We start from the raw sequence: 55301 nt of genomic DNA, 5'->3' as shown, positions 1-55301 counted from the left end.
AGCCCCAGGCCAAGGCCCTGAGTGCGGGTCTTGGTGGTGTAGAAGGGCTCGCTGGCGCGGCCGAGGGCTTCCATGCAAAAGCCCGGGCCGTTGTCGCGAATGTACAGATTGACGCCCTCGGCCGTGGATTCGGCACTCAGCCACAGTTTGCGCGGCGGGCCTTTTTCGGTCAGCGCGTCGAGGGCGTTGGCCAGCAGATTGCCGAGCACCTGACGCAAACGGGTTTCCCCGGCCTCGACCCACAGCGTGGCGGCGGGCAGGTCGCGGATCAGTTCGACTTCCATGCTGCGGCGCCGTTTGGCCAGCAATGCCAGCGCATCGTCCAGCGCCGGTTGCAGGGCCACGCTTTCCGGGGCATGGCGGTCGCGGCGGGCGAAGGCACGCAGGTGGGCGATGATCGAGGCCATGCGCCCGGTCAGCTCGCTGATCAGTTTGAGGTTGCCGCGAGCATCGTCGGTGCGTTGATGATCGAGCAGCACCTCGGCGTTTTCCGCGTAACTGCGAATCGCCGCCAGCGGCTGATTAAGTTCGTGGCTGATACTTGCCGACATGGTGCCCAGCGCCGAGAGTTTGCCAGCCTGCACCAGATCGTCCTGGGCGCGCACCAGTTCCTGCTGGGCCTGTTCGCGCTCCAGCACTTCCTGCTTGAGTCGGCGGTTGAGGCCTTCCAGATCGCTGGTCCGCTCGGCCACCCGACCTTCCAGTTCACGACGGGCCTTGGCTTCAAAGGCGATGCGTTCCAGATAATGCCGACGGCGCTGCATCATCAGCCCCAGCAACAGCATCACCACCAACAGCGTGGCGCCGCCGATTGCGACCACGGTGCGCACCGGACGATCGATCAGCGTGCGCGGGGCAAGAATACTGACGCTCCAGCCGGTTTCGGCGATATCGACGGTTTGGGTCAGCCAGGCGCTGTCGCTGAGGTTCAGCGGACGTGGCTCGCGGGTCGGATAAGGCAGGATGGCGGTGATTGCCGAGCGCTCGGTGTCGCTCAAGATACGGGTCGAGCGAAAGCGCCACTCCGGGCGCGAGGTGAGAATCACCACGCCGTTGTGGTCGGTCACCAACAGTTGTTCCGGGGTTTTGCCCCACAGGCTTTCGGTGTGATCGAGGTCGACTTTGATCACCAGCACGCCGATGATTTTTTCGCCGTTGCGCACCGCCGCGGCGAAGAAATAACCGCGTTTGGCCGACGTGGTGCCGAGGCCGAAAAAGCGTCCGAGACGCCCAGCCATGGCTTCGCTGAAATACGGACGGAAAGCGAAATTGCGCCCGACAAAGCTGTCATGTTTGTCCCAGTTCGACGCCGCCAGGGTCTGGCCGCTGGTGTCCATCAGGTACATGACTTCGGCGCCAGTTTGTGCGGCAATGTTTTTCAGCAGGCGGTTGGCATTGCCCTGGGTGACGCCGTCGTCCGGCGCCCCGAGCACGGCGCGCAGGGCCGGCAGGTCGCCGAGGATCTGCGGCAATACTTCATAACGGTGCAGGGTGCCCAGCAGGTTGGCGACGTAGAGGTCGAGGGTCTGGCGGTTTTGCCCGGCCAGTTCGCTGCGGTAATAGCGCTCGGCCAGATGCTCCAGCGGCCACAGCAGCGGCGCCAGGCACAGCGCCAGCAGGGCGAGGCTGCGCCAGCGGGGTCTGCGGGGAAGGGTAGGTTTCATGAGCCGGATGCGCCTGAGTGAACAGGCGCATTATGCCTAGGCTCAGGCGAAGACGTCAGCGTCCTTGAGCAAGGCACCGACCTGATCCTTGGCCGACAGCTTCGGCGCTTCGTCCAGTTGCCAGTCGATGCCCAGAGCAGGGTCGTCCCAGCGAATGCTGCGTTCGGACGATGGATCGTAGTAGTTGGTGGTCTTGTAGAGGAATTCGGCGAATTCGCTCAGCACCACGAAACCATGGGCAAAGCCTTCCGGAACCCACAGTTGACGGTGGTTTTCAGCCGACAGTCGCACGGCAACCCACTTGCCGAAGTGCGGCGAGCTGCGACGGATGTCCACGGCTACATCGAGCACTTCACCGGCGGTCACCCGAACCAGTTTGCCCTGGGTATTTTGCAGCTGGTAATGCAGGCCGCGCAGCACGCCTTTCTGCGAGCGCGAATGGTTGTCCTGAACGAATTGAGTGTCCAGACCGGTTGCATCCTGGAACGCCTTGGCATTGAAACTCTCGTAGAAGAAGCCGCGCTCGTCACCAAATACCTTGGGTTCGATGATCAGAACACCGGGCAGATCGGTGGTGATTACATTCATGAGGTTTTTCCAGATAGGGGTGAATGGCCGACATTCTTGCGCAAAGTGCCGGCGGATGCGAGCGCTTGAATATCTCCGGTCGGGGGTTGCGCATCCACTGCAGCAATGGCGATATAGGCACCTGATAAAATCTCAGGGGTCGTCCCATGCCGCTCGCCACGTTGATTCATCGCGCCAGTTTGCCCAGCCCGCAGGTTTCTGAAGCGCAGGCACGGCAGTGGTTGGCCGAGCATTACGGGCTCAGCGGCACGCTACAGGCGCTGGGCAGTCAGCAGGACCTGAATTATCGGGTCGACAGTGAGCGTGGGCGCTTTGTCCTGAAAATCTGCCGCGGCGATTATGCACTTGTGGAGTTGCAGGCTCAGCATGCAGGCCTCAAGTACCTTGCCGAGCACTCGTCGGTGCACGTGCCCAGAGTGATCCCGGCCAGTAATGGTGAGGATCTGCTGTCGCTGGAAACCGACGGCGAGCCGGTGCACGTGCGGTTGCTGGACTACATCGAAGGTCAGCCGCTGACTCATCTTGAGCATTTGGGCCATGACGTGGTGGCCGGATTCGGTCGGTTGTGTGGCGAGATGGACCTGGCCCTGGCCGGCTTCGATCACCCGGGCCTTCAGCGCACGCTGCAATGGGACGCCCGCCACGCCAGTGCGCTGATCAGCCATCTGCTGCCGGTGATTCAGGATGAGCGCCAGCGCGCCTTGATCGCGCAAGCCGCCGAACAGGCCGAACGTCACTTGCAGCCGTTGCAGGACAAGCTGCCGGTGCAGGCGATCCACATGGACATCACCGACGATAACGCTGTCTGGCAACGCGATGCCAAGCGTCATTGGCAATTGCAGGGCGTGATCGACTTCGGTGATCTGGTCCGCACCTGGCGTATCACTGATCTGTCGGTGACCTGCGCGGCGCTGCTGCACCATGCCGGCGGTGATCCGTTTGTGATTCTGCCGGCGGTGCAGGCCTATCACGCGGTCAATCCACTGCAACATGAGGAATTACTGGCGTTGTGGCCGTTGATCGTGGCGCGGGCGGCGGTGCTGGTGCTCAGTGGCGAGCAACAGGTCAGCATCGATCCGGGTAATACCTATAGTCGCGACAACCTTGGCCACGAATGGGAAATTTTCCACGTGGCCACTTCTGTACCCCTGGCGCTGATGGAAGCGGCGATCCTCACGTCAGTCGGTCAGCGTCTGCCGACGGTCGGCAGCGAGGGTTTTGCGCCACTGTTACCAGAGCTGGTCGGGCGCGAATTTGCGCTGATCGACCTTGGCGTCCTGAGTCCGCATTTCGAGGCGGGCAACTGGGAGCAGGAGGGTATCGATCAACGACTGCTGACTGAAGCCGCTGCCACGCATGGCCTGGCTGCCAGTCGTTACGGGCAATATCGCTTGTCGCAGACGCGAGTAGACAGTGCCGTCGAACCGGAGACGTTCCCGCTGCACGTTGAGTTGCGCGTGCCGCAGGGCTCGGCGGTGGAAGCGCCGTTTGCCGGTGTGCTGCATCACGCGGCGGATGGTGTGTTGCAACTCGACGGACCGCAGCTCAGCGTGCGGCTGAGGGGCGTGAGCGCCTCGCTGCACAGCGGCGCGGCGCTGGTCAAAGGTCAGGTGCTGGGTGCGGTCGACGGTCCGTTGAAGGTACAGTTGAGCCGCGTTGCATCGCTGGATGCGCCATTGTTCTGCAGTCCTGCGCGCGCTGCAGCCTGGCAGGCCCTGTGTCCATCGCCAGCCACTTTGCTGGGTCTGGCCTGCGATGCCGAACCCGAGCTGGATGCGAAAACCTTGCTCGAACGACGCGACGCCAGTTTCGCCCGCACGCAAAAACATTATTACGTCGACCCGCCGCGCATCGAGCGTGGCTGGCGCAATCACCTGATCGACATGCAGGGCCGTTCCTATCTCGACATGCTCAACAACGTTGCAGTGCTCGGCCATGGTCATCCGCGCATGGCTCAGGTGGCGGCGCGACAGTGGTCGCTGCTCAACACCAACTCGCGCTTCAACTATGCAGCCGTGGCGCGGTTCTCCGAACGCTTGCTGAAGCTGGCGCCGGAAGGCATGGATCGGGTGTTTCTGGTCAACAGTGGCAGCGAGGCCAACGACCTGGCGATCCGTCTGGCGTGGGCCTACAGCGGCGGGCGCGACATGCTCAGCGTGCTGGAGGCTTATCACGGCTGGACGGTCGGGGCCGATTCGGTGTCGACCTCGGTTGCCGACAACCCGCGCGCGCTGGAAAGCCGCCCGGACTGGGTGCACCCGGTGACCGCGCCGAATACCTACCGTGGCGAGTTTCGCGGCCTCGATTCGGCGCCGGACTATGTGCGCAGCGTCGAAGCGCAACTGGCGCATATCGCCGCGCAGGATCGCCAATTGGCCGGTTTCATCTGTGAACCGGTGTACGGCAACGCCGGCGGGATTTCCCTGCCGCCCGGTTATCTGAAGCAGGTTTACGCATTGGTGCGGGCCCAGGGCGGGGTGTGCATCGCCGACGAAGTCCAGGTCGGTTACGGGCGCATGGGGCACTTTTTCTGGGGCTTCGAAGAGCAGGGCGTGGTGCCGGACATCATCACCATGGCCAAGGGCATGGGCAACGGCCAGCCGCTCGGCGCCGTTATTACGCGTCGGGAAATCGCCGAGGCGCTGGAAGCTGAAGGCTATTTCTTCTCGTCGGCCGGCGGCAGTCCGGTGAGCTGTCAGATCGGCATGGCAGTCCTGGATGTCATGGAAGAAGAAAAGCTCTGGGAAAACGCCCAGGTGGTCGGCGGTCACTTCAAGGCGCGGCTGGAAGCGCTGATCGATAAACATCCGCTGGTGGGCGCGGTGCATGGCTCCGGCTTCTATCTGGGGGTGGAACTGATCCGCAACCGCGAGACGCTGGAGCCGGCCACCGAGGAGACCACGTTGTTGTGCGATCGCCTGCGCGAGCTGGGAATCTTCATGCAACCGACCGGGGATGACCTGAATATTCTCAAGATCAAACCGCCGATGGTCACCTCGCGCCGCAGCGTCGACTTCTTTGTCGACATGCTGGATCGCGTGCTCGAAGAAGGTCTGTAAACGCTGCTTTTGTGGGAGCGGGCTTGCTCGCGAATACGGTTCTTCATTCAAAGTTGATATCGACGGATGTGCCGCCTTCGCGAGCAAGCCCGCTCCCACATGGGTTCAGTGCTAATTCGATTTGTATCGGTATTTAACTGTTTTTTTTAGACGAGCGTCATTTTAAAGCATTTAAAATACGATATTTATCGGTTATAAAGTCGCCATCGCTTTGCAACCCTTCGACGGTTCCCAGGAGTCCTGATCCGATGACCACTTTGAAAAGTACCCCGCGTGACGATGGCTTCTACATGCCGGCCGAGTGGGCGCCGCAGACCCAGACCTGGATGATCTGGCCTGAGCGTCCGGATAACTGGCGCCTGGGTGGCAAGCCGGCGCAGGCCGCGCACGTTGCAGTGGCCAAGGCCATCGCCCGTTTTGAACCGGTGACGGTTGCCGTGTCGGCCGGCCAGTACGAGAACGCCCGCGCGCGTCTCGACGTGCCGAATATCCGCGTGGTCGAGATGTCCAGCGATGATGCCTGGGTACGTGATACCGGCCCGACGTTCGTCATCAACAACAGCGGCGAAGTGCGCGGTGTGAACTGGGACTTCAACTCATGGGGTGGTTTTGAAGGCGGTCTGTATTCGCCGTGGAACCGTGATTCGCAGGTCGGTGGCAAGATTCTCGAAATCGAGCGCAGCCCGCGTTATCGCACCGAAGGTTTTGTGCTTGAAGGCGGTTCGATTCACGTCGACGGCGAAGGCACGCTGATCACTACTGAAGAGTGCCTGCTCAATCACAACCGCAACCCGCACCTGGGCCGCGAAGAGATCGAAGCGGTACTGCGCGACAATCTGTCTGTGGATAAGATCATCTGGCTGCCGGATGGTCTGTTCAACGACGAAACCGACGGTCATGTGGATAACTTCTGCTGCTACGTGCGCCCGGGCGAAGTGCTGCTGGCGTGGACCGACGATCCGCAGGATCCGAACTACCCGCGCTGCCAGGCGGCGATGAACGTGCTGCAAAGCAGCACCGACGCCAAGGGGCGCCCGTTCACGGTGCACAAGATGCCGATTCCGGGGCCGCTGTACGCGACCGAAGAGGAGTGCGCCGGTGTCGATCCGGTCGACGGTACGCAGGAGCGCAACCCTTCCGTGCGCCTGGCCGGTTCCTACGTGAACTTCCTGATCGTCAACGGCGGCATCATCGCGCCAAGCTTCGACGATCCGATGGACGCGCCTGCGCGGGAAATCCTGCAGAAGCTGTTCCCGCAACACGAAGTGGTGATGGTGCCGGGCCGTGAACTGTTACTGGGCGGCGGCAATATCCACTGCCTTACCCAACAACAGCCAGCCCCGCACAAAGAGTGAGTTGAGACGTAACAGCTTGAGTTGATTCATAAATCGGCCAGGCAAAGATTAGCTTGCTACACATTCAAACAAGCCCGCGGCCCTGTTGGACCGCGGGCTTGTTTGTATCCGCCTGTCGACAAATCGGAAACCTTGGCATAGCTCTTGTATCGGACAAAGTGCACTAGGGAGAGGGGGGAACTTCAACAGTTCTGTCATATACCTTGGATAACGTAGCCGCTCACGAACGGGGAGAGAGCGCTGAAATGAACGCCGAAGTGAACGTAGTCAGCGAGCGGACTTTGCATCCCATGGCCGTCAACGGCGAATCGCTCCAGATTGTCGCGCACTTTTTGAAGTCCAATGGAACGCGTCAGATCAGGGAACCTGATCCGCGCCGGATGATGATCGAGCGCTACCCCGCTGGCCTGTTCAGCGAGGCCGAACTGGAAGCGTTATGGGCTGTGATGGAAGGATAAGAAAAACAACAGGGATTGGTAAAAGCGCTGCCGGGATGGCGGCGCTTTTTTATGCACGATGGAAACCATTGCGAACATTGAACCTGTGGGAGGGGGCTTGCTCCCGAATGCGGTAAGTCAGTGACGATGATGTTGCCTGATTCGACGCCTTCGGGAGCAAGCCCCCTCCCACAGGGTTTGTGTGCATTCAGAAACTGTAGGTACCGGTCATCACCACACTGCGCGGTGCGCCTGGCTGGATCTGATATTGGCTGGTGGCCGAGGCGTAATACTCGCGGTCAGTGATGTTGTTCAGTGCCGCGCGCAAGTCCCAGTCCTTGAAACGGTAGCCGACCAGCGCATCCCAGCGGCCGTAACCCGGCAGCACGGTGGTGTTGGCGTTGTCGGCATAACGCTGGCCGACCAGGGTCAGACCGGTTTCGCCGTACCAGCCCATCTCCGGTTTCCAGGTCAGGAACAGGCTGCCGTTGTGTTTGGCCACGTTGTTGACGCGTTTGCCTTCCAGGCCGTTGTTGTCCTTCTCGATGGTGGTGTCCTGCACGCCGACGCCACCGCGTATGTACCAGTTGCCGACCAGTTTGCCGGTGGCGGTCAGCTCCACACCCCGTGAGCGCTGAAGACCGGTCATGACGGTCAGGGTCGGATCGTTTGGGTCGCTGGTGCGGCGGTTGTAGAGTTCCAGGTCGTAGACCGCCAGCGTGGTGCTCAAGCGATCATCCAGCCAGTCGCTTTTCACGCCGATTTCTTTCTGTTTGGTAAGCTCCGGACTCAAGTCGTTGCTATTGCCGGCAGCCCCCGGGGTGATGCCGATCAGGCCGCCGCCAACGGGCGAGAAGGTCTTCGACCACGAGGCATAGAACGAATGATTCTGCAGTGGCGTCCAGACAATCCCGAAGCGCGGGCTGGTGCTGTGGCTGTCACGATCCTCAGTGAGGCTCTTGAGCTGGTTGGTCGACTCGATATCGAACGTGTCGTAGCGCAAGCCGGCCAGCAGTTGCCATTGATCGTTCAGACGCAACTGATCCTGCACGTACACCGCGCGGCTTTCGACTTCGGTGTGGCTGTCGCTGAACACCTGCATGCTGCCGGTATGACGGAGCTCGCGGTTGGGGTTGAACAGGTCAACTGACGGCACCGGTTGTGCGCCTGGGGTCCTGCCGGTCGCGGCGTTGTACAACTTCGGATCGCGGCGCTGGCTGCCGATTTCGACGCCGGTCAGCAGGCGATGCTCAAGACCAAAGGTATCGAAACCGCCTTCCAGCTCAAGGTTGTTGTAGACGTTGCGGGTGGTCAGATCCTGCTGCCAGTGCTGGCGCGCAACCTTGTTGGTTTTCGGGTCGAAGCTGGTCAGGTAGGTGTTGTCGAAATCGCTGTCGAGCTTGAACACGCCGAGGGTCTGGCGCAGCTGCCAGTTGTCGTTGATGTCGTAGGTGAGTTTCGAGCGCAGGGACTGCGCCTTGTCGTCGATGAAATCGTGATCGTTGCCGTAGGTGGTGTCGCGACCGACATCCGCCGGGCGGCCATTCACACCGGGAATGCCGCGATCCGGTGTGCGGTTGTAGCGGCTGTATTCGTATTGCACCAGCCAGTTCAAGTCTGGGGTCAGTTGCCAGCTCATCGACGGCGCGAACAGCTGGCGGTTGCCGCTGACGCCGTCGCGGAAGCTGTTTTCATCCATGTTGCCCATGTTCAGGCGCAGGCTGAGGTTTTCGCTGGGGTCGGTGCTGAGGTCGGCGTACAGGCTGCGCAGGTCGTCGCTGCCGCCTTGGGCTTCGATGGTCGAACGACGGCCGAACTCGGGCAGCTTGCTCACGCGGTTGACGATCCCGCCCTGGCTGCCACGGCCGTAAAGTACCGCCGCCGGACCTTTGAGCACTTCGACCCGCTCGATGTTGTGCAGGTCGCGCTTGTACTGGCTGTCGTCGCGAATGCCGTCCAGATAGAAGTCGTTGCTGGCGTCGAAGCCGCGGATACGCAGGCTGTCGAAGCGCGTGTCGGCGCTGCTGCTGACGTTGGGAATGCCGCTCAGGGCGTCACCGATGTCATTGGTGCCGTAGTCGGCGACGTTCGCGGTCTTGATCGAGTCGATGGCCTGCGGCACGTAACGCACCGGGGTCGAGGTGCGGGTCGCAGTGCTGCTGATTTTGACGCGCGGGTCCTCGGCTTGTGCTTCGGCGCTGATCGCGGTGGCAGGCAGTTCGGTGGCGGAGTAAGCAAAACCGCTGGACAGAAAGGCAGACAATCCAAGGGTGACAGGCGTGAGGCGGAACGGGGCAGGCATGGAAAAGCGCATCCGAAAGGGTAAGGAAATTCAAACGCGCGAATGGTAATGCTTTGCATTTGCCCCCGTAATTTATTCCTGAGAAGTTCCCCTGTCAGATTGTTTCAATTTATGTCGATTTCGATACATCCTGACCGGTCGATCCATTCGACCGATTCTCGAAACAGTCTGAGAGCCATTCCGGCGTTTTTCCCCAACACGCGTAGGAATAGTCTGCCGGTATCGAATTTTTCTACTTTGTTGCCGGAGTTCTCCCATGATCCTTCACTACATTTACGATCCATTGTGCGGCTGGTGCTACGGTGCCAAACCGCTGGTGCAAGCGGCGCAGCAAGTGTTGCCGGTCGTTGTCCATGCGGGCGGAATGATGAGCGGTGCGAATCGCCAGCAAGTTTCGCCGCAATTGCGCGATTACGTCATGCCCCACGATCGGCGCATTGCCGAATACACCGGACAACCCTTTGGCGAAGCGTATTTCGAGGGTCTGCTGCGTGATCACTCGGCGGTTTTCGATTCGACGCCGCCGATTGCGGCGGTGATGGCGGCAGAGTCCATCGACGGTCGCGGTTTGCAGATGCTCGGACGTTTGCAGACGGCGCATTACGTGGAAGGACGGCGGATTGCCGATGAATCCGTACTTTTCGAACTCGCCCGTGAGTTGGGCTACACCCGTGACATCTTCGCGGCTGCGTTTAAGTCCGCTGATACGACAGCGCATGTAAAGGCCAGCCGCGCACTCTTGGCGCAACTGGGTGGCCAAGGTTTTCCGACATTGGCGCTGGAGCAGGACGGGCAGTTCACCTTGATCGACATCAGCCCATGGCTTGGCAATCCTCAGGCTTTCGCCGACTGGTTGGGGCAAGCGGTGGTCGCGGTTGAGCCGGGGCAATCCGCCGCGCAATGCGGTCTCGACGGTTGCGCGTAATCGCACTGGATTCACTGGTTGAGCGCATTTCCGAGCAATGCGCTATCGCAAAATTTACGATTCTTAGACGATTTTTACCTATTTAAAGACGATTCTTGAAATTGACACATTATTGAGGGCGCGGCTACGATTCGGCCCAACGCCTGTGGCCAACCGCCATGACTCAAAAATAATAAAAGGGCCCGACACGGTTTTGCCGTGGGCGGGTCTTTTTGTTTCGGGGTGAAAAAAGAGTGCAATAGCGCCGTTTCAGCCGTTCGACACAGCGCGTTTCAACCCGTAATAAGGAAAACAAAATGTTGAACAAGCGAATCAGTCTGATCGCACTGGGGATGTTGAGTGCCACTTCGGCAATAGCTGACGGCCAAGCCGAATCCAAGGGTTTTGTTGAAGACAGCAGCCTGAAAGTGCTGCTGCGCAATGCCTACATCAATCGTGATTACAAAGACGGCAACCCGGACAAAGCCGAGTGGGGCCAAGCGGCCATCGGTACGTTCTCTTCCGGCTTCACCCAAGGCACCGTTGGTGTGGGTGTCGATGCTTTCGGTCTTTACGCACTGCGTCTGGATGGCGGCAAGGGCCGCAGCGGCGCCGGTGGTATCGACTTCTTCAAACAGGGTGACAGCGGCAATGCGGCTGACGACCTGTCCAAGGGTGGCGCTGCGGTCAAATTCCGCGTGTCCAACACCGTGCTGACGTACGGCGACCAGATGCCGGCCCTGCCGGTGCTGAACTACGACAACTCGCGTCTGCTGCCGGAAAGCTACACCGGTACCTTGATCACCTCCAAAGAGATCAAAGGCCTGCAACTGGACGCCGGTCGTTTCACTGCCGAATCGCGTAAAAGCGCTGAAGGCCGTGACAGCGGTGGTCTGAAGTCGATCAACGTATTGGGCGGTAGCTACCAGTTCACCGAACAGTTCAAGGCGGCGTTGTACGCTTCCGACGTTGAAGACGTCATGAAGAAGCAGTACGTGAACGCCAACTACGTGTTCCCGATCGACAAGGATCAGTCCCTGACCCTGGACTTCAACGGCTATCGCACCAAGCTCGACAAGTCTTATGCCGACATCAAGAACACCGGCGGCCAGGACAACAAGATCTGGAGCCTGGCGGCCACATTCGCCACCGGCCCGCACTCGTTCACCTTGGCGCACCAGCGCAGTACCGGTGACAGCAACCTGGGTTATCCGTACGGCGGTTATCAGAACGATGGTCGTCGTCAGGGCGACGGTGGCAACACCATTTACCTGGCCAACTCGTACTGGTCGGACTTCAACGCTGAAGACGAGCGCAGCTGGCAACTGGGCTACGGCCTGGACTTCGGTGCCTTTGGCGTACCTGGCCTGAGCTACAACTTTGCTTACGTGCGTGGCGACAACATCACCACCGACACCAGCAGTGGTGGCACCGAGCGTGAGATCTTCAACCAGGTCAAATACGTCGTGCAAAGCGGTCCGGCGAAAGACCTTAGCGTGAAACTGCGCAGCTCGATTCTGCGCGTGTCGCAGAAATCCGCCGACTACAACAGCAGCGGCAACGAAGTGCGTGTGTTCGTGGACTACCCGATCAACATCTTCTGATGAACGATCCGGTGTAAGAAACATGAGAAAACCCCGACTGGCTCGGGGTTTTTTTTCGACGTCTTTTTCGCAAAAACCGTAAAAAACCCGTGTTTTTGTCACGTAAAAGTTGTTTTGAAGCGTCTTCAAGTACCGTTTCAAGCAGGGCTTTAAATGCCTGAAATTCTTTCTCATGGACGCAAATTCTCCACCTAATAGATTAGGCCGCTCAACGCAGCGGAGAATTTGGTAATGATCGTTTTGAACAGAGAAGTGGGCGAATCGCTACGGCGCGACAAATATGTCAACGTCCAGGGTGGTGACTTCAATCTCTACGGTCATTTTGCCGACTTCGTCAGACTGACCAAAAGTTGGGAAAACATGGAGCCAGACAGTTACTACGGTCAGGCCGAAGCCGGCATGCGTTACCGTCGTTACAGCGACTTTGAGTACAACCCGAAAACACGTGAATTGAAGCAACTCGAGCATCGCGCGTACGTGCAGTCGAAAGAGAACAACGCCTACGTGGGCGGTGTTGTGCGGCACTTTCAGGACTTCTCTGATGAAGTGATCACTTCGCCGGTAATGCGCAGCCTGATCGACACCGATTTTGAAGTGTACAAAAGCGTGTTGCCGGAAGAATTGCACGATGAGATTTGGCAGTGCCAGATTCATCAGATCCGCATCGAGATCAAACCCGGCAAGCAACTGGAAATCACCCCGGAAGGGATTCACTGCGACGGCTATCCGTTCAGTGGTGTGCACTTCTGGGGGCGCAACAACGTCGAGGGCGCGGAAAGCCGTTTGTACGATGTTCACGAGCATCAACTGGCGTCGACCACCTACAAGGAAATCCTCGACACCACGTACTTTCTTGATCGCGACATGCGCCATTACGTGACTCCGGCGCGCAACACCCACACGCATGCCATGGCGTACCGGCAGATTCTGGCGATTTCCTTCTCGCGGCCCGGGACCGCTTTCGACATTGTTCGCTAATCAGATCACCCCAATCGATGGCGTCGAGTGCTCGACGCCGGTGGTGCTGCGACGCGCCACCGCCAAGGACGCGCAGCGCATGGAGCGCTTCTTCCGGCAGTTCGACGAAGTGTCGTTCTGCGAATGGCAGGACGCCAAATGCCTGCGCGGTGTATTGATCCAGAAGACCACCACGGCCTATCTGGCCTTCGACGTCGAAGGCGAAATCGTCGGTGCGGTGCTCGGCGGCATGCTCGGTAGTCGCGGCACCATCAACCACTTGGCGGTCAGCCCACGCTATCGCAGTCAGGGCGTCGGCCAGCGGTTGGTGGAAGCGGCGTCATCCGACATGAAACGGGTCGGTGTATTACGGATGTTTCTGTTCGTCGACGATGCTAACCTCGCGGGCAAGCGATTCTGGACTGCCCAGGGTTTTTGCGAACCCCACGGCGAGCGGACATTTGAGAGGGATCTATGAATGAAACGTCCGGCAGTGCGCCGCTGATGGCTGCTCATCAGCCATCGCGCACGTTTGCCGAAGCCAGCCCGGTGGTGGCCGGTTACTTCACGGTGTCGTTCGTGTTCGGGCTGATGGCGGTCAACGCCGGGCTGCCGATGTGGCTGCCGGTGGCGATGTGCTTGTTCGTCTACGCCGGCGCTTCGCAATTCGCCGCACTGGCGCTGATCTCCAGCGGCGCTTCGCTGACCACCATCGTGCTGACCACCTTCCTGATCAATGCGCGGCACATGCTGATGTCGGTGTACATGGCCAAGGCCTTGCGCGCATTGGGGCTCAGCCGCATGGAGCGCTGGGCTTACGCCGGTGGCCTGACCGACGAGTCCTTCGCGTTCCACAGCGTCAAACTTGGCACCGGCGCGCCGGTCAACATTCGTTACCTGATCGGCTTCAACCTGTTCTGCCACACCTCTTGGGTGCTGGGCGGATTGTTGGGCGCCGTCTGCGCGCAATATGCATCGCACCTGATCAAATATCAGCTCGACTACGCACTGACCGCGATGATGCTCTACGTGCTGGTGTCGCTGTGCAACACCCGCAACAAACTCATCGCCGCCGCGGCTGCCGTCGTCTGCATGGGCGCGCTGAGCCTGGTCGGCACTTCGCCGTTCAACGTTTTCATCGCCACGTTCGTGGGCTGCGGAGTGGGTGTATGCCTGACCAAACGTTCCTGATTCTGGTGGTCGCGCTGATGATGGCCGTGACCTTCCTGCCACGCGCGCTGCCGCTGCAAGTCAACACCGAGCACTGGCCGCCGTTCGTTGCGCGGGCGCTGGAATACCTGCCGGTGGCGATCGTCGCTGCGATCAGCCTGACACCCTTGTTGATCAAGGATCAGCACATACAGCTCGATCGCCCGGAATTTTATGCAGCCATTCCGACGTTGTTATGTGCGTATTTCAGCAAAAACCTCTTTCTCAGTGTGGCGGTTGGGACGGCTGCGTACATTGCGCTCGGCTCGTTCATGTAGCGGCAGATCGACCACGTCATTCAGGGCCTGCCCCGACAGGTTCGGGTTGTTCACCGCCAGACGCACTTCGAGGAAATCCTCGAATCCGGGGAAAATCGTCAGGCCGTTCTTTTGCGCGGCCTCTCGCGACACCATGCCCACTGCGTCCATCTGCGTGATCAGCGACAGGGTCAGGGTTTCGCTGCAGGAATAGACCATGCGTTGACCGTTCTCGTGATTGCCCAGTCCGGCGTCGAGAAAACGCAGGAAGCTGTGGGAATACGGACAATCTTCCGCAGGACGCACCTGAAACTTGTTGCCCAGCAACGTCAGTGGATCGTTTTCCTGCCCGCAATGGGCACCGACCACCTGTACCTGCACATCCGGCAAAACAATGCTCGGCAGACCCGGCCGCTGCGGGCCGATCAGCACCGCAAGATCAAAGTCTTCATTCTTCAGCTTGCTGAGGTTCTCCATCGACTCGGCGTAGCTGAATTCCATCTGGTAATCGGGAAACACCTCGATCAGGCGTCCGATCATTCGCCGGTTGAAGTCAGACGACAACGTGTTGTTCAACGCAACCTTCAATGTGCGCTGGCCCGGCACCTTGAGCGCCTCAACCTTTTCTTCCATCTGTCGCGTGGCAATCAGCACTTTGTCCATATAGGGCGTCAGCTCCGTGCCTTGCGGCGTCAGCGTCAGCCCTTTGTTGGAACGTCGAAACAAGCGGAAACCGAACTGCTCTTCGACCTTGTTCAACTGCGCGGCCAGGGCCTGCACAGTCAGGCACGAATGCTCGGCTGCGGCCGACAACGAGCCGGTCTGCACGATGCGCATGAGGTTGCGTAAGGTTCTGCTATCCATGGGTAATGCCCTCTGAAGTGGGCTGGGTATTGTTGTTTACGAGACTGCCGATCCGGCGTCATATGCCGGCTATATTCCAGCACCTGAGCATAGTTGTCGCGGGTTTAGTAGCGAATTGATGTCCCCGCCGATGGCTGGAAGCTGACACAGGATCGGGATTTTTGATGACGTGGGGGTGATTGGGGTCAAGAAAAGTGCGTGGTTTTGGTGCGCAGGGAGGGTTTTTCGAGGAGAAACGGCTTATGGCTCCTGTAATTTCCCCCGGCGAGATATGCGCATATTTTTCAGCTTTGAGCGCGAGTGCCCTTAGCATCAGGGATGCTTTCCAATTTCGTCTTCACCAGTTTGTTGCGACTCTAGAGCCGCCATTCACGGGGCGCTGAAGAGCGTCCGCATGTGAATGCACATAGGCAAAGTTCGCCAGCACTTCGACTAGGCAAGCGAAATGCTCAAATAAACCAGGCAATAAAAAACCGACATTGCTGTCGGCTTTTTGCTCCCTTGAACAAGGGTAGAGGTCTCACCCGAGCGCTGATCTTCAGGTCATCAACGGGGTTCCTAACGCCGACTATCGCCACCTGATGGCAGTCGGTTTCGCGCTCTTGAGGCAGATCCTCTGCCACGGAACATTAACGTGTCAACTTGGAAATTCTTAGGCGTTTATTCGTATGCGAATAATTTCATGTAAAAAATTCATATGTGTACTACGCTCATCTTGCGGACCCGCTTAGAAGGACAATCATGCCTACCTCATCCCCAGCCCTCACCCCGCGTGAACAACTCGACGTCCCCGAAGCCGGGCGCGTCGCGCTGAAGTTCTTCTTCAACCTCATGGAACGCTGGGGCTGCAACGCCGAGCAGCAGCGCACGCTGCTGGGCGGCGTCGGCAACACCACATTCTACAAGTACAAACACCTGCCGCCGAACATTCGCCTGCCACACGACACGCTGGAGCGTATCTCGTACCTGATGGGCATTCACAAGGCATTGAGCATCATCTTCAGCAACAACCGCGAGCGCGCCTACACATGGGTCAGCAGCCCGAACACGGCGGCGCCATTCAATGGCCGGACCGCGCTGGATTACATGCTGGCGGGGAGGGTGGTCGATATCGCCGACGTGCGCCGCTACCTCGACGGGGTGCGCGGTTGAAGGCCCCGCCACTGGCCGATCCGCGATGGCCCAAGGCCTACCGGATCGTCAACAGCAGCTTCCCGCCGATTGCACTATTTGAAGACGTGCTCGACCCCGAAGACCTGGAAATCGCCTACGCGCTGGAAGCGCTGACCAACGATCGCCTGATCGAACAGGCCGGCGTCCTCGCCCGCGTGCGCCCCGAAGACCGGCTCTCCGGCCCCGGTTCAACCCCGGTGATGGCGGCGTTCACCCACATCGGCAAAAGCAGTCGCTTCACCGATGGCACCTTCGGTGTCTACTACGCCGCCAGCAGCCAGGCCGCGGCCATCGCCGAAACCTGCTATCACCAGGAGCGTTTCCTCGCGGCCACCAACGAAGCGGACCTTGAGTTGACCATGCGTACTTACGTCAATCGTGTGGTTAAGCCGCTGCATGATGTTCGTGATGGTTTTGCACATTTGCATCAACCCGATCCGGAAGCCTATGGCCCATCCCAGGCATTTGCCCGACAACTGCGCGAGTCTGAATCGTGGGGGATGCTCTACAACAGCGTTCGCCTGCCGGGCCACGAATGTGTCGCCGCTTTCCGGCCGCCAGCGGTGTCGATTCCGAAGCAGGGAAAGCATTTGCGGTATGTGTGGAGTGCGAGTCAGCGCAGGATTTCGTATGTGTTTGAGATCAGTCAGGTTTGAAGCGCGATCTTATTCGACAGCCTGCTCGTAGCCGACCTGAGCAACCGAATGAGAAAACTCATTAATGCTCAATGAATTGGAACAATTCCGGAGGGATTTGCTGGAATCTGTACGTCAGATGAAGGCCGGTAAAGCTGTACGTGTAACCAAGGTGCCGCGCCCCGCACCGGCAGAAGCACATCCCTCGATAACGAGCCATCCAGATCAATGACGATTTGGGGCTTCACAGGCTTGAGGCAGTGTGGACGTAATGTGGACGTACCAGAAACAACAAAGCCCCTGCATTTCTGCAGGGGCTTCGTTTTGTATGGTGCCGGCACCAGGAGTCGAACCCGGGACCTACTGATTACAAGTCAGTTGCTCTACCAACTGAGCTATACCGGCGTGTGGGCGACGATTATAGCGATTGGGTTGGTTCTGTAAACCCCTGAATTCAGACTATTTTTACGCAGGCGCTGGATCAGGGGCGGTGTGGGCTTTGTCACTGGGTTTTAAGCCGCCAAATCGGGCTGTTCGACGTCAATCCAGCATAAGAGTAATGGCAGGATTTCTGCGCTATTCATGCACCAATTTCACCCGTTTATGTCCTTTTGATTGGAAGCTTATGCACAACGGATGGGCGCTACGATTGCGTTGCAGGGGATTTTGTGGACACGTTCTCATTTTGTGCGCAAATCCCTGTTTTACAGGTTTTTTATCAATATGAACAAAAAATGACCAATGCTGTTTAAGCGGTCTAACGGCCGTGAATATTGGATCCACGGGAAAAGCATCAACAGAGTTATCCACAGGCTGTAAAGATTTCAAGCGCGCTCGGCCAACAGCAGGAAATTACGCGGAGTCAGCGGTGCGTCGCAGAAGGTGCCGAGGCGTACGACGTATCCCTGTTCGGCGAGGAAAATGGCTCGATCAAGATTCAGCCAAAGCTCCAGCGGTCGTCGGAACAGTCCGCGCAGTAATTCCAGGTTGCGAACTTCGGCCAACCGCTGCCAACCGGCGGCTTCCAGTGCCTGCCAGTCTGGCGTGCCGATTGTGGATAACTCCTTCAATGCAGCCAGATCGCGGCAGTAATCGGCGAAGGTTTTTTCCAGCCAGGCGCTGGGCAGGGACGGGGTGGGCAGGTATTCGTCTACGCAGCGCACTTGCCGTTGCAGCAAATCGAAAGCCAGGCGTCGGGCCATGGAGGTGTCGCGCTGACGTCGGACTCTTGCACCGGCGGTGACGGTTTCGCTCATGGGCAGCGAAAGATCTTCGAGCGAGAGCTGTAGGGCGGATCGCAAACCCGCTGAGGACAATGCCTGGTACTCGCTGCGATTGATCCGGTTGTAGCAGCACGGGGCGATGGCCATCTGCTGACATCCTGCAGCGCTCGCCAGTTGCATCAGGCGCACATGCAGATCGCCGCAGGCGTGCAGGGCGACCGGGGTGTGCTGAGCACTTATAACGCTCGCTGCGTCTGCCGCCAGTACATCCTGCTCGACATGCAGGGCGTGCAAATGAAGGCGCTGACTTAATGCCTGACCACTGGCGACCAACGCCGGATCGTATTCGATACAAGTCAGTTGTTGCCCCGTACCCAACAGGCGTCGGCCCAGATGTCCCTTGCCGGAACACCAGTCCAGCCAGTGCGTCGGCGGCGAGGCGAAAGACAAACGACTGGCAAAGGCTTCGATCTGCTGCCACTTGCGCCCCGGCACATCGACATTCAATCGGTGACCTGCGGCTTCCAGCGCATGTTCCGGCAACTCACCGACCGCGCTCAGCTCAGCCGACAAGGCCGCCAATGAGGCGAACGGCTCCGGGGCGTCCCCCAGACCGGCAGGATGGTTATGCGCCCGCTCTGCATCTTCCAGCGTTCGTCCGCGTAGCCACGAAGCCAATTCGGGGTAGGCGGTTTCCCATGGAAGCGAAAGATAGGTGAACGGACGAGGTTTCCACAGCGCCTGATGCTCAATCAGAAAAGCATCCAGCGCGGTGAAACGGGCGAGTAGGTCCTCGCCCGTCAGCACGTGGGAAGTATCAACGCCCTTGGCAGGCATCGACGCGCAACCAGCGCTCCAGCAGCTTGAAGCCGCGCACCAGCACGTAGGACATCAGCAGATAGAACACGCCGGCGGCGAAGAAGATTTCCACCGGCAGGTAGGTGCGGGCGATGATCGTGCGGGCCATGCCGGTCAGTTCCAGCAGGGTCACGGTACTCGCCAGCGCGCTGGCCTTGAGCATCAGGATCACTTCATTGCTGTAGGCCGGCAGACCGATGCGCGCCGCTCGCGGCAGCATGATGTAGAACATCGCCTTGGGTTTGGACATGCCCAGCGCTCGCGCCGCTTCGATCTCGCCGGGTGGAATCGCCTGAATCGCGCCGCGCAGGATCTCCGCGATGTACGCCGCCGTGTGCAGGGTCATGGTCGCGGTGGTACACCAGAACGGATCGCGCAGGTACGGCCACAACGCGCTGTTACGTACTGCATCGAATTGCGCCAGGCCGTAGTAGACGAGGAACAGTTGCACCAGCAACGGCGTGCCACGGAAAAAGAAGATGTAGGCGTAGGGCAAGGCGCGCACATACCACAGCTTTGAGGAGCGGGCGATGCCCAGCGGAATGGCCAGCAACAGGCCGGCAATCACGGCAATCGTCACCAGCTCCAAGGTCAGGGTCGCGCCCTGCGCCAGTTTCGGCAGCCACTTGATGATCACTTCCCAGTTCATGAAGCGCTCCTCGCAAAGCCGCGAGCGGCGCGTTTTTCCAGGAAGTGCATGCCGGTCATCGCCAGCACGGTGAGGCCCAGGTACATGACCGCCGCCACCAGATAGAAGGTGAACGGTTGTTTCGACACGGTCACGCCGATCTGTGCGTGACGCATGATCTCTTCCAGGCCGATGACCGAGACCAGCGCGGTGTCTTTCATCAGGATCATGAACAGGTTGCCCAGGCCGGGCAGGGCGATGCGCCACATCTGCGGCATGATCAGCTTGGTGAAGATCCGCCATTTCGACAGTCCCAGCGCCACACCCGCTTCGCGATGGCCTTTGGGAATGGCAAGGATCGCGCCGCGGAACACTTCCGTGGCGTAGGCGCCGAAGCACAGGCCCAGCGCAATCACGCCGGCGGCGAAGGCGCTGAGTTGCAGGTCGGGATTGCCGAAAAACTCACCGAGGCTACGCATCAGGTTGACCGTACCGAAGTAGATCAACAGCACCCAGAGCAATTCCGGGACGCCACGCACCAGCGTCGAATAAGTGCCGCCAAGCCATTGCAGCGGCTTGTACGGGGAAGTCTTGGCCAAGGCGCCGAGCAGACCGAGCACCAGTCCCAGGCACAGGGCCGTCAGCGCCAGTTTGACGGTCATCAGCGCACCGGCGGCGAGGGCCGGGCCGAATCCGTAGAGGTCGATAATCATGGATTTCTTTTCAAATCGCGGCAGGCAAGGCCGGGAGCCGGCGCCGTCGGATCACGGCGCCAGTCCCGCAGGTCAGATCAATAGATGCTGAACGGGAAGTACTTGTCGTTGATCTTCTTGTAGGTACCGTCAGCGACGATTTCCTTCAGCGCGGCGTTCAGCTTCTCACGCAGTGGATCACCTTTGCGCACGGCGATGCCGATTTTGTCGCTTTCAACGACAGCATCGCCCTTGAACTCATAGTTCTTGCCGGCGTCGCTTTTCAGCCAGTCGTAGTTGGCGTACTTGTCGGCCAGGATCGCGTCGACACGACCGGAGGTCAGGTCCAGGTAGGCGTTTTCCTGGGTGTCGTAGAGTTTGACTTCGATATCGCTACCGTAGGTGTCCTCCAGCCAGGTACCGGCGAGCGTTGCGCGCTGGGTGCCGATGATCTTGCCTTTGAGCGAATCCTTGTCGGTTTTGAACTCTTTATCTTTTGGTGCGATGAACTGCAGTTTGTTCGAGTAGTACGGGTCGGTGAAATCCACCGCGCCCTTGCGCTCTTCGGTGATCGACAGCGAGGAGACCAGGAAGTCGAACTTCTTGGCGTTCAGCGCAGGAATGATGCCGTCCCAGTCGGAGGTAACCACGCTGCACTCGACTTTCATCTTGGCGCACAGGGCGTCGCCGATGTCTTTGTCGAAGCCGACCACGTTGCCGCTGGCGTCTTTGTTGTTGAACGGCGGGTACGCCGCTTCGATGCCCATCTTCAGGGTCTCGGCCATGGCTCCGGCGCTGAACGCGAGGGTGACGGCGGCGGCCAGGAAGACCTTTTTAAAATTCTGCATGCATGTTGCTCCGTTAGCGGTTGCTGGACATGAATTGTTTGCAGCGCGCCGAAAGCGGGTTTTCGAACACCTGCTGAGGCGATCCTTGCTCTTCCACCAGCCCCTGGTGGAGGAACACCACTTCGCTGGAGACCTGACGGGCAAAGCCCATTTCGTGGGTCACCAACAACATGGTGCGGCCTTCTTCGGCCAGTGCGCGGATGACACTAAGTACTTCCTGAACCATTTCCGGGTCAAGGGCGGAGGTGGGCTCGTCGAACAGAATCACCTTCGGCTGCATCGCCAGCGTGCGGGCGATCGCCGCGCGTTGTTGTTGACCGCCGGACAGTTGCGCCGGGTAGGCGTGGCGCTTGTCGGCGATACCGACCTTGGCCAGCAGCGCTTCGGCGACTTCGATCGCCTCGGCCTTGCTCTGGCCGAGCACGCGGCGCGGGGCCTCGATGATGTTGTCGAGCACACTCATGTGCGGCCACAGATTAAAGTTTTGAAATACAAAACCTATCTCGGAACGCAGGCGATTGATCTGTTTGCCATCAGCGGCAACCAGTTCGCCATTCTTGGCGGGCTTGAGCTTGAGTTCTTCCCCGGCCACCAGAATCTGACCCTGGTGCGGGTTTTCCAACAGGTTGATGCAACGCAGGAACGTGGACTTGCCGGAACCGGAGGAACCGAGGATCGAGATCACATCGCCGTCGCGGGCGGTCAGCGAGATGCCTTTGAGCACCTCAAGCTGTCCGTAGCGTTTGTGCAAGTTGCGGATTTCAAGCGCGGGCGTGGCCTCAGCCATGTGCGTTCCTCATATATGTTGCGCTCCTGCTGTTGGCGGGCCTTCCTGGCGAGGCGGCCAAGCTAGCATAGCGTTTCAATGGCAGCCAACAGCGCTACGGGCGGTAAGCGGATGGCGTGTGGCAGGTTGTCGCATCGGCACAGCAGACTGTCGCCCCATCAACAACCGAACGGGTGTTTGATCGTGAAAACCCGTGGGCGTTGCGTAAAAAAAGGCGCGATGTTGCCAGCTTTGGCGGGGTGTTGGAAGCGCTATCCGGCTGAACGTACACGATTCGCCCTTTTATTGTGCATCCCGTACTTTTTCAGTGTGTTTCTGGTGCGCTAATTCGTCTGAAAAGTGAGTCGCAGGGTAACGCTCTGGCGAATTGCCATTCATTCCAATGACTTGCGATGACTGTCCGGTCTCGCTGAAAACCGCGGCCCAGAAGAGTTTGAAACATTTTGGCGCATTTATTGCGTGCAGAATCTGGAACGCCCTGTTGGTTTCTTTTTACGAGAAGGAAAACCAGACAGGACGGACGCAATCGCTTTCCTCGCAAAGGTAGTTCCGATGAGCAGTACCCCAAGCTCCAATGGCCTCGAACAGGGGCTCAAACCGCGTCATGTGACCATGTTGTCGATCGCCGGTGTTATCGGCGCCGGTCTGTTCGTTGGCTCCGGCCACGCGATCGCTGCCGCCGGCCCCGCCGTGCTGCTGGCCTACGCCGCCGCCGGTACTCTGGTGGTGCTGGTGATGCGCATGCTCGGTGAGATGGCTGTCGCCTCGCCCGACACCGGTTCGTTCTCGACATACGCCGACCGTGCCATCGGGCACTGGGCCGGTTTCACCATCGGCTGGTTGTACTGGTGGTTCTGGGTATTGGTGATTCCACTGGAAGCCAACGCCGCCGCGACCATCCTCCATGCCTGGTTCCCGGGGATCGAGATCTGGGCGTTTGCACTGATCATCACCATGCTGCTGACGGTCACCAACCTGTTCAGCGTGAAAAACTACGGTGAATTCGAATTCTGGTTTGCCTTGATCAAAGTCCTGGCGATCATCGGCTTCATCGCGCTGGGTCTTGCGGCCGTTTTCGGCTTCCTGCCGAACAGCCAGGTCAGCGGTGTTTCGCACCTGTTTGATTCCGGCGGCTTCCTGCCAAACGGCATGGGCGCGGTGCTGGGTGCAATCCTGACCACCATGTTCTCGTTCATGGGTACCGAAATCGTGACCATCGCGGCTGCGGAATCGAAGAACCCGGGCAAGCAGATTTCCAAGGCCACCAACTCGGTGATCTGGCGGATCGGCCTGTTCTACCTCGTATCGATCTTCATCGTTGTGGCCCTGGTACCGTGGAACGATCCTACGCTGGCCAACCTCGGTTCCTACCAGACCGTGCTTGAGCGCATGGGCATTCCGAACGCGAAAATGATCGTCGACATCGTGGTGCTGGTCGCGGTAACCAGCTGCCTGAACTCGGCGCTGTACACCTCGTCGCGCATGCTGTTCTCCCTCGGCAAGCGCGGTGACGCACCGGCCATGTCAACTCGGGTCAACAAAAGCGGTACGCCTTACTGGGCCGTCATGCTGTCGACCGGCGCGGCGTTCCTCTGCACCTTCGCCAACTATGTGGCCCCGGCTGCCGTGTTCGAATTCCTGCTGGCCAGCTCCGGCGCCATCGCGCTGCTGGTGTACCTGGTGATCGCGTTCTCGCAACTGCGCATGCGTAAACAACGCATGGCTCGCGGCGAGAAAATCGTCTTCAGCATGTGGCTGTTCCCGGGCCTGACCTACGCGGTGATCATCTTCATCGTCGCCGCCCTGACCATCATGCTGTTCCAGGAAGCCCACCGCGTGGAAATCCTCGCAACCGGCCTGCTGAGCCTCATGGTAGTCGCCGCCGGCCTGCTGGTGGCGCGCCGCCGCAAGCTGGAAAACCGTGGTGCGGTGGTGCTGAACTGATCCGCAACGCGTAATGCAAAACGGCCGCTGTCAGTGATGACGAGCGGCCGTTTTTGTTTGTGCGCGGGGTTTATTCGCCCTTGTCTTCCTGGGTGTCCAGCGACTTGCCGTAAGTATCCAGCGCAATCCCGAAATCGGTGATGAACTGTGGCTCGGTCAGCCAGGCCTGGGCGGTTTCGATGTCCATGCCGTCGGCCCACATGCGGTAGTCGATCAGCATGTCGGCGGCCAGGTGAGTGGCGGCCATGCCTTCGTTCTCGGCATTTTCCATATCCAGCAGCTCTGGATGGTCAACGATGATGAACGCCAGTTCGCGCAGCAGGGTCAGCAGCATTTCGTTGCGGCTGACGGCTTCGGCTTCGCGCATTTTGCTGAACATCGCCAGGGTGTATTCCGGGATCGGCTCGTCCAGATGCCCGAGGTTGTCGTCCTGGTCCAGCGGCTTACGGCCGACCATGCGGATGTGCTTGGCTTTGGCCTTGGCGCGTTTGGCGCGTTTCTGTTGCTTGTTCAGGGATGCCATGGGAACTCAGTTCTTCTGTTGGGTTTGTGCGGCGATCGCGTCGGACGCCGCCACATAGTCGGCCTGGAAGGCCGGGGATTCGATCCACGCCAGGGCGCCGGCTTCGTCAGTTTCTTTTGACCACTGGCGATACTCGATCAGCGCGGCGAGGATGAAATCCATCGCGCCTTCTTCGCCTTCCTGCTCGTAAACCAGCCCCAGCAAAGGGTCTTCGAGGAACGCGGTGCACATGGCTTGCTGGCTGATCTTCTCGGCGTCGATCATTTTCTTGAACAGCTCGGTCAGGTCCACCGACTCGAAGTCGATACGGTCATCGTTCGGGTCGAGTTCGACCGGCGCCTCGGCGCGTTTGCTGCGGTTTTGCTTGGCCTTGGTCTTGGCCCGGGCGGCGCGTTTTTGCTGCTTGTTGGCGGAGGCCATGGTGTGTTCCGTCGTGCGTTGAAAGGGCTCAGCTGCGTGGCACTGGCCGCCCGGGTGTGCCGGGGGCCAACTCGCCGGTTTGCAGCCAGGTCAGAGCAATGGGCCATAGTGTGGCTTGGTATGCGCTGCGAAAAAAGGCGAAATGTCCGACTTGTTGTTCGCCGATGTCCTGCGGCGCGATGCGCAAGTGGGTTTTGTGCGCATGACTGAAGTAGCCGAGCAGGCGTTCGATGGCCGGGATCGTGCCGTAAGGGTCGTCGCTGATGCTGATCGCCAAGGTCTTTGCGCGGACATTGGCGAAGGGCAGGCGACCGCTTGCTTTCAGCAGTCGGCGGCCGCTCGGACGCTGCTCGTAGCGCGCGGCAGGCGTGCTCCAGTCGCGTACGACGCCTGCTGGCGTATCCTCGAGCCAGCCGAGGCGTTTGCCCGGGAAATAGCCACAGAGCCGCGTCAGCAGCGGCATCAGCAAATGCCATTTACCAAACATGCGCCAGCGCTGTGCCGGCGCATAGTCGCGCCAGTAAGCGAACTGCGCGCCGACTGTCACCAGTCGACGAATGACCTGCCCGGACTTGCCAAGTCCCGCCGCGCAACCGCCGAAACTGTGGCCGACCACATCGATGGGCTGGCCGGGGAATTCCCGTTGAGCGCGCTTGAGCATCGCTTCGAAATCCAGCGCGCCCCAATCGGTCCATGTAGCCTCAAGGTCTTTCAGGGTTGCCGGACGCGATTCGCCGATGCCGCGGTAGTCGTAGGTGATCACGTCGAAGCCGTTGGCGAACAGGTAATCGGCGAAGCGCGTGTAGTGTCGGCAGCGTACCGAGGTGGCGGCGTTGATTATGACTACGGGGCGTTGCGGGTCAGGCAGGGCGTGACGCCAGGTGAAGCCGCCAAGGACAAAGTCGTCGGCCGCGGCCTCATGGAAGAGCTCATTGACGATAACGGCGCTGTGGGTGAGCGCAGTGCTGCATGAGTTCATAAGGACTCGGTCTTTGCGGGATCTCCTGAGCATGAGCTTCATCAAGGCGTAAATGCAACGATTCGGAACGCGCTGCGTTTCAGATCCGCAGGCAGTGCGCTTTCGAGAATTCGTGACGCACTGCGTCACAAAATCAATGCAGTCCTGCAGGCGTAGTCCATTTCGTACACAGGCCAAGTTCCAATCATTCTAAAACACGTGCTTCCCTAGCCGGATCAAATAAGGAGTAACGGTTGGGCTCTACAAGAGCCCGGGAGTCGTCATCATGAAGCGCGTTCTTTCATTCCTGCTGCCCATCGCGGCGGTGGCGGCATTGGCCTTTCCGGCGATGTTGCAGGCGGCCAACCTGGACCCGGTCGACAGTGCCGGCGTGCAAGTCCAGCAACAACAGCAAAACGGCATCAACTACCTGTCCGGCGGGATTGGCCTGGACGAGTCAAAAGCCATTCAGCAAGCCCCTGGCTACAACCTGCACATGACGTTCGCGGTGGGCGCGCAAGACCAGTACACCGCTGATGTCGATGTGACGATTCAAAAGGCACCGGGGCAAACCGTGCTGACCCTCACCCAAACGGGGCCGCTGGTGTACGTGCAATTGCCGCCCGGTAAGTACACCGTGGTCGCCACGCGCAATGGCGAAACACGGCGTGACGTGACAGACGTTGGCAGCGGCACTGCGCGCAATCTGGTGTTCCATTGGAATGACGCTGGATAACGTTGGGTGTAATTGAAAGTCGAGGCGCGGGTATCCCGCGCCTTCCTTTATCCCCGCGTACGCTTGGCCTGCTGCTTGTCACTGGGCTCGCGCGCCATTCGGTGAATCCACAATCCAATCCAGCCGACGGCTATCAGGAATACGGTGCCGACGCACTGCGACACGATCTCGAACCAGAACATTCGGGGTTGCAGCGCGAGGGTGTAGGTATGGCGTGGGCCCGATCGGTTCCAGGTGGTGATGGAGCCGCTGATCAAGCTGTGGATGATCAGATAAGTCGACGCGGCGATGAGGAAGGCGATCAGTACGCCGACCAGCACCGTCAGCCAGAATGCCACCCGGCTCTGGCGATAGGGTGGCGGATGGGGCAGGGGGACGCGGGTTCTTTTCTGGTTCATCGAGCGGATGACCCTCTTCCTTAAGGTGCGGCCAAAGTAGCGCGGATCGCCTTTGTTCGAAACCCGTCGCGCATTTGCGCAGCCCAGAAAAAAGACTGGATTGAGCCGCCATCAAATCGCAGGCATAAAAAAACCCTGAATCTTGCGATTCAGGGTTTTCGGTATTTGGTGCCCAGAGACGGAATCGAACCGCCGACACGGGGATTTTCAATCCCCTGCTCTACCGACTGAGCTATCTGGGCAACGGGGCGCATTAAAAGGGTTTTTCGGATTTACGTCAACGACTTTTTTAAAATTTCTTAAATTAATTCCGTCGCTTACGATCCGCCCCCCGATTTTGCGGGTTTACTCCGCAGGCGGAACGTAGCCTTCCGCCTTGGCGTAATCCTCGCCGGAGAAGTACTTGTCCATTTCGCCCTGCAGATATTTGCGGTCTTCGGCATTCATCATGTTCAGACGCTTTTCGTTGATCAGCAGGGTCTGGTGTTTCTGCCAGTCAGCCCAGGCCTTGGCCGAGACGTGGTCAAAAATATCCTGACCTTTGGCGCCCGGGAAAGGAGCGCGTTCCAGCGCGGGCAGTTCTTCTTTGTACTTGCGGCACATGATGGTGCGGGTCATGACGACTCTCCTGCGTTCAATACGGCGGCCGCGCGTTCGAGCAAGGTTTTGACCGGGGCGGCAAGGCCCAGGCGCGGCGGGGTGGCGAGGTTATACCAGAGCCAGTCGGCCTCGGCCACGTGCTGACCGGCCTCCTGCACCTGAACCAGCCAGGGTTCAATGGACAGCTGGAAATGGCTGAACGTGTGGATGAGGCTTGGCAGCGCCTGCTGCTCGCCCATGGTCAGCGAGTGCTGGGCGGCCAGATGTTGCAGGTCGTCGAGATCGTCGAGTTCCGGCAGGCTCCATAAACCGCCCCAAAGCCCCGTGGACGGGCGGCGATAAAGCAGAATCGCGCCTTCGCCGTTGGCCAGCAATGGCATCAGCGTGCGTTTCTGCGGGATGGCCTTGCGCGGTTTGGGGATCGGGTAGCGCGTCTCCAGCCCGAGCATGTGCGCCTCGCAGCCCTTTTCCAGCGGACACAGCAGGCAGCTCGGTTTGCTGCGCGTACACAACGTGGCGCCGAGATCCATCATCGCCTGGGTGTAGGCGTTGACCCGATCGTGCGGCGTGAAACGCTCTGCGTTGGCCCACAGTTGTTTGGCGACCTTCGGTTCACCCGGGTAACCCTCTTGCGCGGTAAAACGCGCCAGAACGCGTTTGACGTTGCCATCGAGGATAGGCGCGCGCAGGCCCATGCTGATGCTGGCGATGGCGCCGGCGGTGGACAGGCCGATCCCCGGCAGATCCGTCAGCTTTTCGACGTCCCGCGGAAATTCGCCGCCGTACTGACTGACGACGATCTTCGCGGTTTTTTGCAGATTGCGCGCGCGGGTGTAGTAACCGAGCCCGGTCCACAGGTGCAGCACTTCGTCCTCCGGCGCTTCGGCCAGCGCTTGCACCGTTGGCAGCGCGGCCACGAAGCGGTCGAAGTAATTGAGCACGGTGCTGACCTGGGTCTGCTGCAACATGATCTCCGACACCCACACCCGATACGGATTGATGTCTTGCTGCCAAGGCAAATCGTGGCGGCCGTGGCGGTCAAACCATTCCAGCACCGCCGTGGAAAACTGCTCCGCTGTCATCGCTTGAACAGCCCCTTCAATGCGTTTTTCAATTCCGGGCTGACCTTGTCGCCAAGTTTTTCATCGATCTTCTCGCTGAGTTTGTCACCGGCCATTTTGGTCGCGACCTGGCCGAGACGTTCGTTGTCCACACGGCAGGCCTTGGCGCCCAGTTCCAATGGGCCGCGGCAGCGCAGCGGCCACTCGATGCCGACGAATTTCTCGCCGACCTGACAGGCCGGATCCGGCATGGCGCTGGTGTCGCCTTCGACGATGATGCCGACGCGGTAATCCATGCCCAGCACCCGCAGGTCGATGTCGCCATCGCCGTTGACGGTCATGCCGGGGATGCGCACTTTCAGGTCGGGGTTGCTGGCGATGCCGTTGCGGAAGGTCAGGTTGCCCTTGAGTTCCTGGAACGGCGTGTCCTTGCCCCGTGGCTCGCCGCTGAGGGTTTTGCGGTTGAGGGTGGCGATGCCTTTGCACAGTTGCTGTTCAAGGTTGGCATTGAGCAGCACACCGTTGTTGATCACGAAGCTGGCGTTGCCGTTGAGGGTTTCGATCAGCGCCTGTTGGCTGTTGCCGCTGCCGGTGAGGCTGCTGGTCAGCGTGACCAGACCTTTGACCGGCGGATTCTTGCCCTGGCTTTCGAGGATTTTCTCGGCCGGCACGCGGTTGATCCTGGTTTGCAGGTTCAGCACTGGCGCACTCGGGCGTACGTCGAGGGTACCCTTGGCTTCGAAGTCGCCGTTGTACAGGCCGCCGCGCAGATTCTCCAACGTCAACAGGCCGCCCTGGCCGGTGGCTTTGAGCGCGGCGTTCTGGATCGGCAGTTTGTCGAGGGTCAGTTGGCCGAAGGTCAGGTCGGCATCGACGTCGAGTTTGGCCAGACGCTCGACCGGCAGCAGACGCTCGGTGCTCCAGGCGCTTTTGCTTGGTTTGTCCGGCAACGGTGTGCTGCCGGCGCCGGCCATGGCATCGGCTTCGGTGCTGGCGACTTCGGCCTGACGCACTTGCGTGGCGTTTTTGGCTTTTTCCGATTTCGGCGGCAGGTAGCGGTCGACGTCGAACGTGTCAGCCTTGAGGATCGCGCGCAGCGACTGCTTGGCGAAATCTTCCACGGCAATGCGCCCGCTGAAGCTGCTGTCGTCGAGTTTCAGGTTGATGTTGTCGAAGGCGACGCTGGTTGGCGTGGCGGCCACGCGGCTGACCAGTTCGACCTTGCTCAGGCTGCCGGGCGCCATGGCTGGCAACGTCTGGCCGATGCTGTCGACAAATTTCGCCAGATCGAACTGGGCGATCGAGATTCCGCCAGTGATCTGCGGGGTCTTGTCGAGGTCGTTGGCTTTCAGCTCACCGAGGGCACGCAACTGGTTGGCGGAGATCTTGATCCCGGTCCATTCGGCGACGTTCGCTGCCTTGTCCAGGGAAATCTGGCCTTGGGCGGAGAAGGTCATGGCCTTGCCTTGTAGTGGGTCGCCGGTCAGTTCGCCGGACAGTTTCATGTCTTCGAACTTGTAACGTTGCAGGGCGCGTTCGATGCGCAGCTCGCCGTTGAGCTCGGTGCGCACCCGCAGCACGGGCTGATTGGTGCTGAGGAACGCCGTGGCTTTCAGCGGAATGTTGGTCGAGTCGTGTACTGCACCGGTGCTCAGCTGGATGCTTTCGGCGCTGTACTGCTTGCCGGTCTGCTCGTCGGTGTATTCAACACGGGCGTTGTTGACGGTCAGGCTGTCGATGTCGAGGCGGATCGGCTGCGGCGGTTTTTCCGGCTGGACGGGGGCCTCTGCAACAGGCGGGCCGGCAGGCGTCGGGCTGCCGGCAGGCGTGGCAGGAGGTGGCAGCTTGCCGATGTCTTCCCAGTTGCCGTGGCCGTTCTTGTCGCGTTTGAGGCGCAGGTTCAGGCCTTCGACGCGCACATCGCTCATCTGCACTTCGCGGCGCAACAGCGGCAGCACGCGCACGGACAGGCCGAGCATCTGCAGGTCGGCATACGGTTCGGTCGGGTTGATCAGGGTGGCGATGCTGGCCTCATGCAGTTCCAGGCCGAGCCACGGGAACAGGCTCCAGCCGATATCGCCATTGAGCGTCAGCTCGATGTGGGCCTTGTCGCGGGCTATCTGGCGAATCTCGTCTTTATAGTCGTTGGGATCAAACAGGTGGGTCAGGGCGAAGCCCGCCGCCACAATGATCAGCAACAGCCCGAGAAGTACCAGACCCAGGATTTTGCCGAACGCTTTCATGGGCGAGTCCTTGTAGTTAGTCGAATTCGTAATTTAGCCGGGGAGTATAGCGCTGCATCCGCCCGGTTCGGGGCGCTGTCATGTCGCAATGAGGTCCAGCGGCAATTGCAATTTGGCGGCCAGCGCCTGGATTTCAAGGTGCCCGGCCGGTGCCAGCAGGCGCAGTTGGGCACCCGCTTGCGACGCCATTTTCTGTGCTTGGTTCACCAGTCTCTCGGCTACCCCACGGCGCCGGGTGACTTTTCGTATACACAAATGTGACAAGTACCAAATCCTGTCGTGCCTTGTCAGGCGTGCTGCACCGAGCAGGCGATCGTTGAAACGTCCTGCAATCAAAGAGCCGTCAGCCAGGCTGTTTTCGATCAGTTGAGCGTCCCCGGAATACGGTGCGAACAGCCATTGCGGAGCGTCACGATAGATTTTTTGCAGGTCCTGTTGATCCTGGTAACTGGCATCGTTCAGCGCTTGGACAGCGATCGGCATGGCTTTTTCCTGTGGGGACGAGATCAGATGACATGAAAAAGGTGATATCAGTTTGGTTTTTCTGTCACGTGCAAATGGTAACCTTCGCCGGTTCGTCCGTCCTTCTGCGACTTAACGTCGCGCCTTCAAGGAGCTTCACCCGAAAAAACGGTCATGCCTGCGTGCATAAAGGCCGAGGGTGAGCAGTGGCTGGCGAACCATACTAATAATTGGGGGATACACAATGAGCACGAGCATCACGGCGGACGGCCTTCGCGCCGACCAGCCTGCGTTCCTGTCCAAGGAACGCATCATCGCCAAGCCCGGTTTCAACCGTTGGCTGGTTCCACCGGCCGCTCTGGCCATCCACCTGTGCATCGGCATGGCCTACGGTTTCTCGGTGTTCTGGCTGCCGTTGTCCAAGGCACTGGGCGTCACCGCGCCAGTGGCTTGCGCACCGGACATGAGCTTCATCGCTCAGGTCTTCTCTTCGCAATGTGACTGGCCGATCTCCATGCTCGGCTGGATCTACACCCTGTTCTTCATTTTCCTCGGCTGCTCGGCAGCGATCTGGGGTGGCTGGCTGGAACACGCCGGGCCACGCAAGGCCGGTGTGGTGTCGGCACTGTGCTGGTGCGGCGGTCTGCTGATCTCGGCACTGGGGATTTATACCCACCAGATCTGGCTGATGTGGATCGGCTCCGGCGTGATCGGCGGTATCGGTCTGGGCCTGGGCTATATCTCGCCGGTCTCGACCCTGATCAAGTGGTTCCCGGACAAGCGCGGCATGGCGACCGGCATGGCGATCATGGGCTTCGGTGGCGGCGCGATGGTCGGTGCACCGTTGGCGACTGCGCTGATGAGCCACTTCGCTTCGCCTGCCGGTGTCGGCGTGTGGCAAAGCTTCGTGGCCATGGCGGCGATCTACTTTGTGTTCATGATCGGTGGCGCCCTGGCCTACCGCGTGCCGCCAACCGGCTGGAAGCCTGAAGGCTGGACCGCTCCGGCGAAGAAAGCGTCGAACGCGATGATCACCCACCGTCACGTGCACGTGAATGTGGCGTGGAAAACCCCGCAGTTCCGTCTGGTGTGGCTGGTGCTGTGCCTGAACGTGTCGGCCGGTATCGGCATCCTCGGCATGGCCTCGCCACTGCTGCAGGAAGTGTTCGGCGGCAAGCTGCTGGGCGTCGACGTGCCGTTCGGTCAACTGGACGCCGGGCAACTGGCTTCGATCGCTGCGATCGCTGCCGGCTTCACCGGTCTGCTGAGCCTGTTCAACATCGGTGGCCGCTTCTTCTGGGCTTCGTTCTCGGACTACCTGGGTCGCAAAAACACCTACTTCGTGTTCTTCGCCCTCGGTTTTGCCCTGTACGCATTGATTCCGAACATGGGCCATCTGGGCAACGTAGCGCTGTTCGTGGCAGCGTTCTGCATCATCCTGTCGATGTACGGCGGTGGTTTTGCGACCGTTCCGGCGTATCTGGCCGACCTGTTCGGCACGCAAATGGTCGGTGCGATCCACGGTCGTCTGCTGACTGCCTGGGCCGCCGCCGGCGTGCTCGGCCCGGTGCTGGTGAACTACCTGCGTGAGTATCAGTTGAGCATCGGCGTTGAACGCGCTGCCGCTTACGACATCACCCTGTACATCCTCGCCGGCCTGCTGGTGCTGGGTTTCCTGTGCAACCTGCTGGTGCGTCCGGTGGCTGACAAGTACTTCATGACCGACGCTGAGCTGGCTGCCGAACAGGCGCTGGGCCACGACAAAGGGGCTGATGCGAGCACCGTGCTGGAGTGGAAAGCCGCACCGGGCAGCAAGCCGCTGGCAATCGCTGCATGGCTGGTGGTGGGTATTCCGTTGGCGTGGGGTGTGTGGGTGACCCTGCAGAAGACGGCGGTACTGTTTCACTAAACAAAACGTAGTACCCCTGTAGGAGTGAGCCCTGCTCGCGATAGCGGTCTGACAGTCACGGAAATGTTGGCTGTCACGCCCTCATCGCGAGCAGGCTCACTCCTACAGTTGTTTTCGGGGTGCCTGTAATGGCTTGTATGGACATGTCTACCCGCGACAGCCGGGCGTTCTATCCGTCAGGCATATCACGTCGCGTGTTTCTGTTTCGGCCCCGCGTGCCTATAATGGCTGCCTTTTTCGCCCAATGATTTTGCGGAGCTGGTGATGGCCGAACGTAAGGCGTCTGTCGAGCGCGACACTCTGGAAACCCAGATCAAAGCCTCGATCAACCTTGATGGCACCGGAAAGGCCCGATTCGATATCGGTGTTCCTTTTCTTGAGCACATGCTGGATCAGATCGCCCGTCACGGGTTGATCGACCTGGATATTGAATGCAAGGGCGATCTGCATATCGACGACCACCATACCGTGGAAGACGTCGGTATCACCCTCGGCCAGGCCTTCGCCAAAGCCATCGGCGACAAGAAAGGCATCCGTCGCTACGGTCATGCTTACGTGCCGCTCGATGAAGCGCTGTCGCGTGTGGTGATCGACTTCTCCGGCCGTCCAGGCCTGCAGATGCACGTGCCGTACACCCGCGCCACCGTGGGCGGCTTCGACGTCGACCTGTTCCAGGAATTCTTCCAGGGCTTCGTCAATCACGCGCTGGTCAGCCTGCACATCGACAACCTGCGTGGCACCAACACCCACCACCAGATCGAAACCGTGTTCAAGGCTTTCGGCCGCGCGCTGCGCATGGCCGTCGAGCTGGATGAGCGCATGGCCGGGCAAATGCCATCGACCAAAGGCGTTCTGTAATGCAGACGGTTGCAGTTATCGACTACGGCATGGGCAACCTGCACTCGGTGGCCAAGGCCCTCGAGCACGTCGGCGCCGGCAAAGTGCTGATCACCAGCGATGCGGACGTGATCCGCGAAGCCGACCGCGTGGTGTTCCCCGGCGTTGGTGCGATTCGCGATTGCATGGCGGAGATCCGTCGTCTCGGTTTCGACGCGCTGGTGCGTGAAGTCAGCCAGGATCGTCCGTTCCTCGGCATCTGCGTCGGCATGCAAGCCCTGCTCGACAGCAGCGAAGAGAACGACGGCGTCGACTGCATCGGCCTGTTCCCGGGCGCGGTGAAGTTCTTCGGCAAAGACCTGCATGAAGACGGCGAGCACCTGAAAGTCCCGCACATGGGCTGGAACGAGGTGAAGCAGAAGGTCAGTCACCCGCTGTGGCACGACATTCCGGACATGGCGCGTTTCTACTTCGTGCACAGCTATTACATCGCCGCTGCCAACGCGCGGCAGGTGGTCGGTAGCGGTCATTACGGGGTCGATTTCGCTGCCGCGCTGGCCGAAGGTTCGCGTTTCGCCGTGCAATTCCACCCGGAGAAGAGCCATACCCATGGCCTGCAATTGCTGCAGAACTTCGCCGCGTGGGACGGTCGCTGGTAAATGGTTGCCAAGAAGTCCAAGCCGCCGATCCTGACCCTCACTCCCGAACAGGAGAGTGAAGCCAACCGCAAGATCCAGCGGTTCATGGAGGATCGGTTCGAACTCGACCTGGGTTCGTTCGAGGCGGCGGAAATTCTTGAGCTGTTTACCCGCGAAATTGCTCCGCACTATTACAACAGGGCGATTTTCGATGTGCAGACCCACCTCAAAGAGCGGTTTGAAAGCATCGAAAGCGACCTGTGGGCGCTCGAGAAAAACTGATTTCCGAGCCAAGCTGAACATTCAAATTTGAAGGTTTGCCAGATGCTGATTATTCCCGCTATCGATCTCAAGGACGGTGCCTGCGTACGTCTGCGCCAGGGCCGCATGGAAGATTCCACAGTGTTCTCCGAGGACCCGGTGAGCATGGCTGCCAAGTGGGTGGAGGGCGGTTGCCGTCGTCTGCATCTGGTCGATCTGAACGGCGCATTCGAAGGTCAGCCGGTCAACGGTGAAGTGGTTACCGCGATCGCCAAGCGCTACCCGAACCTGCCGATCCAGATCGGCGGCGGCATTCGCTCGCTGGAAACCATCGAGCATTACGTCAAGGCGGGCGTGAGTTACGTGATCATCGGCACCAAAGCCGTTAAAGATCCGGCGTTCGTCGCTGAGGCCTGCCGCGCGTTCCCGGGCAAGATCATTGTCGGCCTGGATGCCAAAGACGGGTTCGTCGCCACCGACGGCTGGGCTGAAATCAGCACCGTGCAGGTCATCGACCTGGCCAAGCAGTTTGAAGCCGACGGCGTGTCTTCGATCGTTTATACCGACATCGCCAAAGACGGCATGATGCAGGGCTGCAACGTACCGTTCACCGCTGCACTGGCGGCAGCGACGAAGATCCCGGTGATCGCGTCCGGCGGTATCCACAATCTGGGTGACATCAAGTCGCTGCTCGACGCCAAGGCGCCGGGCATCATCGGTGCAATCACTGGCCGGGCGATCTACGAAGGCACCCTCGACGTCGCCGAAGCGCAAGCTTTCTGCGATGCGTACCAAGGCTGAGGACTGACCATGGCGCTGGCCAAACGCATCATCCCTTGCCTGGACGTGGACAACGGCCGGGTCGTCAAAGGTGTGAAGTTCGAGAACATCCGCGATGCCGGCGACCCGGTGGAAATCGCCCGTCGTTATGACGAGCAGGGTGCCGACGAGATTACCTTTCTCGACATCACCGCCAGCGTCGATGGCCGCGACACCACGCTGCATACCGTCGAGCGCATGGCCAGCCAGGTGTTCATCCCGTTGACCGTCGGCGGTGGCGTGCGCACCGTGCAGGACATTCGCAACCTGCTCAACGCTGGTGCGGACAAGGTTTCGATCAACACCGCAGCGGTGTTCAATCCGGAGTTTGTTGGCGAAGCGGCGCAGCATTTCGGCTCGCAGTGCATCGTCGTCGCCATCGACGCGAAGAAGGTCTCCGGCCCGGGCGAAACCCCGCGCTGGGAAATCTTCACCCACGGCGGGCGCAAGCCGACCGGCCTCGACGCGGTCGAGTGGGCGAAGAAGATGGAAGGCCTGGGTGCCGGCGAAATCCTGCTGACCAGTATGGATCAGGACGGCATGAAAAACGGCTTCGACCTCGGCGTGACTCGCGCGATCAGCGATGCGCTGGGCATTCCGGTGATCGCCTCCGGCGGCGTCGGCAACCTGCAGCATCTGGCCGACGGCATCCTTGAAGGCCACGCCAGCGCGGTGCTGGCGGCGAGTATTTTCCACTTCGGCGAATACACCGTGCAGGAAGCGAAAGCGTACATGGCCAAACGCGGCATCGTGATGCGCTAAACCGTACAGGCCAGTGGACAGCATGGCGTACCCAAGGCACTCTTGGGCACGCCATGGATTCCGGTAGCCCGACATGATCAAACGCCTGCTTCTTGTTCTCGCCAGTGCCTCTGTGTTGTTGCTCAACACGGCGCGGGCCGAAAACAGTCCCGACACCGATCTGGTGCTCCTCACCGAAAACTTTCCGCCCTACAACATGGCGAAAGACGGCAAGAATTTCGCCAAGGGCGAGAACATCAACGGCATTGCCGCCGACATCGTCCGCGAAATGTTCAAGCGCGCCGGGCTCACCTATAGCCTGACGCTGCGCTTCCCATGGGAGCGCGTCTACAAACTGGCGCTGGAAAACCCCGGTTACGGCGCCTTCGTGATGGCCCGCCTGCCGGACCGCGAAAACCTGTTCAAATGGGTCGGCCCGATCGGTCCGGACGACTGGATCATGTTGGCCAGGGCCGACAGCAAAATCACCCTCGACACCCTCAACGATGCGCGCAAATACAAGATCGGCGCCTACAAGGGCGACGCGATTGCCGAGACGCTGACCAAACAGGGCTTGAAGCCTATGGTCGTGCTGCGCGATCAGGACAACGCAAAAAAACTGGTCAACGGTCAGATCGACCTGTGGGCCACGGGTGATCCTGCCGGGCGTTATCTGGCGCGGCAGGACGGGGTCACCGGGCTCAAGACCGTGTTGCGCTTCAACAGCGCCGAGTTATATCTGGCGCTGAACAAGGACGTGTCGGACGCAACGGTCGCCAGGCTGCAGGCGGCGCTGGATCAAATGCGCAAGGACGGGGTTATCGACGAAATCATGGGGCGCTATCTGTAGCCGTCGGCAACGACTTGTCTGTTGCCTGGTGGGTGCATTCTTGCGGCGGATACTGCAGCAGACTCAGGTTATCGTTCTGGGTGTAAGCCAGATTGATCCCCGCTTGCGAGCCGTCAGCACGACGCAGCTCGTAGAAACTCTCCAGCTGATAAACCGCGACGAATTTGCCTTTGCCAGCCATCGCGATCACATGGGTAACAAATGGAGTCTGCCAGCCACTGGTTGACGTCTCGCTGTGAGTGAACTGGCTGTCCAGTCTTGCCGAGAATGGAAGTGACGGAGGAGCGTCTGCCTTCGTTGCCCACGGGCTCACAAAACTGATCGCAGTAAGTTGAGTGAACAGACGCAGCGTCTTCGGATTCTGCAGCCGCTGCGCAGTCCACTTGAAAGCCCGTGCCTCCTCGCCTGTGTTGTGTCCGCTCCCAACCAAATAGTACTGGTCGGTTCTTTCCAGGCGATAAAACGGCGTGGTGCGTAATTGCTCAATTGGCGACAAGTCATCCTTGACCACGAACCATGGCAGCTCGATGACTTGGGCGAGGGTGGCCGCTCCCTTGGTTTCTGGGGCTTGCGCTGCGGAGAGCGTTGGTAGCTGTGGCGGTGACTGGATCAGCGGCGCGATCTGCATGCTTAGTGAATAGGCACCGACATTGCCCTCTGGCCGGTTGAAACTGCTGGCCGCAACAAATGTTCCCGGTGCGAAATGAATCTCTCCCGGCGGTGCATTGGGTGGTATGACACTCCATGCACTGAAGCTCTGCTTGGCGCCGCTGCCCCTGTCATTCCAGATCAGTTCGCCAACGTCCGAGGCGACCACCAGATCGGCGCGTACACAGCGAACCGCGTTGAGTGAAGGTTTTTCGTGATCATTGGAGCAGACCGCGCCCATGGCCACATAACCTTGCGGGGCGATCGGTCGCCATACGGCCCCGTCTTTCTTCGAGCCTGAGCCGGAATCTTTCCAGATCAGCTCGAAATCGTCCGGGCGCCTTAATGCCGGGCCCCTGGCCGGATCTGCACTGGGTGCATCGCCTTCGCAAACCACAGCTACCACGGTGCTGCCGTTAATGTTGTCGTGCCCGGCGACGAACACGTCGCCGAGCGGGAAATAGCCCGGCAATACATCCGGAGCCGGAGTCGGGCGCCAGAAGGCCGCGGGTTTAGCCCGTGAGCCGGTGCTGTCCCAGATGCGGTGAAACTCCGTGGTGAAATGGATCAGCAGATTGTCGTGGCGGATCGGCTCGATTTGTCTGGATGGCGCTGCGGCCTGGTCATGAATGGTCATGGTCACTCCTGATAGTTGAACGGCGACTCAAGGGAGTCGCGACCTGTTGCAGGTCTCACTATCGGTAATCGCAACCGGTCTCTGGCGGTAACTATGTATGACGTCGTGACCAGTTATTTCCAAAAAACCGTTCCTTGCCATGGGCAGCCTTGCGCTCCTGTTTTGCCTATTGATGCAGAAGCACAAGGCCTACGTTACTGGTCAGCTCAGGGGGCGCTGTTTTCGAGCGCTTCCCATTCCAGGATGTATTCCTTCAATTCTGAGCGCTGATTGTTGGGGTCGACAGCGTAAACGCAGAGTTTGAGGGGGAAGTTGCTTTGCGGGCGTAGCCAATTGGAGGTCACATGCCTATAACCCTGCGGGTCTTCGCAACTGACTTTTTCAGCAAGGCCGCCTTTTACCTCGTATCGATCAAGACCCTCGTTCTTGCGTTCCGGCCACAGAATCAGTGCCCTGTTTATCTCTTTGTTAAACGAAGTCTCTATGGTCGGAACAGGCGTCGGGCCCGCATCAACCAGATAAGTGGGAACAGTGACGGCATTGCGATAAGTGCCTGCGGGTAATATGTCCTCAGTACTGTTTGTGGCGATGATGCAAAGGTTGCTAGGCCCGGTTTCAGGTCCCATCGGAACATTTATTCGAGTCGGCGCAGTGCCGGTGGTGATTGGCTGGCTGTAGGCTTGCGGAACTTCGCATTCGACCGGGTCCGACGTGCGTTTGGTCCGGATAAACCGGGTGCTGGCGGTTATTTCAAAGTTCCATTCTGGATAAACGTAGTTGCCCTGAGCGGTTACGCTGATCTTTGCATGCGTTGGCAGTTGGGCAGGCAGTCTGATAGAGGCTGCCGGAAATAATTCGCACACCTGCGGATCCGTATTGAGTTTGCCATCGATAAAGCAGTTGTTGAAAACCGAGGTGGGACTGCCGTAACTGCCGCTCGGCATCTGACCGTATCCAGGCAGCGGCGTCAGATGGTGAGCCAAGGTCCCAAGGACGCCATAGACCTCGTTGGTCGCTCGAACGATGACCGGACTCCCCGAGCTTCCGGAAGCAATATCTTTGCATTGGTTGCTGACGGTATGCCGCCAAACCCAGGGCTTTTCGAAAATCGCCGGGGAGGGCATGTGGGTGCAGGCTGACATTTGTAATGGAGAGCCCACGGGTTTGTGCACTATCAGAATGTCGCTATCTTCTGCCGGCGCCTGCCGGGCCAGTTTCATGGGCGTGATGCCCTGAGCCAGAAGTTCGCCCTGTGACACTCCAAGCTCCAACAGAGCCAGGTCGACACCCTGAATACTGCTCCAGGCTACTTTCTGCAGAGAAACGGTCCTGGAGGCAGCAGTCGTATCGATGAAGCTGTTGAAGGTAATGCTGGCTTCGATAGGGTCATCTAGTCGCATGACCCCGTTTTCCTTGCCCACGCAGTGGGCGCTGGTCAGTGCATAGGCGGAATCGGACGGTCGAGAGCTGTTAGTGTCGATCAGGAAGGCGGTGCAGGAACCATGCTCGCGGCTTTTGTACTCACCGATTCCCATCCAGTGGTTATTTTCGCCATCTTTGTTAGTCAGGTGTTGCGACGGTGAGAAGTTTTCAGCGCCCTTGCCGTAATCGACAGGGCTGGAACAGGCAGGAAGTGAGAAGGCCGTCAGTAATAAAAAGCTTGGGTGGATATATTTAAAGTTCATGGCCAGTCCTTGGCTAATATATGGGTGCAAGACTGGCGCAGAATAAGACAGTTAGGTTTGAGTCGGTTCTATAAGTTATTGCTGCTTATTTTGGACGTAGAGGCTTATGAGAATTTAATCAGTTGATAGCTTAACGATAAATTCCATTTTTCCCGTGTGCAGCTGTCGCTTTGTTACTCCGCACGCTGATCATCTGCTTGATATCGATCCACTCGATGCCTTGCGCCTTGAGCTTCGGCAATTCACGTTCCAGCACCGCCAGCGTCTGCGGGTAAGGGTGGCCGATCATCACGGCCGAGCCCTGCTTGCGGGCCAGGCTGATCGCCGTCTGCAGCTGGTTGAAAATGGCGGCTTCGGTGCGTTCGTCATCGAGAAACACATCGCGCGAAACACTCGCCAGATCGATCTTCTGTGCTTGCCGCGCCGCCACGGTTTGCGCACTGGTGCGGCTGTCGACGAAGAACTTGTGCCGACGCTGCAACTCGCCCATCAGCCACGCCATCGCCACCGGCTGGGCGGTCATGCGACTGCCCATGTGGTTGTTGATGCCCGCCGTGTAGGGGACCATTTTGAACGCGGCGTCGAGGCGCTTTTGCAGCTCTTCGAGCGGCAGTTCGGGGTGCCAGGCGTACGGACCGGTGGCCGGATCCATCGGCATGTGCAGGATCACGATCTTGCCGGCGCGATGGGCTTCGCGGGCGAATTCGGTGGCGTGCGGGGTGTCGGGCATGATCGCCGTGGTCACTGGGCCGGGCAGAGCCAGCACACGGCGATCCCGGGGCAGGTTCTGCCCCAGGTCGTCGATGATCAGCGTCAGGTAGGCTTTTGGCGGTGGCGTCCTGGCGGGTTCTGCGTGAGCAGCACCCGCCAGATAGCACAGCAGGACGAAGAGCAAACGCAAAGACATCCTCAACGGCCGGACGTGATGCTCAAGCCCTTAAGCAGGCTCAGGGCCTGGGCCAACTGGTAATCGTCATCCTGCGGCATGGCCTTGGCCTTGGTGCCGGAACCGGTCGGCTTGTCTGCGCCGCCGTTGCCGTTGCCCAAGTGACCTTGCAGGTCGGCTTCCTTGAAGTAGTCGCCGTCCGCTTCGTTGGTGATCTTGGCCTTGCGCACTTCGATGTCCGGGACGATGCCCTGGGCCTGGATCGAGCGGCCGTTCGGCGTGAAGTACAGTGCCGTGGTGATCTTCAGCGCGCGGTCGTTGTTCAGCGGCAGCACGGTTTGCACCGAGCCCTTGCCGAAACTGGTGGTGCCCATGACTACCGCGCGTTTCTGATCCTGCAGGGCGCCGGCGACGATTTCCGAAGCGGAGGCGCTGCCACCGTTGATCAGCACGACCATCGGCACCGCTTCGCTTTCGTCTTTGCCGGTGGCGGAGAAGCGCAGTTCGGAGTTGGCGATCCGGCCTTTGGTATAGACGATCAGGCCTTTCTTGATGAAGTGGTCGACCACTTCCACTGCCGCCTGCAACACGCCGCCCGGGTTGTTGCGCAGGTCGAGGATGATGCCGTTGAGCTTTTTGCCGTTGTCCTTGCGCAGCTTGGCCAGGGCCTTGGAGACCTCTTCGCCGGTCTTGACCTGGAACTGGGTGATGCGGATGTAGCCGTAGCCCGATTCCAGCAGCTGCGCCTTGACGCTCTTCACCTGAATCACGGCGCGGGCCAGGGTCACATCGAACGGCGTGCCACCGTCGCGCACCAGGGTCAGGGTGATCTTCTGGCCGATCTTGCCGCGCATCTTGTCCACGGCTTCGGTCATGGTCTGGCCGCGAGTTGGCGCACCGTTGATCTTGACGATGAAGTCACCGGCCTGGATGCCAGCCTTCGACGCCGGGGTGTCGTCGATCGGCGAGACGACCTTGATGAAACCGTCTTCGGAGCCGACTTCGATGCCCAGGCCGCCGAATTCGCCGCTGGTGCTTTCCTGCAGTTCGGTGAAGTCTTCAGGGCCGAGATACGCGGAGTGCGGATCGAGGTTGCTGAGCATGCCCTTGATCGCGTTTTCCAGCAGAGTCTTGTCATCCACCGGCTCGACATACGCCGCCTTGATCCGGTCCATGACCTCGGCAAAGGTGCGCAACTCTTCCAGCGGCAACGGGGCCTTGGCGGTCGCGGCAGTGCCTGCCGGGGCGACGGCCGGGGCCGGTTGAGCGGCGAACGCCAGAGGCGCGCCGATCACCAGGGCGATCGTCAGGGCCAGCGAGGTAAGGCGGGACAAATGCAGCATGTCGAACGAACTCCTGAATTAGGCGACGCGCTTATCCTTGCGCGTGACACCATTGCGCCGGATCACTCGGGTGACCCTGCTGACGAATTGCGAAATACAGTGCTGGTGTGTCCTGACCGCCACTGTTACCCACAGTGGAGATCGACTCACCGGCTTTTACCACGTCACCGGCCGACTTGAGCAGTGTCTGGTTGTGACCGTAAAGACTCAGATAACCATTGCCGTGATCAAGGATCACCAGCAGCCCGGCACCACGCAACCAGTCGGCAAACACCACGCGCCCGCCGTGCACGGCATGCACCTGGCTGCCGGCGGCGGCGCTGATCATCACGCCATCCCACTTGGTACGGGCATCGTCGCCACGGCTTTCGCCGAAGCGTGCCAGCAATCGACCATCAACCGGCCACGGAAGTTTTCCCCGGGTTGCAGCAAAAGGGCCACCGAAGGTCTCGCCGCTGCTGGACACCAGCGCGCCGGGGGTTGATTTGACTGGTTTTCGTGGGGCGTCGCTGTTGTCAGCCTGCGCCTCACGCAAACGCTTTTTTTCCGCTTCCTGCTGGGCGATCAGCGCTTTCTGTCGCGCTTCTTCTGCCTCACGGGCCTGGCGGGCCAGGGTTTCTTCAATGGTTTTAAGGACTTTAGACAGGTCTGCCTGATCCTGCTCGCGGGCGGCCAGTTTCTGGTCGCGGGCCTTTACGTCATCGTTGAGCTTGGCGAGGACTTGCTGGCGCTCCTTGCGGACCTTTTCCAGTTCGTCGCGCTGGGTGTCGAGGCTGCTTTTCTGTACCAGCAATTGCGCCTGCTGCATGGCGATGTCTTTTTCGACATTGGCCAGTTGGCGCAGGGTTTCGTTGAAGTTCTTCAACTGCTCCAGGCGGGCCTGGCTCAGGTAATCGTAATAGGTGAGGGTGCGGGCGAACTTCTCGGGATTCTGCTGGTTGAGCAGCAGCTTGAGGTATTCCTGACGGCCGTTCTGGTAGGCCGCGCGGGCCTGGATGGCAATCAGTCGCTGCTGTTCAGTGCGCGCGCTCTGGAGTTTTTTTTTCTCCGCATCGAGTCGTTGCAGCTCGGATTCGCTTTTCTTCAGCTCTTTCTGCAGGGCATCGACCTGCTTCTCGAGCTTGCCCATCTCGGTTTCAGTGCCCTTGAGCTCTTTCTGCACACCGGATTTTTCTTCCTGCAGCTTGCCCAGCAGCTTTTTCAGCTCGGCAATGTCCTGACGCGTGGCATCCAACTGCTGTTGGGTTTGCGCGCGCTCGTCAGCGAAGGCCGGTTGGAGCAGGCAGGTCAGAGCGAGGGCGATCAGGACGCGGAGCATAGAGGCGGGCGGCACCAGGGTAATGGACGGCCTAGTATGCCCGCCCGAGGCTGCAAAAAAAACGCCCAATTGGGCTTGTGTGATAACTGGCTGGAGATGCAGCATCAAATAATCTTTGAAACAACCATACACAAATGTAGGAGTGAGCCTGCTCGCGATGGCGTTCTCACATTCAACAGAGTAGTTGACTGTCAGATTGCTATCGCGAGCAGGCTCACTCCTACAGGGTTTTGCGGCGTTTTATGGATTCGTTCAGACCAGAATCGAGGTACCAGTCATCTCCGCCGGTTTTTCCAGGCCCAGCAGCATCAGCATGGTCGGCGCGACGTCCGCTAATACGCCGCCTTCACGGACCTTGAGGTCACGCTTGCCGACATAAATGAACGGCACCGGCTCGGTGGTGTGCGCGGTGTGCGCCTGATGGGTTTCTTCATCGGCCATTTTTTCGACGTTGCCGTGGTCGGCGGTGATCAACGCTTCGCCGCCCACCTTTTCCAGCGCCTCGACGATGCGCCCGACGCAGGTGTCCAGGCATTCCACGGCTTTTACCGCAGCGTCGAACACGCCGCTGTGGCCGACCATGTCGCCGTTGGCGTAGTTGACCACGATCACGTCGTAACGCTGATGCTCGATGGCGTCGACGATGCGGTCGGTGACCTCGGGTGCGCTCATTTCCGGTTGCAGGTCGTAGGTGGCGACTTTCGGCGAAGGGATCAGGATGCGCTCTTCACCCGGGAACGGCTCTTCGCGGCCGCCGGAGAAGAAGAAGGTCACGTGCGCGTATTTTTCGGTTTCGGCGATGCGCAGCTGAGTCTTGCCGTTTTTTGCCAGGTAGTCGCCAAGCACGTTTTCCAGGCTGCCCGGAGCAAAGGCTGCAGGGGCCGGGATGCTGGCGGCGTATTGGGTCAAGCCCACGTACTGCACTTTTGGCTGGCGCGCGCGCTCGAATTCCTTGAAATCGTCTTCGACAAATACGCGGCTCAGCTCGCGGGCACGGTCGGCGCGGAAGTTCATGAACACCACGGCGTCGCCGTCTTCGACCTTGACCGGCTCGCCGATGGTGGTGGCTTTGACGAATTCGTCGCTCTCGCCACGGGCGTAGGCGGCGTCGAGGCCTTCCTGAGCGGTGGCGGCGTTGAATTCGGCGTTGCCGTCAACGATCAGGTTGTAGGCCTGAGATACGCGGTCCCAACGGTTGTCACGGTCCATCGCGAAGTAGCGACCGATGAGGCTGGCGATGCGGCCCTTGCCGAGCGCCTGGAAGGTCGCGTCGAGCAGTTCGATTGACGACGCGGCGCTTTTCGGTGGCGTGTCGCGACCGTCGAGGAAGGCGTGCAGGTAGATTTTCTCGGCGCCGCGCTTGAAGGCCAGTTCGGCCATGGCGATCAGGTGATCCTGGTGGCTGTGCACGCCGCCATCGGACAGCAGACCCATGAAATGCACGGCTTTGCCGGCGGCCACGGCTTTATCCACGGCGGCGCAGATGGTCGGGTTTTCGAAAAACTCGCCGTCGCGGATCGCTTTGGTCACGCGGGTGAAGTCCTGATACACCACGCGCCCGGCGCCGAGGTTCATGTGGCCGACTTCGGAGTTGCCCATCTGACCGTCTGGCAGACCAACGTCCATGCCGCTGCCCGAGATCAGGCCGTTCGGCACCGTGGCCCACAGACGATCGAGCACAGGCTTCTTCGCCGCATACACGGCATTGGATTCGTGGCTGTCACTGTGACCGAAGCCGTCGAGAATCATCAGGACCAAAGGTTTAGGCGTGGTAGTCATGGAATCCACTCGTGGCTAATAAAGAAGAGGGCGTTGAAAAAGGGAGTGGCGAGTTTAATGCTTAGTTCCGACCACGTCACCGCCGGACGGGGTTTGGCCCACCATAGTGGCTGTGTATACTGGCCGACATTTTAACGCCCTGGAACCTCCTTCGATGGTTGCTCACCTGATTGAATTTGCCACTAACCACTACATTCTTGTCGGTATCTTCGTCGTATTGCTGGCTTTGCTGCTGGCGCACACGATGCAGGGCGGCGGTAAAAGCCTGAGCACCGGCGAACTGACCGCACTGGTCAACAAGGACGCAGGCGTGGTGGTGGACATCCGTCCGGCGAAAGATTACGCCGCCGGCCATATCGTTGGCGCGATCAACATTCCTCAAGACAAACTGGCTGCGCGTACCGGCGAGCTGGAAAAGCACAAGGCCAAGACCATCATTCTGGTGGACGCCCTGGGCCAGACCGCTGGCACCCACGCTCGCGAGCTGATGAAGTCCGGCTTCACTGCCGCCAAGCTGTCCGGCGGGATCTCCAGCTGGAAAGGCGACAACCTGCCGCTGGTGAAGTGATATGAGCGAAGTCATCGTCTACTCCAGCGATTACTGCCCTTACTGCATGCGAGCCAAGCAATTGCTCGCGAACAAAGGTGTGGCCTTCGAAGAGATCAAGGTCGATGGCAAGCCGCAGATTCGTGCTGCCATGAGCCAGAAGGCCGGACGCACGTCCGTGCCGCAGATCTGGATCGGCGAAAAGCACATCGGCGGTTGTGATGATTTGTATGCCCTGGAGCGCGCCGGCAAGCTCGACGCGCTGCTCAAGGCCTGAACGGCTGCACCCACGTACAGCACTCCCTAAAAGACCCAAGATCAGAAAGGATCTGAGATGACTGACCAACAGAACACTGCAGCCAGCGAAGAAGAAACCGCACCGCAATTCTCCTTGCAGCGCATCTACGTACGCGATCTGTCCTTCGAAGCCCCGAAAAGCCCGGCGATCTTCCGCCAGCAGTGGGACCCGACCGTCGGCCTGGACCTGAACACCCGTCAGAAAGAACTGGAAGGTGATTTCTACGAAGTGGTACTGACCCTGTCCGTGACCGTGAAAAACGGCGACGAAGTGGCTTTCATCGCTGAAGTGCAACAGGCCGGTATCTTCCTGATCAAGAACCTCGACGCGGCTTCGATGAGCCACACTCTGGGTGCGTTCTGCCCGAACATCCTGTTCCCGTACGCGCGCGAAACCCTGGACAGCCTGGTGACTCGTGGTTCGTTCCCGGCCCTGATGCTGGCGCCGGTGAATTTCGACGCCCTGTACGCGCAAGAGCTGCAGCGCATGCAGGAAGCTGGCGAGACGCCGACCGTTCAGTAAGTATCTGAGCGACGACGCAAGTCCAATGTGGGAGCGGGCTTGCTCGCGAAAGCGCAGTGTCAGGCGACATCAATGTCATCTGATCCGACGCCTTCGCGAGCAAGCCCGCTCCCACATTTGTTATCCGGTGTTATTTGAAGTCGTTCTGCCGCCACGCTTCGTACACGGCCACCGCCACGGTGTTGGACAGGTTCAGGCTGCGGCAGCCTTCACGCATCGGCAGGCGCAGGCGCTGTTCGGCGGGCAGGGCGTCGAGCACTTCCGCCGGCAGGCCACGGCTTTCCGGGCCGAAGATGAACGCATCGCCCGGGACGAACGCGGCGTCGTGAAACGGCCGCGAGCCCTTGGTGGTGAACGCGAACAGCCTTGGGTTGCCGAGGCTTTCCAGGCAACTGGCGAGGTCGGCGTGGCGCTGCAACGTGGCATATTCGTGGTAGTCGAGACCGGCCCGGCGCAAGCGCTTGTCGTCCATCTCGAAACCCAGCGGTTCGATCAAATGCAGGTGGCAGCCGCTGTTGGCGCACAGCCTGATAACGTTGCCGGTGTTCGGCGGAATTTCTGGTTGAAAAAGGATGACGTGAAACATGCACGGCTCCGAAGGTAAAGATGACGCGCATTCTACGCCGCAAGCCGACCCGCGTTCGAAACTATTCCCGCGGGTGATCGGTTCGCTGGCGATTGTCGGCTTGATGGTCGGCTTGATGATCGGTCGCCTGACCACGCCGGACCCCAGCGTGCTGCAGCAGGTCGACGTGACCGGTGACGGACTGGTGGTGTGGTTCAACAACGAACCGAAGCTGCACGGTGAAATCATCGATGGCACCGTGGCCCTGTTGGTTCAGGCAGAGGGCAAGGCGCAAAAGGGTCAGCTCAAGCTCAACGGCAAGGACGTGAACTGGCGAACGCGCGTGAGTGACGGTGGGTTGTTGCTGACGGTGCTGGCGGCGCGGCCGCTGCAAGGGGAGTGGGCCGGCAGCAAGGTCGATGACCGCTGGCGGCTGGAGATCCATCTCCGGGAGCAATAAAAGCGGGAATCCCCGGCCTGCCTGTACCAGGGTTCCCAAAACGGGGTGGACTTCGCTGAGAGCGTCGGTCCGGTGTAAAGAGGGAACCCCCGGCCTGCCTGTACCAAGGATCCCAAAAGGGTGGGTTCACCGCGTAGCGGTTTGAACCCGGTGTAAAGAGGGGAATCCCCGGCCTGCCTGTACCAAGGTCCCCGAAACGGGTGGTGAATCGAATCACCTGTGAGGGTTATTGCAGGCGGCGTGCCAGTTTTAGTATTTGGAAACAGAAAAATCCCTCAAATGCACCAAAGCCCCGAAAATCGGGGCTTTGGTGTTTTTACTGGCTGGGTTTTTCAGTCTTGCCTGGATGGTTTTTGCACAGGTTGCGATGCCCGATCACGGGTCAAAGTGCATTAGGTTGGTGCACGGCGGGACCACTGTGGGAGCGGGCTTGCTGGCGAAGGCGTCGCGTCAGTCACTGATACGTTTCATGAATAGCGCTTTCGTGAGCAAGCCCACTCTCACAGAGGGCGTGGTTGATCAGCCCTCATCCCCCTCATCATCATCCCCACCGTCCACTTTCATCCCCAATTCCTTGATCTTGCGCGTCAGGGTATTACGCCCCCAGCCGAGCAATACCGCCGCATCACGACGGCGACCGGCCGTGTGCTTCAGTGCAGTCTCGATCATGATCCGCTCGAACGCCGGCACCGCGCTGTCGAGCAGGCTCGACTGGCCACGGGCCAACGCCTGATCGGCCCACTGGCGCAGTGCTTGCTCCCAGTTGGTCACTGGCGCCGAGTCCTGCGGCAGGCTCAGCAGTTCCGGTGGCAGGTCACTGATGTGCACTTCGCGTCCGGAGGCCATCACGGTGATCCAGCGGCAGGTGTTCTCCAGCTGCCGCACGTTGCCCGGCCATGGCAGGTTCTTCAGGTATTCCTCGGTCTCGCTTTTCAGCAGCTTCGGCTCCACCGCCAGTTCTTGCGCAGCGCGGCTGAGGAAGTGCTTGGCCAGGGTCGGGATGTCTTCGCGACGGTCCGACAGGCGTGGAATGTGGATGCGGATCACGTTGAGGCGGTGGAACAAGTCCTCACGGAATTTCCCGGCGTGCACCAGGGTTTCCAGATTCTGGTGAGTCGCGGCAATGATCCGCACATCGACCTTGACCGGCACATGGCCGCCGACGCGATAGAACTCGCCGTCGGCCAGCACCCGCAGCAAACGGGTCTGGGTGTCCGCCGGCATGTCGCCGATTTCGTCGAGGAACAGCGTGCCGCCGTCAGCCTGCTCGAAGCGCCCGCGACGCAGGTTGGCCGCGCCGGTGAATGCGCCTTTTTCGTGGCCGAACAGCTCGGATTCCATCAGGTCCTTGGGGATCGCCGCCATGTTCAGCGCGATGAACGGCGAGGCCGCGCGCGGGCTGTGGCGGTGCAGGGCGTGGGCCACCAGTTCTTTACCGGTACCGGATTCGCCGTTGATCAGCACGGTGATGTTGGAGTGGCTCAAGCGGCCGATGGCGCGAAACACCTCCTGCATCGCCGGCGCTTCGCCGATGATTTCCGGGGTGCGGGTCAGCGCCGGCACCACTTCCAGGCCTTGCTGCTCTTGCGCATGCTGATTGGCGCGCTTGACCAGCGATACCGCCTCGTCAACGTCGAATGGCTTCGGCAAGTATTCGAAAGCACCGCCCTGATAGGAGGCCACTGCGCTGTCGAGGTCGGAGTGCGCGGTCATGATGATCACTGGCAACCGTGGGTGCTGTTCGCGGATGCGTGCCAGCAGGTCGAGGCCACTGGCGCCCGGCATGCGGATGTCGGAAATGATCACATCAGGCTGCTGACGGGCCAGACGACTCATCACGCCATCGGCGCTGTCGAAGCTCTGCGTGGTCATGCCTTCCTGCTGCAAGGCTTTTTCCAGAACCCAACGGATAGAACGGTCGTCATCGACGATCCACACGGTTTCACTACGGCTCATGTCGATGTGGCTCCTTGTTCCAGTGGCAGAAAGATCGAGAACGTGGTGTGGCCGGGGTGGCTGTCACACTCGATCAGGCCCTGGTGCTGGCTGATGATGTTCTGGGTGATGGCCAGGCCCAGCCCGGTACCGTCCGGGCGGCCGCTGACCATGGGAAAGAAGATGGTTTCCTGAAGTTCTGCAGGGATCCCCGGGCCGTTGTCGATGATCTCGATTTTGGTCACCAGGCGATGGCGGACGTGGCCGATGGTGAACTGGCGCATGGTCCGGGTGCGCAGGCTGATGCGGCCCAGACGCAGCTCGTTCTGGCTGCTGATCGCCTGCATCGCGTTGCGCACGATGTTCAGTACGGCCTGAATCATTTGTTCGCGGTCGATCAATACGTCGGGAATGCTCGGGTCGTAGTCGCGCACCAAGGTGATGCAACCCTGGCTTTCCGCTTCGACCAGTTGGCAGACGCGCTCCAGCACTTCGTGGACGTTGCACAGCGCCAGCGACGGCAGCTTGTTCGAGCCGAGCATGCGGTCGACCAGATTGCGCAGGCGGTCGGCCTCTTCAATGATCACGTTGGTGTAGTCGCGCAGGCTGTCTTCCGGCAGTTCGCGGGCCAGCAACTGCGCGGCGCCCCGGATGCCGCCGAGCGGGTTCTTGATCTCGTGAGCGAGACCACGCACCAGCATCTTGCTGGTTTCCTGCTTGGACAGTTGCGCCTCTTCCTTGGTGATCCGCAGTAGGCGATCACGTGGGTGCACCTCAAGCAGAAGCATGGTCGCGCCGTTGCTGAGGATCGGTGTCACTGCGTAGTCCACGGTCAGAGTCTGGCCGGTGAGGGCGGTGAGCATCGCTTCGCGCTTGGTGAAAGGGTGTGCCTGTTCGACCGCCTGACGCAGCGAGTTGAGCGCCTCGGTGGACTCGGTGAACAACTCGCTGATGAACTGCCCATGGCTGCGCTGACCGCTGATGGCCAGCAGCATCTCGGCCGCCGGGTTCATGTATTCGAGGCGCAGTTCGGCGTCGAGCAGGATGGTGGCGGTGGTCAGGTTGTCGAGCAGCAAACGGTGGATTGCGTCGCTAATAGTCATCGGAGCCTCTTTTGGGGGCGGAGCGTGCGCAAGAAGCAGGCGTCGTTAAACGGAAAATGCAAAAAACAAACCAAGGCTCCGAAAAGAAGCGTTCAACCCGTGAAACAGGCGTTTGACGCTCGTTTGAGTGGCAGGGTGCCAGCTCGAACGGGAAGTTTCGAACCAAAATGGGTTGGAATCTGGGTACGGTGCAGCCTATTGCACCAATATAGTGCGTAAAGCTGAATGGCGTTAGAAGAAGCGCAGGAAGGGGTTTTTTTCTTCGGCGGGTTTGTCTTTCAGCGGACATTCCGGGCGCACGCCGTAGTCCTCGCTGACGCAGGGTTTGACCTGGCGTTTCTGCGCCAGCGAGATGCGCAGCATGTGGAATGGCTGGTTGGCGGTGCGCTCGACAGTGCGACCCTGCTCATCAAGGATTTCCACCGACAGGTTGTGACTGCCGCGGTCGATGTTGCTCAGCGGGAATACCGGACTAAGTCCCGGCTCGCCAGTGGCCTGGCCGTCCAGCAGCAGGCGATAGCGATGGCCCTGCTGTAAGCCAGGTTCGCTGGTGACACTGACGATCACCTCGCCCGCGCTGCTGCGAAGGGTCGCATCCGGCTCGGGGATCAGGATGCGCAGCATGTCGTAGTGAAACGGTGGTTGTTCCGCGACCTTTTTTACAGCGCTGATCGGTGCTGCAGCCGTGGGGTTGGCCGACATGCGATTGCTGGTGGCGATAGGCACGCGCTTGGCGTTGCCGCGCGGCTGGTCGGTGTAGACGCGATTGCCCTGCGCGTCGACATAGGTGAAGACCTCTGCCGAAACGGGCAGGGCGAACAGGCACAGGATCAGCCAGAAATTTCTCACGGCTTGTGCACCCGCTGTACGGTGAACACCACCGCCGGACTCTGCTGGATGATCACTTCGCCGTCGATCACCTGCACCGCGAGACGATGCTCGCCGCGATCGACATTCACCAATTGCAGGATCGGCACGTTGCTCGGCTGGCCGTAAGGTGTGTCGTCCAGCACCAGCCTTAATAGGTGCGGCGCCTGCAGGCGCGGCTTGATCAGCACATTGACAGTGAAGGTGCCGTTGTTGGCGCGCAGCGCTTCTTCGCTGGGCAGGCCGGTCAGCTCCAGCACCTCGTAGGCACTGCGTGCCGCGGGGCGTGTGTCGGTGCTTGAAGGCGCTGGCGCGCTCGGTGCCTGTGGCTCGACGCGGTTGAGTGGCGGCAACTCGACCGGCTGCGCCTGAACACCGTCCGGCGAGTGATCGCTGTAAACCGTGTTGCCATTGGCATCGGTGTACTTGTAGATCTGCGCGGCGGCGGGCGGGGCGATCAGCAGCAGGATGTAGAGAAAGGTGCGACCCATGAAATCGACCGGAAAGAAAGCGATGGGGTGCAGCATAGGCCAGGTGCGGCGGTTGGCCCAACCCGGGACATATCCGGAGATCATTCAGACGCCAAAAATCCCTGTGGGAGTGGGCTTGCTCGCGAAGGCGGTGGGTCATTGACAGGGATGGCGACTGATACGCCGCCTTCGCGAGCAAGCCCACTCCCACAGGGGTTTTGCGTAGTTTCATAAATCGTGGGCAATAAAAAGGCCTCCCGAAGGAGGCCTCTTTTTGTCACGCCGCGTGGCGCGGCGCTACCGGATCAGCAGCTGTAGTAAAGCTCATATTCCAGTGGGTGTACGAAGGTGCGGACCTTGATTTCTTCTTCGGATTTCAGCGCGATGTAAGCGTCGATGAAGTCGTCGGAGAACACGCCGCCCTTGGTCAGGAACGCACGGCCCTTGTCCAGCTCTTCCAGGGCTTCTTTCAGGCTGCCGCAAACTTGCGGGATCTCTTTCGCCTCTTCAGGCGGCAGGTCGTACAGGTTTTTGTCAGCGGCATCGCCTGGGTGGATCTTGTTCTGGATACCGTCCAGGCCGGCCATCAGCAGTGCTGCGAAAGCCAGGTACGGGTTGGCAGCCGGATCCGGGAAGCGGGCTTCGATACGACGGCCGCGTGGGCTGTTGACGTAAGGAATACGGATCGAGGCGGAACGGTTGCGCGCCGAGTAGGCCAGCATTACCGGAGCTTCGAAACCTGGCACCAGACGCTTGTAGGAGTTGGTGGCCGGGTTGGTGAAGCCGTTCAGGGCCTTACCGTGCTTGATGATACCGCCGATGAAGTACAGGGCGGTTTCGGACAGGCCGGCATAGCCTTCGCCCGCGAAGGTGTTCTTGCCGTCTTTGGCGATGGACATGTGCACGTGCATGCCCGAGCCGTTGTCGCCGTACAGTGGCTTCGGCATGAAGGTCGCGGTGCGGCCGTAAGCGTCGGCAACGTTGTGCACAACGTATTTCAGAGTCTGAACTTCGTCAGCTTTCTTCACCAGGGTGTTGAACTTGACACCGATTTCGTTCTGACCGGCAGTCGCCACTTCGTGGTGGTGAACTTCAACGGTCTGGCCCATCTCTTCCAGTGCGTTGCACATGGCAGTACGGATTTCGTGGTCGTGGTCGAACGGCGGAACCGGGAAATAGCCGCCTTTGATACCAGGACGGTGGCCTTTGTTGCCGCCTTCGATGTCCTGGTCGGACATCCACGAGCCTTGTTCGGAGTAGATCTTGAACATCGAGCCGGAGATGTCCGACTTGAACTTCACTTCGTCGAAGATGAAGAATTCTGGTTCTGGGCCAGCGAAGACGGTGTCACCGATACCGGTGGTCTTCAGGTATTCCTCGGCGCGGTGAGCGATGGCGCGCGGGTCGCGATCGTAACCTTGCATGGTCGACGGTTCGATGATGTCGCAAACCAGGATCAGGGTTGCGTCTTCGGTGAACGGGTCGAGAACGGCAGTATCGTCGTCCGGCAGCAGGATCATGTCGGAGGCTTCGATGCCTTTCCAGCCAGCGATGGAGGAACCGTCGAACATCTTGCCGACTTCGAAGAAGTCGTCTTCCAGCGCATCGCGAGCCGGCATGGTCACGTGGTGCTGAGTGCCTTTGGTGTCCGTGAAGCGCAGATCAATCCACTTGACGTCATGATCTTTGATGAGTTGAACCGACTTCGACATAGTGTCCTCCGGGTGGCTTAGGGCTTGGTAGTGGATGCCCTTAATAGGGGTGATGCCGGCGCAGATACTCTGCCAAGGCAACCTGCCTCACAAGGGAGCAAATTGCATGCCAGTGCCCCAGCATGGGTTTTTTGCCCCAATTTCACGCTTTGAGCACCGCAAAGTGCCATAAGGGTGAAAATCTCGCCCCTTAATGTAGCGCTTCAAATCAGAAATGACCCGTTTTGGTGCAAGTGAAACCTTCTGCATATTAACTGGTTAAACCTTGAGCAATTTCCGCTATAATCCGCGCCCCCCCTTTTTCGGCTGGCCCTGCGCGCGCTGTTTTCATGAAACTAATCGTAAAAGTCTTCCCCGAGATCACCATCAAAAGCCGCCCTGTCCGGATGCGTTTCATCCGCCAGCTGGCCAAGAACATCCGCGCCGTGCTCCGCGATCTGGACCCGGCCGTGGTGGTGAACGGTGTGTGGGACAATCTCGAGCTGGAAACCCGCGTTACCGACCCTAAAGCCTTGAAAGAGATGGGTGAGCGCCTGGTCTGCACCCCGGGTGTCGCGCATTTTCTGCAGATCGACGAGTACCCGCTGGGCGACTTCGACGACATCACCGAGAAGTGCAAACAGCACTACGGCGATGTACTGGCCGGGAAGATTTTCTCGGTGCGCTGCAAGCGTGCAGGCAAGCACCCGTTCAGCTCGATGGACGTCGAAAAATACGTCGGCAGCAAGCTGCGTCGTGAGTGCGGTGCGGCCGGAATCGACCTCAAAGACCCGGAAATCGAAGTTCGCATCGAAGTTCGCGACCAACGGTTGTTTGTCATCCACAGCCAGCACAACGGCATCGGCGGTTACCCGCTCGGCGCCCTGGAGCAGACGCTGGTACTGATGTCCGGCGGCTTTGACTCGACGGTTGCCGCGTACCAGATCATGCGCCGCGGCCTGATGGCGCATTTCTGCTTCTTCAATCTGGGCGGTCGTGCCCACGAATTGGGCGTGATGGAAGTCGCGCATTTCATCTGGAAGAAGTACGGCAGCTCACAACGCGTGCTATTTGTCAGTGTTCCGTTCGAAGAAGTGTTGGGC

54 protein-coding genes, 2 tRNA genes and 1 pseudogene (1 of these 57 running past the window's edge) are annotated in these 55301 nt (G+C 59.8%); 26 read left to right on the top strand and 31 right to left on the bottom strand.

Features of this window, described 5'->3' with window-relative positions; translation table 11 throughout:
* Together AC3WMV_RS26045 and rfbC are read right to left on the bottom strand one after the other, a co-directional pair.
* A protein-coding gene (locus AC3WMV_RS26045; RefSeq protein WP_027611227.1) for a sensor histidine kinase crosses the window boundary here: on the bottom strand, positions 1-1664 show its 5' portion. The gene continues 145 nt to the left of window position 1, outside the view; only the first 1664 of its 1809 coding nucleotides appear in the window; the start codon lies at positions 1662-1664; the stop codon falls past the left edge of the window.
* A gap of 42 nt (positions 1665-1706) precedes the next feature.
* Positions 1707-2252, bottom strand: coding sequence for a dTDP-4-dehydrorhamnose 3,5-epimerase (gene rfbC / locus AC3WMV_RS26040; RefSeq protein ID WP_103368291.1), 546 nt, complete (start codon positions 2250-2252; stop codon positions 1707-1709).
* A 146-nt stretch (positions 2253-2398) separates the two neighbouring features.
* Here rfbC and AC3WMV_RS26035 point away from each other — a divergent pair, with 146 nt between their 5' ends.
* The 3 genes from AC3WMV_RS26035 (at position 2399) to AC3WMV_RS26025 (ending at position 7124) form a co-directional block, all read left to right on the top strand.
* Positions 2399-5311, top strand: a complete 2913-nt coding sequence (locus tag AC3WMV_RS26035; RefSeq protein WP_103368292.1) for an aminotransferase — start codon at positions 2399-2401, stop codon at positions 5309-5311.
* A 248-nt stretch (positions 5312-5559) separates the two neighbouring features.
* The gene (gene aguA / locus AC3WMV_RS26030) at positions 5560-6666 is read left to right on the top strand and encodes an agmatine deiminase (protein ID WP_007961848.1); all 1107 of its coding nucleotides are present in this window, start codon (positions 5560-5562) and stop codon (positions 6664-6666) included.
* Between the two features lie 245 nt (positions 6667-6911).
* On the top strand, positions 6912-7124 hold the full coding sequence (locus tag AC3WMV_RS26025) for a hypothetical protein (protein WP_007961849.1): 213 nt from the start codon (positions 6912-6914) through the stop codon (positions 7122-7124).
* Between the two features lie 187 nt (positions 7125-7311).
* Here AC3WMV_RS26025 and AC3WMV_RS26020 read toward each other — a convergent pair whose 3' ends face one another.
* Positions 7312-9405 (bottom strand): TonB-dependent receptor, encoded by a 2094-nt coding sequence (locus AC3WMV_RS26020; RefSeq protein WP_103368293.1) that lies wholly within the window; start codon positions 9403-9405, stop codon positions 7312-7314.
* A 256-nt stretch (positions 9406-9661) separates the two neighbouring features.
* Between AC3WMV_RS26020 and AC3WMV_RS26015 the strand changes: the two genes are divergently transcribed.
* The 6 genes from AC3WMV_RS26015 (at position 9662) to AC3WMV_RS25990 (ending at position 14357) form a co-directional block, all read left to right on the top strand.
* The gene (locus AC3WMV_RS26015) at positions 9662-10330 is read left to right on the top strand and encodes a DsbA family protein (protein ID WP_097086929.1); all 669 of its coding nucleotides are present in this window, start codon (positions 9662-9664) and stop codon (positions 10328-10330) included.
* Positions 10331-10626: 296 nt separating this feature from the next.
* Positions 10627-11913: an OprD family porin gene (locus AC3WMV_RS26010; RefSeq protein WP_103368294.1), complete on the top strand. Its 1287-nt coding sequence runs from the start codon at positions 10627-10629 to the stop codon at positions 11911-11913.
* 231 nt (positions 11914-12144) lie between these two features.
* Entirely contained in the window at positions 12145-12891 is a 747-nt protein-coding gene (locus tag AC3WMV_RS26005) for a 2OG-Fe dioxygenase family protein (protein WP_003220699.1), read from the top strand.
* A gap of 79 nt (positions 12892-12970) precedes the next feature.
* Complete coding sequence (locus AC3WMV_RS26000) at positions 12971-13348, top strand: GNAT family N-acetyltransferase (RefSeq protein WP_003220700.1); 378 nt, start codon at positions 12971-12973, stop codon at positions 13346-13348.
* Positions 13345-14061, top strand: a complete 717-nt coding sequence (locus AC3WMV_RS25995; RefSeq protein ID WP_027611235.1) for an AzlC family ABC transporter permease — start codon at positions 13345-13347, stop codon at positions 14059-14061. Before AC3WMV_RS26000 ends, AC3WMV_RS25995 begins: the two co-directional genes overlap by 4 nt.
* Positions 14040-14357, top strand: a complete 318-nt coding sequence (locus AC3WMV_RS25990) for an AzlD domain-containing protein (RefSeq protein ID WP_007952614.1) — start codon at positions 14040-14042, stop codon at positions 14355-14357. Before AC3WMV_RS25995 ends, AC3WMV_RS25990 begins: the two co-directional genes overlap by 22 nt.
* Here the strand turns inward: AC3WMV_RS25990 and AC3WMV_RS25985 are convergent.
* Entirely contained in the window at positions 14274-15200 is a 927-nt protein-coding gene (locus tag AC3WMV_RS25985; RefSeq protein WP_007961685.1) for a LysR family transcriptional regulator, read from the bottom strand. The two genes, AC3WMV_RS25990 and AC3WMV_RS25985, sit on opposite strands and share 84 nt — an antisense overlap.
* A 741-nt stretch (positions 15201-15941) precedes the next feature.
* Here AC3WMV_RS25985 and AC3WMV_RS25980 point away from each other — a divergent pair.
* From AC3WMV_RS25980 to AC3WMV_RS25970, 3 genes and pseudogenes are all read left to right on the top strand, one after another.
* Complete coding sequence (locus tag AC3WMV_RS25980) at positions 15942-16352, top strand: MbcA/ParS/Xre antitoxin family protein (RefSeq protein WP_103368295.1); 411 nt, start codon at positions 15942-15944, stop codon at positions 16350-16352.
* Complete coding sequence (locus AC3WMV_RS25975; protein ID WP_103368296.1) at positions 16349-17029, top strand: RES family NAD+ phosphorylase; 681 nt, start codon at positions 16349-16351, stop codon at positions 17027-17029. Before AC3WMV_RS25980 ends, AC3WMV_RS25975 begins: the two co-directional genes overlap by 4 nt.
* A gap of 64 nt (positions 17030-17093) precedes the next feature.
* Positions 17094-17219: pseudogene (locus AC3WMV_RS25970) on the top strand (helix-turn-helix domain-containing protein); the annotation flags it as partial.
* A 118-nt stretch (positions 17220-17337) separates the two neighbouring features.
* Here AC3WMV_RS25970 and AC3WMV_RS25965 read toward each other — a convergent pair.
* The 6 genes from AC3WMV_RS25965 to AC3WMV_RS25940 all read right to left on the bottom strand — a co-directional run bounded on the left by AC3WMV_RS25965 (position 17338) and on the right by AC3WMV_RS25940 (position 22044).
* Positions 17338-17413 (bottom strand) — tRNA-Thr (locus AC3WMV_RS25965).
* A gap of 419 nt (positions 17414-17832) precedes the next feature.
* On the bottom strand, positions 17833-19068 hold the full coding sequence (locus tag AC3WMV_RS25960) for a methyltransferase (RefSeq protein ID WP_103368297.1): 1236 nt from the start codon (positions 19066-19068) through the stop codon (positions 17833-17835).
* On the bottom strand, positions 19049-19738 hold the full coding sequence (locus AC3WMV_RS25955; RefSeq protein ID WP_103368298.1) for an ABC transporter permease: 690 nt from the start codon (positions 19736-19738) through the stop codon (positions 19049-19051). The genes AC3WMV_RS25960 and AC3WMV_RS25955 overlap by 20 nt, the downstream gene beginning before the upstream one ends.
* Positions 19735-20430, bottom strand: a complete 696-nt coding sequence (locus tag AC3WMV_RS25950; RefSeq protein WP_007961693.1) for an ABC transporter permease — start codon at positions 20428-20430, stop codon at positions 19735-19737. Before AC3WMV_RS25950 ends, AC3WMV_RS25955 begins: the two co-directional genes overlap by 4 nt.
* Before the next feature lie 77 nt (positions 20431-20507).
* Positions 20508-21257, bottom strand: coding sequence for an ABC transporter substrate-binding protein (locus AC3WMV_RS25945; RefSeq protein ID WP_095137950.1), 750 nt, complete (start codon positions 21255-21257; stop codon positions 20508-20510).
* 13 nt (positions 21258-21270) lie between these two features.
* A complete protein-coding gene (locus AC3WMV_RS25940; RefSeq protein ID WP_007961695.1) occupies positions 21271-22044 on the bottom strand; it encodes an ABC transporter ATP-binding protein in 774 nt (257 codons plus the stop codon).
* A 552-nt stretch (positions 22045-22596) separates the two neighbouring features.
* Between AC3WMV_RS25940 and gabP the strand changes: the two genes are divergently transcribed.
* Entirely contained in the window at positions 22597-23988 is a 1392-nt protein-coding gene (gabP, locus tag AC3WMV_RS25935) for a GABA permease (RefSeq protein WP_027611243.1), read from the top strand.
* A gap of 70 nt (positions 23989-24058) precedes the next feature.
* Here the strand turns inward: gabP and AC3WMV_RS25930 are convergent, their stop codons facing one another.
* From AC3WMV_RS25930 to AC3WMV_RS25920, 3 genes are read right to left on the bottom strand one after another with little or no spacing between them, the layout of a single operon-like run.
* On the bottom strand, positions 24059-24511 hold the full coding sequence (locus AC3WMV_RS25930) for a hypothetical protein (RefSeq protein WP_103368299.1): 453 nt from the start codon (positions 24509-24511) through the stop codon (positions 24059-24061).
* 6 nt (positions 24512-24517) lie between these two features.
* Positions 24518-24931, bottom strand: coding sequence for a hypothetical protein (locus tag AC3WMV_RS25925; RefSeq protein ID WP_103368300.1), 414 nt, complete (start codon positions 24929-24931; stop codon positions 24518-24520).
* 28 nt (positions 24932-24959) lie between these two features.
* On the bottom strand, positions 24960-25910 hold the full coding sequence (locus tag AC3WMV_RS25920) for an alpha/beta hydrolase family protein (RefSeq protein WP_103368301.1): 951 nt from the start codon (positions 25908-25910) through the stop codon (positions 24960-24962).
* 265 nt (positions 25911-26175) lie between these two features.
* On the opposite strand from AC3WMV_RS25920, the gene AC3WMV_RS25915 reads away from it, so the two are divergent.
* Positions 26176-26625, top strand: coding sequence for a hypothetical protein (locus AC3WMV_RS25915; RefSeq protein ID WP_103368302.1), 450 nt, complete (start codon positions 26176-26178; stop codon positions 26623-26625).
* Positions 26626-26672: 47 nt separating this feature from the next.
* On the opposite strand, the gene AC3WMV_RS25910 is transcribed toward AC3WMV_RS25915, so the two are convergent.
* From AC3WMV_RS25910 to AC3WMV_RS25885, 6 genes are all read right to left on the bottom strand, one after another.
* Positions 26673-27023 carry a hypothetical protein gene (locus tag AC3WMV_RS25910; RefSeq protein WP_103368303.1) on the bottom strand — a complete coding sequence of 117 codons (351 nt, stop codon included), beginning with the start codon at positions 27021-27023 and terminating at the stop codon, positions 26673-26675.
* A 166-nt stretch (positions 27024-27189) separates the two neighbouring features.
* Positions 27190-27265: transfer RNA gene (locus tag AC3WMV_RS25905), tRNA-Phe, on the bottom strand.
* Between the two features lie 103 nt (positions 27266-27368).
* Positions 27369-27641: an oxidative damage protection protein gene (locus AC3WMV_RS25900; protein ID WP_003220737.1), complete on the bottom strand. Its 273-nt coding sequence runs from the start codon at positions 27639-27641 to the stop codon at positions 27369-27371.
* On the bottom strand, positions 27638-28705 hold the full coding sequence (gene mutY, locus AC3WMV_RS25895; RefSeq protein WP_103368304.1) for an A/G-specific adenine glycosylase: 1068 nt from the start codon (positions 28703-28705) through the stop codon (positions 27638-27640). The genes AC3WMV_RS25900 and mutY overlap by 4 nt, the downstream gene beginning before the upstream one ends.
* The gene (locus AC3WMV_RS25890) at positions 28702-30927 is read right to left on the bottom strand and encodes an AsmA family protein (RefSeq protein ID WP_103368305.1); all 2226 of its coding nucleotides are present in this window, start codon (positions 30925-30927) and stop codon (positions 28702-28704) included. Before AC3WMV_RS25890 ends, mutY begins: the two co-directional genes overlap by 4 nt.
* A gap of 78 nt (positions 30928-31005) precedes the next feature.
* Positions 31006-31410 carry an acetyl-CoA sensor PanZ family protein gene (locus AC3WMV_RS25885; protein ID WP_103368306.1) on the bottom strand — a complete coding sequence of 135 codons (405 nt, stop codon included), beginning with the start codon at positions 31408-31410 and terminating at the stop codon, positions 31006-31008.
* A gap of 223 nt (positions 31411-31633) precedes the next feature.
* On the opposite strand from AC3WMV_RS25885, the gene AC3WMV_RS25880 reads away from it, so the two are divergent.
* From AC3WMV_RS25880 to AC3WMV_RS25850, 7 genes are all read left to right on the top strand, one after another.
* A complete protein-coding gene (locus AC3WMV_RS25880) occupies positions 31634-33298 on the top strand; it encodes an OFA family MFS transporter (RefSeq protein ID WP_103368307.1) in 1665 nt (554 codons plus the stop codon).
* Positions 33299-33562: 264 nt separating this feature from the next.
* Entirely contained in the window at positions 33563-34156 is a 594-nt protein-coding gene (gene hisB, locus AC3WMV_RS25875) for an imidazoleglycerol-phosphate dehydratase HisB (protein WP_007909204.1), read from the top strand.
* The gene (gene hisH / locus AC3WMV_RS25870) at positions 34156-34794 is read left to right on the top strand and encodes an imidazole glycerol phosphate synthase subunit HisH (protein ID WP_103368308.1); all 639 of its coding nucleotides are present in this window, start codon (positions 34156-34158) and stop codon (positions 34792-34794) included. Before hisB ends, hisH begins: the two co-directional genes overlap by 1 nt.
* Entirely contained in the window at positions 34795-35055 is a 261-nt protein-coding gene (locus AC3WMV_RS25865) for a DUF2164 domain-containing protein (RefSeq protein WP_103368309.1), read from the top strand.
* Between the two features lie 42 nt (positions 35056-35097).
* Complete coding sequence (hisA, locus tag AC3WMV_RS25860) at positions 35098-35835, top strand: 1-(5-phosphoribosyl)-5-[(5-phosphoribosylamino)methylideneamino]imidazole-4-carboxamide isomerase (protein WP_096796693.1); 738 nt, start codon at positions 35098-35100, stop codon at positions 35833-35835.
* Positions 35836-35844: 9 nt separating this feature from the next.
* Positions 35845-36615 carry an imidazole glycerol phosphate synthase subunit HisF gene (hisF, locus tag AC3WMV_RS25855; RefSeq protein WP_007909211.1) on the top strand — a complete coding sequence of 257 codons (771 nt, stop codon included), beginning with the start codon at positions 35845-35847 and terminating at the stop codon, positions 36613-36615.
* A 73-nt stretch (positions 36616-36688) separates the two neighbouring features.
* Positions 36689-37444 carry a substrate-binding periplasmic protein gene (locus AC3WMV_RS25850; RefSeq protein WP_103368310.1) on the top strand — a complete coding sequence of 252 codons (756 nt, stop codon included), beginning with the start codon at positions 36689-36691 and terminating at the stop codon, positions 37442-37444.
* Here the strand turns inward: AC3WMV_RS25850 and AC3WMV_RS25845 are convergent.
* The 6 genes from AC3WMV_RS25845 to gpmI all read right to left on the bottom strand — a co-directional run bounded on the left by AC3WMV_RS25845 (position 37425) and on the right by gpmI (position 45740).
* The gene (locus tag AC3WMV_RS25845) at positions 37425-38729 is read right to left on the bottom strand and encodes a Vps62-related protein (RefSeq protein WP_103368311.1); all 1305 of its coding nucleotides are present in this window, start codon (positions 38727-38729) and stop codon (positions 37425-37427) included. The genes AC3WMV_RS25850 and AC3WMV_RS25845 overlap by 20 nt on opposite strands.
* 206 nt (positions 38730-38935) lie before the next feature.
* Positions 38936-40414, bottom strand: coding sequence for a S1 family peptidase (locus tag AC3WMV_RS25840; RefSeq protein WP_103368312.1), 1479 nt, complete (start codon positions 40412-40414; stop codon positions 38936-38938).
* Between the two features lie 130 nt (positions 40415-40544).
* A complete protein-coding gene (locus AC3WMV_RS25835) occupies positions 40545-41321 on the bottom strand; it encodes a divergent polysaccharide deacetylase family protein (protein ID WP_097086964.1) in 777 nt (258 codons plus the stop codon).
* Between the two features lie 2 nt (positions 41322-41323).
* Positions 41324-42643 (bottom strand): S41 family peptidase, encoded by a 1320-nt coding sequence (locus AC3WMV_RS25830; RefSeq protein ID WP_027611261.1) that lies wholly within the window; start codon positions 42641-42643, stop codon positions 41324-41326.
* Between the two features lie 31 nt (positions 42644-42674).
* Positions 42675-43961, bottom strand: coding sequence for a murein hydrolase activator EnvC family protein (locus tag AC3WMV_RS25825; protein WP_027611262.1), 1287 nt, complete (start codon positions 43959-43961; stop codon positions 42675-42677).
* A gap of 252 nt (positions 43962-44213) precedes the next feature.
* On the bottom strand, positions 44214-45740 hold the full coding sequence (gene gpmI, locus AC3WMV_RS25820) for a 2,3-bisphosphoglycerate-independent phosphoglycerate mutase (RefSeq protein ID WP_007961723.1): 1527 nt from the start codon (positions 45738-45740) through the stop codon (positions 44214-44216).
* 154 nt (positions 45741-45894) lie between these two features.
* On the opposite strand from gpmI, the gene AC3WMV_RS25815 reads away from it, so the two are divergent.
* Genes AC3WMV_RS25815 through secB form a run of 3 tightly spaced genes read left to right on the top strand, consistent with a single transcriptional unit; the run spans position 45895 to position 47107 of the window.
* Entirely contained in the window at positions 45895-46308 is a 414-nt protein-coding gene (locus tag AC3WMV_RS25815; protein ID WP_007961724.1) for a rhodanese-like domain-containing protein, read from the top strand.
* A gap of 1 nt (position 46309) precedes the next feature.
* Positions 46310-46564 carry a glutaredoxin 3 gene (gene grxC / locus AC3WMV_RS25810; protein WP_003220774.1) on the top strand — a complete coding sequence of 85 codons (255 nt, stop codon included), beginning with the start codon at positions 46310-46312 and terminating at the stop codon, positions 46562-46564.
* A 57-nt stretch (positions 46565-46621) separates the two neighbouring features.
* On the top strand, positions 46622-47107 hold the full coding sequence (gene secB, locus AC3WMV_RS25805) for a protein-export chaperone SecB (protein WP_027611264.1): 486 nt from the start codon (positions 46622-46624) through the stop codon (positions 47105-47107).
* Between the two features lie 130 nt (positions 47108-47237).
* Here the strand turns inward: secB and trmL are convergent, their stop codons facing one another.
* Positions 47238-47693: a tRNA (uridine(34)/cytosine(34)/5-carboxymethylaminomethyluridine(34)-2'-O)-methyltransferase TrmL gene (gene trmL / locus AC3WMV_RS25800; RefSeq protein ID WP_027611265.1), complete on the bottom strand. Its 456-nt coding sequence runs from the start codon at positions 47691-47693 to the stop codon at positions 47238-47240.
* Between trmL and AC3WMV_RS25795 the strand changes: the two genes are divergently transcribed.
* On the top strand, positions 47692-48132 hold the full coding sequence (locus AC3WMV_RS25795; RefSeq protein WP_103368313.1) for a hypothetical protein: 441 nt from the start codon (positions 47692-47694) through the stop codon (positions 48130-48132). The two genes, trmL and AC3WMV_RS25795, sit on opposite strands and share 2 nt — an antisense overlap.
* Before the next feature lie 519 nt (positions 48133-48651).
* Here the strand turns inward: AC3WMV_RS25795 and ntrC are convergent.
* The 5 genes from ntrC to glnA all read right to left on the bottom strand — a co-directional run bounded on the left by ntrC (position 48652) and on the right by glnA (position 54219).
* On the bottom strand, positions 48652-50088 hold the full coding sequence (gene ntrC, locus AC3WMV_RS25790; protein ID WP_007961729.1) for a nitrogen regulation protein NR(I): 1437 nt from the start codon (positions 50086-50088) through the stop codon (positions 48652-48654).
* The gene (gene glnL / locus AC3WMV_RS25785) at positions 50085-51170 is read right to left on the bottom strand and encodes a nitrogen regulation protein NR(II) (RefSeq protein ID WP_007961730.1); all 1086 of its coding nucleotides are present in this window, start codon (positions 51168-51170) and stop codon (positions 50085-50087) included. The genes ntrC and glnL overlap by 4 nt, the downstream gene beginning before the upstream one ends.
* Before the next feature lie 231 nt (positions 51171-51401).
* Positions 51402-52019 carry a DUF4124 domain-containing protein gene (locus tag AC3WMV_RS25780; RefSeq protein ID WP_103368314.1) on the bottom strand — a complete coding sequence of 206 codons (618 nt, stop codon included), beginning with the start codon at positions 52017-52019 and terminating at the stop codon, positions 51402-51404.
* Positions 52016-52528, bottom strand: coding sequence for a DUF4124 domain-containing protein (locus AC3WMV_RS25775; RefSeq protein ID WP_103368326.1), 513 nt, complete (start codon positions 52526-52528; stop codon positions 52016-52018). The genes AC3WMV_RS25780 and AC3WMV_RS25775 overlap by 4 nt, the downstream gene beginning before the upstream one ends.
* Before the next feature lie 284 nt (positions 52529-52812).
* Positions 52813-54219, bottom strand: coding sequence for a glutamate--ammonia ligase (gene glnA, locus AC3WMV_RS25770; protein WP_003220788.1), 1407 nt, complete (start codon positions 54217-54219; stop codon positions 52813-52815).
* A 329-nt stretch (positions 54220-54548) separates the two neighbouring features.
* Between glnA and AC3WMV_RS25765 the strand changes: the two genes are divergently transcribed.
* Positions 54549-55301 (top strand): tRNA sulfurtransferase (locus tag AC3WMV_RS25765; protein WP_492561402.1); only part of this gene is annotated, 753 nt, incomplete at its 3' end.

The sequence above is a fragment of the Pseudomonas sp. FW305-3-2-15-E-TSA4 genome, assembly GCF_058787295.1.
The sequence above is the reverse complement of the archived record's forward strand: the minus strand, read 5'-3'. Positions and strand labels throughout refer to the sequence as shown.

Bases quoted from the DNA above. Each gene is read 5' to 3' on its own strand.
- glnA (WP_003220788.1), bottom strand. From the start codon at position 54,219: ATGTCGAAGTCGGTTCAACTCATCAAAGATCATGACGTCAAGTGGATT.
- AC3WMV_RS26015 (WP_097086929.1), top strand. From the start codon at position 9,662: ATGATCCTTCACTACATTTACGATCCATTGTGCGGCTGGTGCTACGGT.
- AC3WMV_RS25995 (WP_027611235.1), top strand. From the start codon at position 13,345: ATGAATGAAACGTCCGGCAGTGCGCCGCTGATGGCTGCTCATCAGCCA.
- AC3WMV_RS25910 (WP_103368303.1), bottom strand. From the start codon at position 27,023: ATGAACCAGAAAAGAACCCGCGTCCCCCTGCCCCATCCGCCACCCTAT.
- AC3WMV_RS25845 (WP_103368311.1), bottom strand. From the start codon at position 38,729: ATGACCATTCATGACCAGGCCGCAGCGCCATCCAGACAAATCGAGCCG.
- AC3WMV_RS25980 (WP_103368295.1), top strand. From the start codon at position 15,942: ATGCCTACCTCATCCCCAGCCCTCACCCCGCGTGAACAACTCGACGTC.
- AC3WMV_RS25830 (WP_027611261.1), bottom strand. From the start codon at position 42,643: ATGCTGCATTTGTCCCGCCTTACCTCGCTGGCCCTGACGATCGCCCTG.
- secB (WP_027611264.1), top strand. From the start codon at position 46,622: ATGACTGACCAACAGAACACTGCAGCCAGCGAAGAAGAAACCGCACCG.
- AC3WMV_RS25775 (WP_103368326.1), bottom strand. From the start codon at position 52,528: ATGGGTCGCACCTTTCTCTACATCCTGCTGCTGATCGCCCCGCCCGCC.
- AC3WMV_RS25915 (WP_103368302.1), top strand. From the start codon at position 26,176: ATGAAGCGCGTTCTTTCATTCCTGCTGCCCATCGCGGCGGTGGCGGCA.
- mutY (WP_103368304.1), bottom strand. From the start codon at position 28,705: ATGACAGCGGAGCAGTTTTCCACGGCGGTGCTGGAATGGTTTGACCGC.
- AC3WMV_RS25945 (WP_095137950.1), bottom strand. From the start codon at position 21,257: ATGCAGAATTTTAAAAAGGTCTTCCTGGCCGCCGCCGTCACCCTCGCG.
- hisA (WP_096796693.1), top strand. From the start codon at position 35,098: ATGCTGATTATTCCCGCTATCGATCTCAAGGACGGTGCCTGCGTACGT.
- grxC (WP_003220774.1), top strand. From the start codon at position 46,310: ATGAGCGAAGTCATCGTCTACTCCAGCGATTACTGCCCTTACTGCATG.
- AC3WMV_RS25825 (WP_027611262.1), bottom strand. From the start codon at position 43,961: ATGCTCCGCGTCCTGATCGCCCTCGCTCTGACCTGCCTGCTCCAACCG.
- AC3WMV_RS26025 (WP_007961849.1), top strand. From the start codon at position 6,912: ATGAACGCCGAAGTGAACGTAGTCAGCGAGCGGACTTTGCATCCCATG.
- hisB (WP_007909204.1), top strand. From the start codon at position 33,563: ATGGCCGAACGTAAGGCGTCTGTCGAGCGCGACACTCTGGAAACCCAG.
- AC3WMV_RS25835 (WP_097086964.1), bottom strand. From the start codon at position 41,321: ATGTCTTTGCGTTTGCTCTTCGTCCTGCTGTGCTATCTGGCGGGTGCT.
- AC3WMV_RS26000 (WP_003220700.1), top strand. From the start codon at position 12,971: ATGGAGCGCTTCTTCCGGCAGTTCGACGAAGTGTCGTTCTGCGAATGG.
- AC3WMV_RS25815 (WP_007961724.1), top strand. From the start codon at position 45,895: ATGGTTGCTCACCTGATTGAATTTGCCACTAACCACTACATTCTTGTC.
- gabP (WP_027611243.1), top strand. From the start codon at position 22,597: ATGAGCAGTACCCCAAGCTCCAATGGCCTCGAACAGGGGCTCAAACCG.
- ntrC (WP_007961729.1), bottom strand. From the start codon at position 50,088: ATGAGCCGTAGTGAAACCGTGTGGATCGTCGATGACGACCGTTCTATC.
- rfbC (WP_103368291.1), bottom strand. From the start codon at position 2,252: ATGAATGTAATCACCACCGATCTGCCCGGTGTTCTGATCATCGAACCC.
- AC3WMV_RS25940 (WP_007961695.1), bottom strand. From the start codon at position 22,044: ATGGCTGAGGCCACGCCCGCGCTTGAAATCCGCAACTTGCACAAACGC.
- AC3WMV_RS26020 (WP_103368293.1), bottom strand. From the start codon at position 9,405: ATGCCTGCCCCGTTCCGCCTCACGCCTGTCACCCTTGGATTGTCTGCC.
- AC3WMV_RS25955 (WP_103368298.1), bottom strand. From the start codon at position 19,738: ATGAACTGGGAAGTGATCATCAAGTGGCTGCCGAAACTGGCGCAGGGC.
- gpmI (WP_007961723.1), bottom strand. From the start codon at position 45,740: ATGACTACCACGCCTAAACCTTTGGTCCTGATGATTCTCGACGGCTTC.
- AC3WMV_RS25900 (WP_003220737.1), bottom strand. From the start codon at position 27,641: ATGACCCGCACCATCATGTGCCGCAAGTACAAAGAAGAACTGCCCGCG.
- AC3WMV_RS25795 (WP_103368313.1), top strand. From the start codon at position 47,692: ATGCACGGCTCCGAAGGTAAAGATGACGCGCATTCTACGCCGCAAGCC.
- AC3WMV_RS25885 (WP_103368306.1), bottom strand. From the start codon at position 31,410: ATGCCGATCGCTGTCCAAGCGCTGAACGATGCCAGTTACCAGGATCAA.
- AC3WMV_RS25850 (WP_103368310.1), top strand. From the start codon at position 36,689: ATGATCAAACGCCTGCTTCTTGTTCTCGCCAGTGCCTCTGTGTTGTTG.
- AC3WMV_RS26035 (WP_103368292.1), top strand. From the start codon at position 2,399: ATGCCGCTCGCCACGTTGATTCATCGCGCCAGTTTGCCCAGCCCGCAG.
- AC3WMV_RS25990 (WP_007952614.1), top strand. From the start codon at position 14,040: ATGCCTGACCAAACGTTCCTGATTCTGGTGGTCGCGCTGATGATGGCC.
- AC3WMV_RS25890 (WP_103368305.1), bottom strand. From the start codon at position 30,927: ATGAAAGCGTTCGGCAAAATCCTGGGTCTGGTACTTCTCGGGCTGTTG.
- trmL (WP_027611265.1), bottom strand. From the start codon at position 47,693: ATGTTTCACGTCATCCTTTTTCAACCAGAAATTCCGCCGAACACCGGC.
- AC3WMV_RS25930 (WP_103368299.1), bottom strand. From the start codon at position 24,511: ATGGCATCCCTGAACAAGCAACAGAAACGCGCCAAACGCGCCAAGGCC.
- AC3WMV_RS25920 (WP_103368301.1), bottom strand. From the start codon at position 25,910: ATGAACTCATGCAGCACTGCGCTCACCCACAGCGCCGTTATCGTCAAT.
- AC3WMV_RS25985 (WP_007961685.1), bottom strand. From the start codon at position 15,200: ATGGATAGCAGAACCTTACGCAACCTCATGCGCATCGTGCAGACCGGC.
- AC3WMV_RS25960 (WP_103368297.1), bottom strand. From the start codon at position 19,068: ATGCCTGCCAAGGGCGTTGATACTTCCCACGTGCTGACGGGCGAGGAC.
- glnL (WP_007961730.1), bottom strand. From the start codon at position 51,170: ATGACTATTAGCGACGCAATCCACCGTTTGCTGCTCGACAACCTGACC.
- AC3WMV_RS25950 (WP_007961693.1), bottom strand. From the start codon at position 20,430: ATGATTATCGACCTCTACGGATTCGGCCCGGCCCTCGCCGCCGGTGCG.
- hisF (WP_007909211.1), top strand. From the start codon at position 35,845: ATGGCGCTGGCCAAACGCATCATCCCTTGCCTGGACGTGGACAACGGC.
- aguA (WP_007961848.1), top strand. From the start codon at position 5,560: ATGACCACTTTGAAAAGTACCCCGCGTGACGATGGCTTCTACATGCCG.
- AC3WMV_RS26005 (WP_003220699.1), top strand. From the start codon at position 12,145: ATGATCGTTTTGAACAGAGAAGTGGGCGAATCGCTACGGCGCGACAAA.
- AC3WMV_RS25880 (WP_103368307.1), top strand. From the start codon at position 31,634: ATGAGCACGAGCATCACGGCGGACGGCCTTCGCGCCGACCAGCCTGCG.
- hisH (WP_103368308.1), top strand. From the start codon at position 34,156: ATGCAGACGGTTGCAGTTATCGACTACGGCATGGGCAACCTGCACTCG.
- AC3WMV_RS26010 (WP_103368294.1), top strand. From the start codon at position 10,627: ATGTTGAACAAGCGAATCAGTCTGATCGCACTGGGGATGTTGAGTGCC.
- AC3WMV_RS25925 (WP_103368300.1), bottom strand. From the start codon at position 24,931: ATGGCCTCCGCCAACAAGCAGCAAAAACGCGCCGCCCGGGCCAAGACC.
- AC3WMV_RS25840 (WP_103368312.1), bottom strand. From the start codon at position 40,414: ATGAACTTTAAATATATCCACCCAAGCTTTTTATTACTGACGGCCTTC.
- AC3WMV_RS25865 (WP_103368309.1), top strand. From the start codon at position 34,795: ATGGTTGCCAAGAAGTCCAAGCCGCCGATCCTGACCCTCACTCCCGAA.